Genomic DNA, 57,042 nt, shown 5'->3' with positions numbered 1-57,042 from the left:
GGCCGCTGGGCCGGCACCATGTGCCTGTCGGAGCCGCAGGCGGGCTCGTCCCTCTCGGACGTGGCCACGCGCGCCGTGCCGGACGCGGACGGCGATGGCGGCGGCGGCGGCGGCGATGCCTGGCAGCAGGACCCGCTGGGCCCGCGCTACCGCCTCACCGGCAACAAGATGTGGATCTCCTCCGGCGACCACGAGCTGACCGAGAACATCGTGCACCTGGTGCTGGCCAAGATCCCCGGGCCGTATGGCAAGCTGGTGCCGGGCACGCGGGGCATCTCGCTGTTCATCGTGCCCAAGCGGCTCGTCGATGCGCAGGGCCAGCTCACGGGCGTGCGCAACGACGTGGCGCTGGCGGGGCTCAACCACAAGCTGGGCTGGCGCGGCACGACGAACACGCTGCTCAACTTCGGCGAGGGGCGCTACCCCGTCGAGGGGCGCGCGGGCGCCATCGGCTACCTGGTGGGGCAGCCGGGCGAGGGTTTGAGGTGCATGTTCCACATGATGAACGAGGCGCGCATCGCCATCGGCATGGCCGCGACCATGCTGGGCCTGGCCGGCTACCACGCCAGCCTGGACTACGCGAAGAACCGGCCGCAGGGCCGTCTGCTGGGCAAGGCCGGCAAGGACGCGAGCGCCCCCCAGGTGCGCCTGATCGAGCATGCCGACATCAAGCGCATGCTGCTGGCGCAAAAGAGCTACGGCGAGGGCGCGCTGGCGCTCAACCTGTACTGCGCGCGCCTGGTGGACGAACAGCACACCGGCACCTCGCCCGACGCCGACGAGGCGCGGCTGCTGCTGGAGGTGCTGACACCGATTGCCAAGAGCTGGCCCAGCGAGTGGTGCCTGGAGGCCAATTCGCTCGCCATCCAGATCCACGGCGGCTACGGCTACACGCGCGACTTTCCCGTGGAGCAGTACTGGCGCGACAACCGGCTGAACATGATCCACGAGGGCACGCACGGCATCCAGGCGCTGGACCTGCTGGGCCGCAAGGTGCTGATGGAAAACGGCCGGGGCCTGCAGCTGCTGGCCGCGCGCATCAACGCCACCGTGGAGCAGGCCATCCAGCAGCCCGCGCTGGCGGCGCACGCCAATGCGCTGGCCCAGGCGCTGCAGCAGGTGGGCGCGGCCACCAAGGCCGCCTGGGCGACAGGCGAGCCCACCGAGGCGCTCGCCAACGCCGTGCCCTACATGCAGGCCTTCGGCCACACGGTGCTGGCCTGGGTGTGGCTGGACGTGGCCCTCGCCACGCTGCGCGCCGATGCCGCGCAGGCCGCGCCCGCGAGCGTGGGCCGCCTGGGCGCGGCGCGCTACTTCTTTCATTACGAGCTGCCCAAGATCGGTGCCTGGCTGAACGTGGTGCGCACGCGCGACGACACCTGCGCCAGCCTGCCGGAAGACGCGTTCTGACCGCGTCCGGCCATCGCTCCCGGGACACCGCCGGGGCCCGGTCCGCAGCACAATGCACCGGCGCCGCGCGGATCGGGCAACGTTCAGGCAGGCCGCGCCGGCCCCCCATCACCACCAACGAGGAGACCCCGACATGACCCGCACCATCCAACAACTGTTCGACCTCTCCGGCAAGACCGCGCTGGTCACCGGCGGCTCGCGCGGGCTGGGGTTGCAGCTGGCGCAGGCGCTGGGCGAGGCCGGCGCGCGCATCGTGCTCAGCTCGCGCAAGGCGTCCGACCTGGAGGAGGCCACGGCCACCTTTCAGCAGGCCGGCATCGACACGCGCTGGATCGCCGCCGACTGCGCGCAGGAAACCGACATCCGCCGCCTGGCCGACGAGACGCTGCAGCGCGTGGGCGATGTGGACATCCTCGTCAACAACGCCGGCGCCGCCTGGGGCGCCCCGGCCGAGGACCACCCGGTGGAGGCCTGGGACAAGGTGATGAACCTGAACGTGCGCGGCTACTTCATCCTGAGCCAGCAGATCGCCAAGCGCAGCATGATCGGGCGGCGCAGCGGCAGCATCATCAACGTGGCCTCTATCGCCGGCCTGGGCGGCAACCCCAGCGGCATGAACACCATCGCTTACAACACCTCCAAGGGCGCCGTGATCAACTTCACCCGTGCGCTGGCCGCCGAGTGGGGCAAGTACAACCTTCGCGTGAACGCCATCTGCCCCGGCTTCTTCCCGAGCCGGATGACGGTGGGCACCCTGAAGGCCATGGGCGAGGAAAAGCTCGCCAACCATGCACCGCTCGGACGGCTGGGCGACGACGAAGACCTGAAGGGCCTGTGCGTGCTGTACGCCAGCGATGCCGGCAAGCACATCACCGGCCAGTGGCTGGCCGTGGACGGCGGCGTAAGCATCGTCACCGGAGGCTGAGCTTCCGCGTCTGGATGACTTTGCCTGCGGCGGGCCACGCGGTGGCTATGCTCGTCGCTTCCCTCAATTCCTGGAGTGCCCTGTGCTGAGTTTTGGTGTCGAAATTCCTTTTGTCGATGAGCTGGGCTTCACGCTGCACCACATGAAGGGCGGCGCGTCCGAGCTGCACTATGAAGCGCGGCCGGAGCACATGAACTCGTTCGACGTCACGCACGGCGGTGCCTCCATGACGCTGCTGGACGTGGCCATGGCCACGGCGGCGCGCAGCGACACGCCCGACTTCGGGGTCGTCACCATCGAGATGAAGACCAGCTTCATGCAGCCCGCGCGCGGCCCGCTGGTGGCGCGGGGGCGGCTCATCCACCGCACCGTGTCCATGGCCTTCACCGAAGGCACGGTCACCGATGCGGAAGGCCGCGTGTGCTGCCATGCCACCGGCACCTTCAAGTACGTGCGGCGCAAGCCCGCCCAGCCCGGTGCGTCCGAAGGCGCGGGCGCGACAGAGGGCGCACTGCCCACCGATTGACCCACCCAACCGAGCCCGGCAGGGTTCGGAGCCCTATCGCCTGCCAGCGCAATGAAAACGCCGGCATGCCGCTATCAAAACAATAGTCAACCCAAGGAGTCCAACATGCCCAGCAACGAACAGATCCTGCTCGACAACCGCCCCCAGGGCGAAGCCGCCACCAGCAACTTCAAGCGGGTGACCACCGACACGCCGGCCCTGAAGGACGGCGAGGTGCTGGTGCGCCACCACTACCTCAGCCTGGACCCGTACATGCGTGGCCGCATGAACGACAGCAAGAGCTACGCGGCCAGCCAGCCGCTGGGCGAGGTGATGATCGGCGGCACGGTGGGCGAGGTGGCGGAAAGCCGCCACCCGAAGTTCGCCGTGGGCGACAAGGTCGTCGGCATGGGCGGCTGGCAGCAGTACAGCGTGGTCGACGGCAACGCCCCCGGCATGCTACGCAAGGTCGATACCACCCACGTGCCGTTGTCGCACTACCTGGGCGCCGTGGGCATGCCGGGCGTGACCGCCTGGTACGGCCTGGTGAAGATCATCGCGCCCAAGGCCGGTGAAACGGTGGTGGTGAGCGCGGCCACCGGCGCGGTGGGCAGTGCCTTCGCCGCGCTGGCCAAGGCCCGCGGCTGCCGCGTGGTCGGCATTGCCGGCGGCCCCGAAAAGTGCAAGTACGCGACCGAGGAACTGGGCTTCGATGCCTGCATCGACCACCGCGAGCACGGCGACCTCAAGGCCATGTCCAAGGCCCTGAAAGAAGCCTGCCCGAATGGTATCGACGGCCACTTCGAGAACGTGGGCGGCTACATCCTCGACGCCGTGCTGCTGCGCGCCAACGCCTTCGCCCGCGTGGCCGTGTGCGGCATGATCGCCGGCTACGACGGCCAGCCGCTGCCGCTGCAGAACCCCGCGCTGATCCTGGTGAACCGCATGAAGATCGAAGGCTTCATCGTGAGCGAGCACATGGAGATCTGGCCCGAGGCGCTCAAGGAACTGGGCACGCTGGTCGGCTCCGGCAAACTGCGCCCGCGCGAGACCATCGCCGAGGGCCTGGCCGCGGCGCCCGAGGCCTTCCTGGGCCTGCTCAAGGGCAAGAACTTCGGCAAGCAGCTCGTCAAGCTCGTCTGACGATGGCGCTGCACTGGACCTGGGCCCGCTTCGACGACATGGGCGTGCACGCGCTGCACGATGCGCTGGCGCTGCGCTGCCGCGTGTTCATCCTGGAGCAGGGCCCCTACCAAGACCCCGACGAGGCCGACAAGACCGCCTGGCACCTGCTGGGCCGCGGCGGCGCGGGCGATCTGCAGGCCTACTTGCGGCTGACCGATCCGGGCGTGAACTACGTGGAGCCCTCCATCGGCCGCGTGGTGGTCGCGCCCGAGGCGCGGGGCACCGGCATGGGCTGGGCCCTGGTGCGCGAGGGCCTGGCGCGCGCGCAGGCCACCTGGCCGGACCGTGCGGTGCGCATCAGCGCGCAGGCGCATCTGCAGCGCTTCTACGGCGAGATGGGCTTCGTGGCCGTCTCGGCGGAGTACCTCGAAGACAACATCCCCCACATCGAAATGCTGTGGAGCCCCGCCTGACGGCCCGGCGGCCCGCACGCAGCAGCCACCACTGGCCAGGAGATCGTTCATGTCCGCGCTGATCCTTCACCACTACCCCTCGTCGCCGTTCTCCGAAAAGATCCGCGCGGTGCTGGGCTTCAAGCAACTGGCCTGGAAGTCGGTCATCGTGCCCAGCGTCGCGCCCAAGCCCGACGTGCTGGCGCTCACGGGCGGCTACCGCCGCACGCCCTTCCTGCAGGTGGGGGCCGACATCTACTGCGACACCGCGCTGATCTGCGACGTGCTGGAGCACGCCCAGCCCGAGCCGGTGCTGTACCCGCCGCACCTCAAGGGCGTCTCGCGGGTGTTCGCGCAATGGGCCGACACCACGCTGTTCTGGGCCGCCATGGCCTACAACCTGCAGCCGCGCGGCGCGGCCGTGCTGTTCGCCAACCTGCCGCCCGCGGCCGCCCAGGCCTTCGGCGAGGACCGCAAGGCCATGAGCGCCGGCATGAACCGCCTGCGCCCGCACGATGCCACGGCGGCCTACCGCTCGTACCTGCGCCGCATCGCACACATGGCCGAGGAGCACGAGTTCCTGTTTGGCGCCGAGCCGTGCGTGGCCGACTTCGCCGCCTACCACCCGCTGTGGTTCACGCGCACCTGCGTGCCGGTGATGGCCGAGATCTTCGCCGCCACGCCGGCGGTCACCGAGTGGATGGACCGCATCGCCGCCCTGGGCCACGGCCGCATGGAGAAATTCAACGCGCAGGACGCGATCGCCGTGGCCGCCGCGGCCGAACCCTTGCCGCTGCCGGCCGAGCCGTTCCAGGACGAGCACGGCATTCCCCTCGGCAGCGCCGTCACCATCGCCGCCGATACCTTCGGCACCGAGCCGACCGAGGGCACGCTCGTGGCGGCCACGCGCACGCGCTACACGCTGGCCCGCACCGACACGCGGGCGGGGGCGCTGCACGTGCATTTCCCCCGCATCGGCTACGTACTCAAGAAAACGGAGACATCGGCATGATCGAATCGTTCCAGGGCAAGACGGCGGTACTGACCGGCGCGGGATCGGGCTTCGGCCTCGAATGCGCGCGCATCGGCGCCCAGCGGGGCATGAACCTCGTGCTGGTGGACGTGCAGCAGGACGCGCTCGATGCCGCCGCGGCCGAGCTGCAGGCCGCGGGAGCCGCCGTGCTGGCCCGGCGTGTGGACGTGGCCGACGCCGCGCAGATGGCGCAGTTGGCCGCCGACGTGCAGCAGCGCTTCGGCGCGCCGCACCTCGTGTTCAACAACGCAGGCGTGGGCGCGGGCGGGCTGATCTGGGAAAGCAGCGTGCAGGACTGGGACTGGGTGATGGGCGTGAACCTGATGGGCGTGGTGCACGGCGTGCGCCTGTTCACGCCCATGATGCTGGCCGCCGCGGCGCAGGACCCGCAGTGGCGCGGCCACATCGTCAACACGGCCAGCATGGCCGGCCTGCTCAACGCGCCCAACATGGGCATCTACAACGTGAGCAAGCACGCGGTGGTGAGCCTGTCCGAAACGCTGTACCAGGACCTGGCCCTCGTCACCGACCAGATCGGCGCCAGCGTGCTGTGCCCTTACTTCGTGCCCACGGGCATCACCCGCAGCGAACGCAACCGCCCGGACGTGGCGACCGCGGCGCAGCCCACCAGGAGCCAGCTGATCGGCCAGGCCATGACCGACAAGGCCGTCAGCAGCGGCAAGGTGACGGCGGCCGAGGTGGCCCAGCGGGTGTTCGACGCGGTGGGTGCCGGGCAGTTCTACATCTTCAGCCACCCGCAGGCGCTGGGCAACGTGCAAAGCCGCATGGAGAACATCGTGCGGATGGAGAACCCGCCCGATCCGTTCCTGGCCCGGCCGGACATCGGCCAGCGGCTGCGCGAGCAGCTGCGGGGATGAGCCGCCACGGGCCTGCCGGCACGGGTGGGTCGGCAGGCAAGGGCGGCGCTGGCGGCAGAGGCGCTTTGGATGAAAAAGGCCGCCAGCACAGATTCCACTAGGGCATTCTGCTATCGATTAAATAGCAATCGCACTCAGCGTGGCGCCAGGCGGATCGCGCCGTCCAGGCGGATCACCTCGCCGTTGAGCATGTCGTTCTCGAAGATGTGCTGCACCAGGCGCGCATAGTCTTCGGGCGTGCCCAGGCGGCTCGGGAAGGGCACGCCCGCGGCCAGCGCGTCCTGCACTTCCTGTGGCATGCCGAACAGCATGGGCGTGCCGAAGATGCCGGGGGCGATGGTCATGTTGCGGATGCCGTTGCGCGCCAGGTCGCGCGCGATCGGCAGCGTCATGCCCACGATGCCGCCCTTCGATGCGGCATAGGCCGCCTGGCCTATCTGCCCGTCGTAGGCCGCCACGCTGGCCGTGGAGATGAGCACGCCGCGCTCGCCGGTGGCCTCCGCCTCGTTCCTGGCCATGGCCTCGGCAGCCAGGCGGATCATGTTGAAGCTGCCGATCAGGTTCACGGTGACCGCCTTGGCGAACAGGGGCAGGGCGTGTGCGCCGTTCTTGCCCACGGTCTTCTCGGCCGGGGCGATTCCCGCGCAGTTGACCAGGCCCATCAGCTTGCCCAGGGAGACGGCCTTCGCCACCACGGCCTGTCCATCGGCTTCCTGGCTCACGTCGCACTTCACGAAGGCGCCACCGATGTCGCGAGCGACCGCTTCGCCCCGGTCCGCCTGCAGGTCGGCGATGACGATCTTGCCGCCCTGCGCGGCCAGCCGGCGTGCCGTGCCTTCGCCCAACCCCGACGCGCCGCCGGTGACGATGAATACCTTGCCTTGGATTTCCATGGGGGATGTCTCCTCGATATGACGTTAACGTAAACGTCAATTATGGCCGAAGCAGCGGGCGTGAAAAAGCCCGGCATGCCGGGCTTTTGGTGCAAGGAAAGGAAGGTGCGTGGCTTACTGGAAGTTCACGCGGTCCAGCATCTGCTGCACTTTGGTCATGTGCTCGCCCACCGCGCTGATCGGGATGGTCTCGCTCTTGAAGGGCTTGCCGTCCGTCATGGCTTTCAGGGCCGGATTGCGCGGGTCCACGCCCTTGGCGGCGGGCCACTCGTTGTTGCCGTTGGCGAAGTAGTTCTGCGCTTCGGGGCTGGCCAGGTATTCCAGGAACTTGACCGCGTTGGCCTGGTTCTTGGTGTTGCGCGCCACGGCGCCACCGGCGATGTTCATGTGCGTGCCCCACGACTGCTGGTTGGGGAACACCACCGACACCTTGCTGGCGATGGCTTTGTCCTCGGGCTTTTCCGAACGCATGATGCGGGCGAGGTAGTAACTGTTGGTCACGGCGATGTCGCACTCGCCCGACGCCACGGCCTTGATCTGGTCGGTGTCGCCGCCCTTCGGAGGACGCGCCAGGTTGCCGGCCACGCCCTTGAGCCAGGCCTCGGCCTTCTGCTCGCCCATGTGCTCGGTCACGGCGCCGAACAGGCTCAGGTTGTAGGGGTGCGAGCCGGAGCGGATGCAGATCTTGCCCTTGTTCTTCGGGTCGCCCAGCTCTTCATAGGTGTCCACGTCTTCCTTGCTGACCTTGTCCTTGTTGTAGACGATCACGCGGGCGCGGGTGGACAGGCCGAACCAGGCGATGCCGCCGTCGGCCGCGGGCTTGGCGCGCAGGTTGGAGGGGATGGTGTCTTCCAGCACCTTGGAGCGGATGGGCAGGAACAGGCCGTCGACCTCGCCGCGGTACAGGCGGGCGGCGTCCACCAGCAGGATCACGTCGGCCGGGGAGGCGGTGCCTTCGGCCTTCAGGCGGGCCATGATGCCGGCGTCGTCGGCGTCCACGCGGTTCACCTTGATGCCGGTGGCCTTGGTGAAGCCGGTGTACAGCGCTTCATCGGTGGCGTAGTGGCGGGCGGAGTACAGGTTGACGACCTGATCCTGGGCGGAGGCGGCGCCAGCGGCGGCCAAAAGGCAGGCCGCCAAAACGGCTTTCATGGACTTCTGCATGGAGAGGGGCTCTTCTCTGGAGGTTGGAAACCGGGCGATGATAGGCCGAACGAGAATGATTCTTAAAACAAGACCTGCTGCACCAGAGGTCTTCTCGCGGTGATCCCGCCCGGCCCGCTGCCATTCCACGTGCCGTGCGCCCATAAAAAAAGCCCGGTCGCAAGACCGGGCTTGAATTGGATCCCTGAAACCCGGTTTCGAGAGATCCAAGGAGACAACGGGTTTTAGCGCTTGCGCTGCTGCACGGCGGCGGCCGACTTGGCGGCGGCGTTGGCAGCGGTGTTGGCCACGGCGTTGAAGTTGGCTTCAGCGACATCGCTGGCTTGCTTCACGGCCTTTTGAACGGATTCGAAGGCATTGTTGGCGGCAGAGACGGCGCTCTTGAACACGGCCACGCTGGTTTCGGAACCGGCGGGTGCATTCTTGGCGGCGCTGTCCACCAGGTTGCTGAAGTTGCGCTGCACTTCGGACGCCTGGGCTTCGAACGTGCGGCCGAATTCGGCGCTGGTGCTCGAGGCGATGTCGTACAGGTGGCGGTTGTAGGCAGCGGTCTTTTCTGCCAGGGGCTGGAACAGGCTCGCTTGCAGGGACAGCAGCTCTTGCGCATCCTTGGCGCTCAGCACGGCTTGCGTGTGCGTGGCGACTTCGGCCAGGGCAGCGCGGGAAGCGGTCACGTTCAGTTCCACCAGCTTTTCGACCCCTTCGAATGCCTTGTTGGTCAGGCCGAACAGGGTTTCGAGGTGGGCCTTGTGGGATGCAATGAGTTGTTCCGGGGTCAGCGACATGGTGTATCTCCTATTGATAGGTCCTCGAGGGACGGATGGTTGAGACATCTGCGCTGTCGTGACCTGGAAGTCATGTTGCAGTGCAGCATGGGACGGATTCTAGGCGGTTGAGTTCAGGAATCAAGCGATTTTGCTGCGTTGCAACATGATTAGAGTGCATAACCAAAAATGCCGGTCACCTGAGGCACATCAAAGGGGGCGCCTCCACTGGCAGAATTTGCCGCCATGAATGCCCCCACCGTTTCCACGCCGCCCCGCCGCCTGCCGGAGCCGCGCTCCGCATATTCCGTGTTCCGCACGATTACCACCCGCTGGGCGGATAACGACGCATATGGCCATGTCAATAATGTCGTGTATTACAGCTGGTTCGATACGGCAGTGAATGCCTATCTGATTGAGCGTGGAGCCCTGGATATCCATGCGGGCGAGACGATCGGCTTGGTGGTCGAAACCCAGTGCCATTATTTCGCGCCCCTCGCTTTTCCCCAGACGGTGGAGGCTGGCATCCGCGTGGCGCACGTGGGCCGCTCCAGCGTGCGCTACGAAGTCGGGCTGTTCGCCGAGGGCGCGCCCGAGTCGGCGGCGGGCGGGCACTTCGTGCACGTGTATGTCGGCCGCGAGGACCGCCGGCCCCGCGCCTTGCCGCAGGCGCTGCTGGACGCCCTCGCCCCCCTGCGCATCGCGGTCGGCACCTGACCTGGCTCCTTCCATGAAAAAAGCACCGGAACGCTCACGCGGCCGGTGCTTTTTGGAGGGGGGCGCGGCAGGCGGCAGCCCTTCGGCCGGGCCGCCTGGCGCGTCAATGCACGGTCAGGGCTTGTAGGTATCGCCCAGCACCACGCCTTCGCGGCGGGGATCGGCGCCGCCCTGCAGCACGCTCTCGCCGTTGCGCTGCACGCGGATGATGGTGCTCGTGCCGCTCGACTGGGCCGAGGTGGACACCGTGTGGCCCAGTGCGCGCAGGCCCGTGATCAGCGGGTCGTTGTTGCCGCCGTTGCTGCTGTTGATGGCCGGGTGTTCGCCGCCCAGCGAGGTCGTGGGGCTGTTGCTGGCGCCGAAGTCCACCAGCGAGGTGGCCTGCTGCGCATCCAGGCCCCAGTCGAGCGCGCCGACGACCGTCTTCACCACGTACTGGATGATGGTGCCGCCACCGGGCGAGCCCGTGCCCATCAGGAAGTCGCCCATGCGGCCGTCCGCGGCCTTCTTGAACACCAGCGTGGGTGCCATCGAGCTGCGGGGACGCTTGCCGGCTTCGACACGGTTCGCCACCACGGCGCCGGTGCTGTCGGTCGGCGTGGCCGAGAAGTCGGTCAGCTGGTTGTTCAGCAAGAAGCCTTGCGTCATGTGGAACGAACCCATGCCGGCTTCCACCGTCGTGGTCATCACCACGGCATTGCCCTGCTTGTCCACGATGGTGAAGTGCGTCGTGCCCTTCTCGTCGATCAGGCTCACGCCGGCAGGCTTGTTGCTCAGGTCGCCGGCCACGGCTGTGCCCATGCTCTTGGTCATGCTGATCAGGCCCGCGCGGTTGCGCAGGTAGGTCTTGTCCAACATGGCTGCGGGCGAGCCGCCGGGCAGCGACACGAAGTCGGTGTCGGCGATGTACTTGTCGCGGTCGGCATAGGCCAGGCGCTCGGCCTCGCTCACCAGGTGCACGCCCATCACCGAAGGCTTGCCGCCTTCGATGTCGATGGCCGTGGGCTTGTAGTTCGCGAGGTTGAAGTTCTCCAGGATGCCGAGCGCCGACGCCACGGCGATGCCGCCGGAGGACGGTGGCGACATGCCGCACACCCAGTAGTCGCGGTAGGTCGTGCAGACCGGGTCGCGGCGCTTGGCGCGGTAGTTGGCCAGGTCGCTCATCTCGGTCAGGCCGGGGGTGATCGCCACGGTGGGCGTGCCGCCGCTGGTGACCTTGATCTTGTTCACGATGCCTTGCGCCACGGGGCCGGTGTAGAACGCATCGGCGCCGCCGCTGGCGATGGTGTTCAGCGTGGTGGCGTAGGCGGGGTTCTTGATCAGCGTGCCCAGGCCCTTGGGCGTGCCGTCGGCATTGAAGAAATAGGCGACGGCCTCGGGATCGCGCGAGAGGCCGGTGGTGGCGCCGGCGATGGCGCTGGCCATGCGGCCGCTGATCTGGAAGCCGTCCGAGGCCAGCTTGACCGCGGGCTGGAACAGCTCGCTCCACTTGAGCTTGCCGTGGTCCTGGTAGGCCATCTCCAGCATGCGCACGGCGCCGGGCGTGCCGATGGAGCGGCCGCTGGCGCGCGCGCCGCCGGGCTGGGGCAGGGTGCGGTCGCTGTCGCTCACCCAGCGCAGGTAGTTTTCCGTCGCGGCCGCGGGGGCCGTTTCACGGCCGTCATAGGCCTGCACTTTTTTCTGCGCTGCATCGTAGTGCAGCATGAACGCGCCGCCGCCCAGGCCCGACGATTGCGGCTCGACCAGGCCCAGCACCATCTGCACCGCCACGGCCGCATCGACCGCGGAGCCGCCCTGGCGCAGCACTTCGCAGCCCGCGCGCGAGGCCAGCGGATTGGCCGTGCTCACCATGTACTGCTTGGCATAGACCGCGGTCTTGCCGACCTTGTAGCCGGAGGCGGGCTCCGGAGCTGCGGGATCGCCGGGCAGGCCGGAGCCGACCGTGACCGAGCCGCCATCGCTGACAACCGCGCAGGCCGAGTCCTGTCCAGGGGCCGAAGCGCTGCCACTGCCACCCCCGCCACCGCCGCAGCCGGCAAGGACCAGCAGGGCGGCCGTCAGCGTGGCGGTGTAGCGCCACACAGGGCGCGTGGTGGAGGGTGTGATGGGCGGGCGGGAATGGCGCATTGGAAAAATACCTTTGTTCTTGAGGAAGGAAGTGCCGTCGTCTCTGCGGCGCATCGAGCATACGCGCTGCGCGGGCCCGTTCGGACCGGCCCCATTCCGCCGTGCGACATGTGTGAGATGCGATCGGCGGCGAAGCGGGTGGACACGAGCGCGTGCGCTGCGGGATGCGTGCAGGGCGGCGGCAGCGGTGCGGTGCAAGATCCGGACCAGTGCGGTGCCCGGCAATGGGGCGCCCTTGATGACACAATGCCATGCGACGGTGCGCTGCTGCCGTTCACTGCAGATGTCCAGCCGGCCCGCCCGCGGCCGCTTCCACCCATGATCATCACCAGCCTGCTCGACACCGATCTCTACAAGTTCACCATGATGCAGGTGGTGCTGCACCAGTTTCCCGGCGCGCAGGTGGAGTACCGCTTTCGCTGCCGCAACCCCGGCGTTCAGCTGGTGCCTTTCGTCAACGAGATCCGCGAGGAGATCCGCTCGCTGTGCAGCCTGCATTTCCAGGATGCCGAGCTGGCCTACCTGCGGTCCATGCGCTTCATCAAGAGCGACTTCGTCGACTTTCTCGGGCTCTTTCGGCTCAACGAAAAGTACATCACCGTGAGCCCGCTGCCCTCGGGCGAGATCGACATCACCATCACCGGGCCGTGGCTGCACACCATCCTGTTCGAGGTGCCGGTGCTGGCCATCGTGAACGAGGTGTACTTTCGCAACACGCAGAAGGTGCCCGACTTTCCCGAAGGCCGCCGCCGGCTCGACGCCAAGATCGCCCTGCTGCAGGCCGATGGCCTGGGTGACCTCAAGATCGCCGACTACGGCACACGTCGCCGCTTCAGCCGCGCCTGGCACGAAGAGGTGCTGCGCGTGCTGTGCGCGCGCCTGGGTACGGGGGAGCGCCGCACGACGGGCGCGCCTTCGGGGCCGGGGCAGTTCGCCGGCACGAGCAACGTGCTGTATGCCATGAAGCTCGGCGTGACGCCGCTGGGCACCATGGCGCACGAGTACCTGCAGGCCTGCCAGGCGCTGGGCCCGCGCCTGCGCGACAGCCAGATCTTCGGCTTCGAAATGTGGGCCAAGGAGTACCGTGGCGACCTGGGCATCGCGCTGTCGGACGTGTACGGCATGAGCGCCTTCCTGCGCGACTTCGACCTGTATTTCTGCAAGCTCTTCGATGGCGCGCGCCACGACAGCGGCGACCCGTTCGCCTGGGGCGAGCGCCTGCTCGACCACTACCGCCGCAACCGGGTCGATCCGCTGACCAAGACGCTGATCTTCAGCGACGCCCTCACCGTGCCGCGCACCATCGAGCTGTACCAGCAGTTCCGCGGGCGCTGCCAACTGGCCTTCGGCATCGGCACCAACCTCACCAACGACCTGGGCTGCGAGCCGCTGCAAGTCGTGATCAAGATGACGCGCTGCAACGGCCAGCCCGTGGCCAAGCTGTCCGACACCCCGGGCAAAGGCATGTGCGACGACGAGAAGTACCTGGCCTACCTGCGCCAGGTGTTCGAGATCCCGGCGCCGCAGTGAACGCATCGATCCGCATGCAGTGCACCGGTCGGCCGCCGGGTGCTCCGATGGCAATCCCCGCCCCTGTCCCCACCATGCAGGCTGGGGACACCGTGCCCCTTTCGTTGCCGATGTCCCGCGGCCTGCGTGGCTTGTTGCTGATCGCCGCGGGCTTGCTGCCGGGTCTGGCGCGGGCCGCCGAGATCGACGGTAGCGCGCTGTCGGTGCTGTGGGGCGTGCCCTTTGCAGGCCTGTTGCTGTCGATCGCGCTGGTGCCGCTGTTCGCGCCCGCGTTCTGGCACCACCACTTCGGCAAGATCGCCGCCGCGTGGGCGCTGGCGTTCCTGCTGCCGTTCGCGGCGGTCTTCGGGGCCGGTGCGGCGGGTGTGAACCTGGTGCATGCGCTGCTGGCCGAGTACCTGCCGTTCGTGATCCTGCTGGCGGCGCTGTTCACCGTGGCGGGGGGCATCCACATCCGCGGCAACCTGCATGGCGGCCCCGGGCTGAATACGGCCATCCTGGCCATCGGCGCGGTGCTGGCGAGCTTCATGGGCACGACGGGCGCATCGATGCTGCTGATCCGGCCGCTGGTGCGCGCCAACGACCACCGCAAGCACGTGGCGCACATCGTCGTGTTCTTCATCTTCATCGTCTCCAACGCCGGGGGCTCGCTCACGCCACTGGGGGACCCGCCGCTGTTCCTGGGCTTTTTGAAGGGCGTGGATTTCTTCTGGACGGTCGGGCACATCCACCAGGAGACGCTGTTCCTCGTGGGTTCGCTGCTGGCGATCTTCTACGCGATCGACCGCTGGTTCCATGGCCGGCCGGGCGAGGCGGCACGGCCGGACCCCACGCCCGACACGCGGTCGATCGGCTTCGACGGCCAGGTCAATTTCTGGCTGCTGGGCGCGGTGATCGCCCTGGTGCTGCTCAGCGGGTTCTGGAAGTCGCCGGTGGCGTGGAGCATTGCCGGCACGCCCGTGGGCCTGCCCGGTCTGGTGCGCGACGTGGGGCTGCTGGCGGTGGTGGGCGCCTCGCTGTGGCTCACGCCGCGCCAGGTGCACGCGGACAACCAGTTCGGCTGGGCCCCCATGCAGGAAGTGGCCAAGCTGTTCGCGGGCATCTTTCTCACCATCATCCCGGTCATCGCGATGCTCAAGGCGGGCACGCAGGGACCGTTCGGCGCCATCGTGGGGGCGGTGACCCGGCCTGACGGCACCCCCGATCCGGCCATGTATTTCTGGGCCACCGGCCTGCTGAGCGCGTTCCTGGATAACGCGCCGACCTACCTCGTGTTCTTCAACACGGCCGGCGGCGACCCGGCCGTGCTCATGACCACGCTCGCCCCCACGCTGGCCGCGATCTCGGCCGGCGCCGTGTTCATGGGCGCGGGCACCTACATCGGCAATGCGCCCAACCTCATGGTCAAGGCCATTGCCGAAGAGCGCGGCGTGAAGATGCCCAGCTTCTTCGGCTACATGCTCTGGTCGTGCGGCATCCTGCTGCCGCTGCTCGTCGCCATGACATTCCTCTGGTTTCGCTGAAAGGTCCCGTTCCATGTCCAAGCCCCGCATCCTGTTCGCCCGCGCCATCTTTCCCGAGGTGGTCGAGCGGCTCTCGCAGCATTTCGAGGTCGAAGCCAATCCCGCCGATGCGGTCTGGTCGCCGGCCGAGCTGGCCGAGCGCCTGCGGGACAAGGACGGTGCCCTGACCACCGGCAGCCAGCGCATCGACGCCGAGCTGCTGGCGCGCTGCCCGCGGCTGCGCATCGTGGCCAACATGGCGGTGGGCTACAACAACTTCGATGTGAACGCGCTCACCGCGGCGGGCGTGCAGGGCACCAACACGCCCGACGTGCTGACCGAAACCACGGCGGACTTCGGCTTCGCGCTGCTCATGGCCACCGCGCGCCGCATGGCCGAGAGCGAACACTATCTGCGGGCCGGCCAGTGGACGAAATGGAGCTACGACATGTTCGCCGGCTCCGACGTGCACGGCAGCACGCTCGGCATCCTGGGCATGGGCCGCATCGGGCAGGGCATCGCCCGGCGCGGCGCGCACGGCTTCGGCATGCGGGTGATCTACCACAACCGCTCCCGCCTCTCGCCCGCGCTGGAGGGCGAATGCGGCGCGCGCTACGTCTCCAAGGAGGAGCTGCTGCGCACGGCCGACCACCTGGTGCTGGTGCTGCCCTACACGGCCGAGTCGCACCACGCCATCGGCGCCGCCGAGCTGGCGCAGATGAAGCCGACCGCCACCCTGGTCAACATCGCGCGCGGTGGCATCGTGGACGACGCGGCGCTGGCGGCGGCGCTGCGCGACAAGCGCATCGCAGCGGCCGGGCTGGACGTGTTCGAGGGCGAGCCGCAGGTGCACCCGGACCTGCTCGCCGTGCCCAACGTGGTGCTGACCCCGCACATCGCCAGCGCCACCGTGCCCACGCGGCTGGCCATGGCCAACCTGGCGGCGGACAACCTGATCGCGTTCTTCGATGGCCGGGGCGCGCTGACGCCCGTCAACACGCCGGGCGAACGGCCGGTGTGACGGAGGCCGCCACGGCGCGGCCGTGCCGCGGTTTTGAGCCGAATCGGCCGCATGCCGGCGTTTTTCATGCCGGTATAGCTATCAAATAAATAGCAAAAGGAGTGTCGGGTTTTGGAAATGTTCGCTGTCCTGGGTTTGCTGGTGCTGGTCGTCCTGATGCTGGGGGTGCTGCTGCTGCTGCGCAGCCCGCGCGCCGAACTGCCCCCCGAATGGCTGATGCGCCTGCAGCGCCTGGAGTCCACGGCCCAGGCCACGCAGCTGGCGGTGGCCAAGAACGATGGCGCGCTGGAGGGCATGGCCCAGCAGCTGCGCGGCTTCACGCAGACCATGCAGGGCACGCTGGAGAGCGTTCGCCAGGCCGTGGACGAGCGCTTGGCCCAGGCGGTGCACGAGTCGCGCAGCGGCCGGGCGGAGCTGCTCGCGGCCTTCACTGCCTTCGAAGGCAAGCTGGAGCAGCGCCTGGCGCTGGGCCAGACCGATGCCGTCGCGGCGCGGCAGGAACTGGTGCAGGCGTTGGGCGCTTTCCGCGCCGAACTCACGCAAACCGGCGAAGCCCTGCGCGGCGTGCTCAACGAGCGCCTGTCCGCCATCCAAGCCGACAACGCCGCCAAGCTGGAGGAGATGCGCCGCACCGTGGACGAGAAACTGCACGCCACGCTGGAGCAGCGCCTGGGCGAATCCTTCAAGCTGGTGAGCGACCGGCTGGAGCAGGTGCACAAGGGCCTGGGCGAGATGCAGACGCTGGCCGGCAGCGTGGGCGACTTGAAGCGCGTGATGACCAACGTGAAGACGCGCGGCACCTGGGGCGAGATGCAGCTGGGCGCCATCATCGAGAACGTGCTCACCGTGGACCAGTTCGCACGCAACGTGAAGGTCGTGCCCGGCAGCGACGACCTCGTGGAGTTCGCCATCCGGCTGCCGGGCCGGGGCGACGAGCAGCCCGTGTGGCTGCCCATCGACTCCAAGTACCCGGTGGAGCAGTACCAGCGCCTGCTGGACGCGCAGGACCTGGCCGACAAGGCGGCGGTGCTGTCCGCGGGCAACGCCTTCGAGACCTCCATCAAGGCCGAGGCGCGCAAGATCTTCGCCAAGTACGTGTCGCCGCCGCACACCACCGACTTCGCCGTGATGTACCTGCCCACCGAGGGCCTGTTCGCCGAGGTGATTCGCCGGCCCGGGCTGGTGGAGGCGCTGCAGAACGACTGCCGCGTGATGATCACCGGACCCGCCAACCTGGCGGCCATGCTCAGCAGCCTGCAGATGGGCTTCAAGACGCTGGCGATCGAAAAGCGCTCCTCCGAGGTGTGGGGCCTGCTCGGCGCGGTGAAGACGGAGTTCTCCAAGTTCGGCGACGTGGTCGAGGCCACGCGCAAATCCATCGACGCGGCGGCCCGGCGGTTCGACGAGGTGGGCGTGCGCACGCGCGCCATCCAGCGCCAGCTGCGCGAAGTGCAGGCCCTGCCGGCCCCGGGGGCGGCGGCGCCCCTGGCGGGTGCGGGCGCCACGGATGGCGGCCTGCCGCCCACCACCGAAGAGGAGGCCGTTTGACATGAACACCGCACTGGCCCGCCTGATCGCTGGACAGATCTGCATCCACGCCTGCATGGCCGGCATGCGGCTGGCCGCGCCGCTGCTGGCCCTGCGCGAGGGCTACAGCGCGGCGGCGGTCGGCATCCTACTCGCGCTGTTCGCGCTCACGCAGGTGTTCCTGGCGCTGCCGGCGGGACGCTATGCCGACCGCCACGGCCTCAAGCGCCCGGTCGGCTATGCCGTGGTCGTGGCGGTGGTCGGGGCGGCCGGGGCGCTGGTGTGGCCGGCGTTTCCCATGCTGTGCCTGGCCGCGCTCATGACGGGCGGCGCCACGGGTGCCGCCACCATCGCGCTGCAGCGCCATGTGGGGCGCGCGGCGCACGACTCCACCCAACTGCGCCAGGTGTTCAGCTGGCTGGCCATCGGCCCGGCCGTGTCCAACTTCGTCGGGCCGTTCTGCGCCGGCCTGCTCATCGACCATGCCGGTCCCACGGCCGGCAGCACCGAGGGCTATCGTGCCGCCTTCGCACTGATGGCCGTGCTGCCCATCGCCACCTGGTTCTGGGTGCGGGCCACCGTGGAACTGCCGCCCGCGATCGCGGCGGCCGGCGGCGTGCGCCCCCGGGCCTGGGACCTGCTGGCCGAGCCCGGCTTTCGCCGCCTGCTCATCGTGAACTGGCTGCTGTCGTCGTGCTGGGACGTGCACACCTTCGTGGTGCCGCTCCTGGGCCACGAGCGGGGCCTGTCGGCGTCGGTGATCGGCACCATCCTGGGTGCGTTCGCCATTGCGGCGGCCGTGATCCGCGTGCTCATGCCCCTGGTGGCGGCGCACCTGCGCGAGGCGGTCGTGGTGACCTGGGCGATGGTCACCACGGCGGTGCTGTTCGCGGTGTACCCCTTGCTGCCCAACCCGTGGGCGCTGGGCCTGTGCTCGGTGCTGCTGGGCTTCGCGCTGGGATCGGTGCAGCCGATGATCATGAGCATGCTGCACCAGATCACGCCATCGCATCGCCACGGCGAGGCGCTCGGCTTGCGGCTGATGGCCATCAACGGGTCGAGCGTGCTGATGCCGGTGCTGTTCGGATCGGCAGGGGCGCTGATCGGGGTGGCGGGGCTTTTCTGGGTCGTGGGGGCGGTGGTGGGCGGCGGCTCCCGGCTGGCCGCGCGCCTGGGAGACGCCGACGCGCATTCCGCCGTGCCGCATTGAGGCCGTGGCCGATCCGGCCGCTCCCGTGCCGGCTTCAGTTCGGTCTGGCACCCCGGGAGTTGGGGCGGTGAGACAGCACAGGCGGATCGGCAATCACCAGGGCGTGGAGGTTGCGCACCAACTGCGCCGGGACTTCGTTCGCTGCCAGCGCAGCCGCATGGACGGTCCTGGATGCGGACCCCTCTCGCAGGTCCGTGAGGTGATCGACCACCTGGGGCACATGGCGCCCCACCTCCTGTGACAGGTCGTCCGGGTCGTCGGGATCGGGCTCGCCAATCACGAGAACCATATTGAGGGCAGCGACGGCCAGTTCCTGGGAAATTTGGGGCACACGTCCCTCTGCCATGGCGGCTTGCGCCACGGCCTGGAAGAGCTCTGCCATGTCCCGAAGGGCCCCGGGTGCGGCCTGGATGCCCTCCGCGACCCCTTGGACGGCGCCGGGGAGCACACCGAAGAAAGCGCGTGCTGCCATCAACGTGTATCCCGCGGAAGCGATCGCCACCCCTCTCACGGTTTCCACGTCATTGTTGCGCTGGTTGTTGATCAAGGCGTAACTGCTGCCACCCGCCAGCATGGCGATTCCGGTGGTCCGGACAGGGTCTGCCAGAAAGGCAGCACCGGCTGCCGCGCCGATGCGTGCGCCGGCATGTGCGATGACCGTGCCGCCATCGACCGCTGCCTGCGCTGTCTGCCGCAAGGCCTGCAGTCCAGTGCGAGCGCGTGGCGGTTGCGGAGCGTGCTGCGCGGCGGCATGTGCGTCCGCGCGCTGCTGCTGCAAACCTTCCGGCGCCTGGTGGCGTGCACTGGAGCGCCGACGCACATTGGACGGCTCTGCCTCCGTGGGTCGCGATGCGCTGGATGCGGCCTGGGCCGATGGATTGGGAGCGTCGATGCGGGGCATGGTGGTTTGGGGAAAAGCCACAATGCCCATTGTTCGCGCTGCTCCGAAATGCCGCCGCCATGCGATGCGCCGGCCTGTGGTGCGAGACAACGGGTGCACGCACCCTGTTCCAGCGCGGTCAGGCCGGATTCAAAGCTTGTAGAACGCCTTGACGATGTTCCACGCCTCTTGCGGATCGTCCGTGTAATGGAACAGGCTCAGGTCGGCGGCGGAGATGGTCCCTTGTTCCACCAGGGCGTCGAAGTTGACGACCTTTTTCCAGAAGTCGGTGCCGAACAGCACGATGGGCACCGGCTTGGCCTTGCCGGTCTGCACGAGGGTGAGCACTTCGAACAATTCGTCCAGCGTGCCGAAGCCGCCGGGGAATGCCACCAGGGCCTTGGCGCGCATCATGAAGTGCATCTTGCGCAGCGCGAAGTAGTGGAACTTGTAGCTCAGCGAGGGCGAGATGAAGCGGTTGCCGCTTTGTTCGTGGGGCAGGGCGATGTTCAGGCCCACGTTGAGCGCGCCGACGTCGTGCGCGCCGCGGTTGGCGGCCTCCATGATGCCCGGCCCCCCGCCGGTGCACACGTAGATGCGGTCCGCCGGCTGCTGCTGTTCGCTGTGCTCGGCGACCACGCGCGCGAACTGCCGCGCCAGGTCGTAGTAGCGGGCATTGCGCACGGCGAGCCTGGCGCGTGCGATGCGGCTGTCGTCGCCGCTCGCCTCGGCATCGGCCAATTGCTGCTCGGCTTCGTCGGGGGCGGTGAAGCGCGCGCTGCCGTACACCACCACGGTGTTCTCGATGCCCTGTGCGGTCTGGCCCAGATCGGGCTTGAGCATTTCGAGCTGGAAGCGGATGCCGCGCGTTTCGCGCCGCAGCAGGAATTCGGGGTCCGCGAACGCCAGCCGGTAGGCATCGGCGTGCAGCGGGTTGCCGTTCACGGCGTGGTTGTTCAATTCGGCCCAGGCATTGGCCAGGCGGCTGTCGTTGAGTTCGGTATTGGAATCCATGGGGTGAGATTGTGGGGGCAAAAAAGAAGGGCCCGTTGCCGGGCCGTCGGTCAGCGGGCCGCCCACCACAGGGCCGTGCGCATGCCGGCCCAGGTGAGGGTGAAGGAGCCGCCCACGTGCAAAAGCAGCGTGGCCAGCGCGATGCCGTAGCGCTGCTGCAGCAGCATGGTGACGACTTCGGCAGAGAAGCTGGAGAAGGTGGTCAGGGTACCGAGAAAGCCGGTGATGATGAGCAGCCGCCAGGCCGGGTCGATGTCCGGCCGCTGGGTGAACACGGCGATGGCGATGCCGATCAGGTAGCCGCCGATGAGGTTCACCGCCAGCGTGCCCCAGGGCAGCAGGCCGCCGGGGTTGAGCCACAGGGCGAAGCCCCAGCGCAGCAGGGCGCCCAGGCAGGCGGCCAGGCAGATGACGGCGACGTGAAGCAGCATGCCCCAAAGTATCGCAAAAACCCGGGGCCTCGCCGCCGAGGCGCTGTCATCCGTGGAGTGGCGGCGGCCAGCGGGCCAACGCCTAGCCGCCGTCCTTGCCCATCACCAGGTCCGGCAGCACGGTGACGATCTGCGGGAACACCGTGATGATCGCGATGCACACCACCAGGCAAAGGAAGAACGGAATGGCCGCGCGCGCGATCGTGTTGCTGTCCTTGCCGGTCATGTTCTGCAGCACGAAGAGGTTGAAACCCACGGGCGGCGTGACCTCGGCGATCTCCACCAGCAGCACGATGAAGATGCCGAACCAGATCAGGTCGAAGCCGGCCTTCTGGATCATGGGCAGCACCACCGCGCTGGTGAGCACGATCATGCTGATGCCGTCCAGCGCCGTGCCCAGCACGAGGTAGACGATCGTCAGCACGCCGATCAGTGCGAAGGGCGAGAGGTTCATCGCATTGACCCATTCGGCCAGCTCGCGCGGAATGCCGGTGAAGGCCATGGTCTTGGTCAGGAAGGCCGCGCCGGCCAGGATGAACATGATCATGCAGCTGGTGCGCGTGGTGCTCATCAGCCCTTCGGTGAAGTTCTTCCACGTGAGCGAGCGGCTCCACAGCGCCAGCCCGAGCGAGCCCGCCACGCCGTAGGCGGCGCACTCGGTGGCGGTGGCGTAGCCGGCCACCAGCACCCACACGATGAAGACGATCAGGACCGCCACCGGAATCAGGTTGCCGGACTGCCGGATCTTCTGGCGGAAGGTCGTCGGTGCATCGGCCGGCGGCACCTTGTCGGGGTTGCGCAGGCTCCACCAGCCGATGTAGCCCGAAAACAGCAGCATCAGCAGCAGGCCCGGCAGGAAGCCGGCCAGGAAGATGCGGATGATGGAGGCGTCGGCCGCCACCGCATACACCACCATGGTGATCGAGGGGGGAATGAGAATGCCCAGCGTGCCCGCCGTGGCGAGCGAGCCCAGCGCCAGGCGCTCGTCGTAGCCGCGCTTGAGCAACTCGGGCAGGGCCACCTTGCTGATGGTGGCGCAGGTGGCGGCGGACGAGCCCGACACCGATCCGAAGATGCCGCACCCCAGGATGGTGGTGTGCATCAGCCGGCCCGGCACCCGGTTGAGCCAGGGCCGCAGGCCCTCGAACATCTCTTCGCTCAGCTTGGTGCGAAACAGGATCTCGCCCATCCAGATGAAGAGCGGCAGCGCCGCCAGCTCCCAGCTGGCATTGCTTTCCCAGAAGGCCGAGAACAAATTCTTGCCCGGCTGCGTGTTCGTGAAGAACGCCTGTCCGACCCAGCCGCAGATCGCCAGCGTCATCGCGATCCAGACGCCGCCCGAGAGCAGCACGATCATCAGCAGCAGCAGGACGCCGCCCACCATCAGAATGTCCATGGGATTCTTCTTTCGGGCCCGGCCGGGCCGCAGCGAGGGTTCAGGTCGGGTGGAGGGTCAGATGTCGGAAGAGAAATCGCCGCGCGCGTGCCGGTCCTCGACTTCGCGCACGAAGGTGGGCACGCCGCCGCGCAGCACGATGATGAATTCATCGACCACCGCGACGAACAGCAGCACCGAGCCCAGTGCGAAGCTCATCTGGGGAATCCACATCGGCAGGGGCAGCAGCCCCTGGGCGACATCGTTGAATTCCCAGCTTTCGTAGGTGAAGAGGCAGGCCGACCAGGCCAGGTACGCCACCGCCACCGAGCCGATGGCCAGCGAGACGATCTCGAACTGCCGGCGCCGGGGCGGCGAGAGCTTTTCCAGCAGCAGCGTGACCCGCACGAAATCGCCGTGCTTGAAGGCATGCGCCATGGCGAAGAACGCCGCGGCGGCGCAGAACCACGCCACCACGTCGTTGAGCGCCCCGGTGCGCACCCCGACCTCGCGCAGCACGCTCTGGGCGATCATCAGCACGCAGATCAGGGCCACGAAGGTGGCGCCCAGGGCGCCCGCGCCCAGGTACAGGCGGTCCAGGAAGCGGCGCATCACTTGGCTGCCACGGGGGCCGGCTTGCGGTAGGCGGCGATGATGGCCTCGCCATCGGGACCGGCCTTCTTGAGCCAGTCGGCCAGCATGATGTCGCCGACCTGGCGCAGGTCGGCGACCAGCTTCGGCGGGGGCGGAAGGATCTTCATGCCCTTGTCGGTCAGGGCCTTCTTGTACCACTCGTTCTTTTCCGCGCTGACCTTCCAGCCGCGGGCCTCGGCCGCGGCGGCGCTCTTGAGCAGCTCGTACTGCGTGGGCTTGTCGAGCGCGTCGAAGGCCTTCTTGCTCACGATGACCGCGTTCTTGGGCAGCCAGGCCTGGGTGTCGTAGAAGTACTTGATGCTCTCGTAGAGCTTGCTGTCGTAACCGGTGGAGCCGGAGGTCATCATCGATTCGACCGCGCCGGTGGCCGTGGCCTGCGACAGTTCGGCCGCCTGGATGGTGACGGGCTGCGCACCGATCAGTTCGGCGATCTTGGCCGTGGCGGGGCTGTAGGCGCGCCATTTGATGCCCCGCAGATTGGCCACCGAGCTGATTTCCCGCTTGGAGTAGATGCCCTGCGGCGGCCAGGCCACGGTGTACAACAGCCGCAGGCCCTGCGCATTGAGCAATTTTTCGAGCACAGGCTTTTGCGCTTCATACAGCCGCTTGGAATCGGCGTACGAGGTGGCCAGGAACGGAATGCCGTCCACGCCGAAGATGGGGTTCTCGTTCTCGAAGTTGGGCAGCAGGATCTCGCCGGCCGGCGCCTGCCCGCCCTGCACGGCGCGCTTGATCTCGTTGGCCTTGAACAGCGATGCGTTGGCATGCACCGTGATCTTGAGCTTGCCGCCCGTGGCGACGTCCACGTCCTTGGCGAACTCCGCCAGGTTCTCGGTGTGGAAGTTGGTGGCGGGATAGGCTGCGGCCAGGTCCCATTTGGTCTGCGCGAACGCGGTGGGGGCACACAGTCCGCAAGCCAGGGCGCCGGCGAGGGCCCATGCGGACAGAGGGAGAGCGCTACGCTTCATCGATGAACTCCACAGTGGTAGTGAGACAGGGAAACGAAAGACCGCATTCAATGTAACCGCGTGTTTGCGATCCCACCCTCAGGTGTTTACCTGAACGACCGGCTGGCTGGAGCCCCGCCCTCGGGCCATCGCGATCACCTGGCCGGCCATGCACGGAGCATGCCAAGGGCGGGCTCCTGGGAAAACGGGGCGGTCCGCAAGAAGGGGGCTGCAGTGGCCGCGCGGTGGTGCGTCCGGCACGCACCAAGGCAGGGACGAAGGGGCCGGGCATCGGACCGACGACCGTCACCAAAGGGCGGCAAGGGCACGGCGGTGCAGGTGGCTGCGCCGCAGTGGCGCCGCCCCTTCGGCATGAACGACGGACCTAGGACGCGCGCTGCGGCGGATGCGGGAGCCGGACCCGGGCACACAATCCGCCCCCGCTGCGGCCGACCATTTCCAGGGAGCCGCCATGGGCCTCGCAGATGGCGCAGGCAATCGACAGACCCAGCCCGCTGCCGCCCAGATGGCGATCGCGCGAGTGCTCGGCCCGCCAGAAGCGCTCGGTCATCCGGGCCAGGGATTCGGCCTCCACGCCTGGCCCCCGGTCGCAGACCGACAGGTGGATATCGCCGTTCGATGCCTGCACGTCGATGGACAGCTGTTGGCCGGACGCGGCGTATCGAATGGCGTTGTCGACCAGGATGAGCAGCACCTGGCCGATCCGGTCGCGGTCGCCGGTCAGCCGGGTGCCTCGGGGGATGGACACCTGCGGTGCGAGTCCCGCGGCGTTCAGCCGCTGCGAGGCCCAGGCCAGCCGCTCCTGGACCAGGTCCTCGAGCAGGAAGTCTTCATGCTCCAGAGACAACTGGCCTGCGCGGGCCAGGGAGAGCAGGTGCAGATCGCCCACCAGCCGGTTGAGCTGCTCCAGCTGGCGATGCACCATCAGCAGTTGCGACTCGTCGCAGGGGAACACCTGGTCCAGCATGCCCTGGAGCCGGCCCATGGCGGCGTTCAGCGGCGTGCGCAATTCGTGCGCGACCATGGCACTCGATTCGCTCACCTCGCGTTCGTAGCGCTGCAGCCGGGCCGTCATGTCGTTGAAATCCACCGCCAGCCCGATGAGTTCCTGAGGAGCGTCGGTCACCACCGTCGCCCGGGCGGAGAAGTCGCCCTCGCTCACGCGGCGTGCCGCGTGAGCGACCATGGTGAACTGCCGCGACAGCGGGCGCGAAGCGTAGAGGCCGCACAGGACGATCACCGGGATGGCACCGATCACCATCGCCGCAAGCAGCCACCAGTCCCGGTTGGCGATGCCTGGCAGGAAATCGACGACGTCGTAGTACTGCGCAAACAGCTGCCACAGCCGCGAGGCATTGCGGTGCGGGTCGGCACGCAGCTGCAGCATTTCCTGACGGGCTTCGGGCGGCAGCTGGCCGAGCGCCACCGCGTCCGAGATCGCGAATCGAAACCACATCGCGAGTGCGATCGCGATGACGGTCACCACCGCCAACGCACTCATGCGAAAACCCACCCACCGCCAAAGCGGGGTGTGCCGGGGGCGTGGGGTAAACAGGCCTTTCATTGGAAGCGGTAGCCCACGGCCCGCACCGTGACCAGCACCCCGGTGATGCCGCGCTGCTCCAGCTTGCGGCGCAGGTTGTGGATGTGCGCATCGACCACGCGCTCCAGCGCATCGCTCTCGGGCAGGCACGCTTCCAGCAGCTCGCTGCGGGTGAAGGCCTTGAACGGCGTGCGCAGCAACGACGCCAGCAGGTTGAATTCGGTGGGTGTCAGGTCGAGCGCGACGGGTTGGCCATCGGCGTCGCTCACGGCCGCCACGAAGGCACTGGTGTCCACCGTGAGGCGGCCATGTTTGAGCGCGCCCTCGGGCGAGCGGGCCGCACCAGTGCGGCGCATCACCGCATACACGCGCGCCACCACCTCCTTCGGGCTGTAGGGCTTGACGACGTAATCGTCCGCGCCGTAGCGCAGCGCCCCCAGCTTTTCCGGCTCGTCGCCGATGGCGCTCACCATGATGACGGGCGTATCGCCCGCACGCCGGATGGCGGAGAGCACTTCGGTGCCGCCCAGCTTGGGAAGCATCACATCCAGCAGGACCAGATCCGGTTTCCACTGGGCATGCCAGGTGACGGCCTGCTCGCCGTCGTTCGCCACGGCCACCAGGAACCCCTCCCGTTTCAAGTAGGCCTCCAGCACGCTGGCGCTGTCGGGATCGTCCTCAACCACCAACACTCGTTTTTGATTCATGGGTTTCGTGCGCCTTCGAAGCACTTGGCAAAACGCGCCGGGCACCGGTGCCCGGCTTTGCCGTGCGAATCGTACTGCCAGCCGCCCGCCACGCGGTCGAATGCGAGCGGCCATTTTTTTTGCGCGCGTCTTGATGAAATCTTGAAGATTCCCGAAAGCAATCTTGATCCCGCCTGGGGACACTGCCCGCCGAGTTGCCACCCACCCATCGACATGATTTCATCACCCGCACACCCCGTCCGCAGTGGCCTCTCGCTGGCATGCGCCACCTTGGCCTTGCTGGTCGGCGGGTGCTCGTTGACCCCGCCTTTCGAGCGACCCGTTCCCCGGGTTCCGGCGACCTTCATCGCGGACCCGACCGGGCGCGGCATGGCTTCCGAAGCGGCGACGGCCGAACTCTCGCAGGACGAGCGCCGGTTTCTTCAAGCGTTCTCGCCTGCACAGGACCTCGCGCCGATGGTGGCCCGCGCGCTGGCCCACAACGCGGATTTCCGTCTGGCTGCGCTGAAGGTCGAGCAGGCCCGCTCGCAGTATGGGATCGAAGACTCGGCGCGCCTGCCGCAGGTCGGACTCCATGTGCAGCGCGACCGGCAACGGTTCGGCAGCGATGCGCTGCAGGCCCGGTACGGACAGGATCAGGCCTATGCCAGTGTGGGAATTTCCGATTTCGAGATCGATTTCTTCGGCAAGATGAAGGCGCTGTCCGAAGCCGCCCGGCAACGGTACCTGGCATCGGCGCACGGGCAGCAGGCGGCGCGGGGCGCCTTGATCGCCGAGGTGCTGCGGGCCTACAGCCAGAAGCTGGCGGCGGCCCAGGCAGCGGGGCAGATGGCCTCCATCGACAGCGACAGCGCCGCGCTCCTGTCCATCGCCCAACGCCAGCACGAGGTCGGCGCGATCTCGGCGGACGAACTCGATGCCCAGCGCACGCAGGCCGACCGAATCCACGTGCGTGCGCTGCAGGCCGCCGACGACGACGCGGCGGCCCTGCGGGCCCTGCAACTGCTCACCGGCTACAGCACCGGCCGTGCCGAGGGCGATATCGATTGCCTGCTCCCTCGGGACGCCCCGGTGGCGGCGCTGCGCAACCTGGACTCCCAGGTGCTGCTGCAGCGGCCCGACATCCAGCAGGCCGAGGCCGAACTGCGCGCAGGCAATGCAGACATCGGCGCTGCGCGGGCGGCCTTTTTTCCGTCCATTCGCCTCAGCACGTCGGTGGGCGTGGCCAGCGACAGCCTGAGCGGCCTTTTCAATGCCGGCAGCCGCATGTGGACCTTCACGCCGCAACTGGTGTTGCCGATCTTCGACCACGGCCGCAACAGCGCGGGCCTGCAACTGGCCGAAGTGCGCCAACGGGCCGGCATCGCCGAATACGAAAAGGCGGTCCAGTCCGCTTTCCGCGAAGTCGCCGATGCCCTGGACAGGCAGGCCACGCTGGCCGCTTCGGAAACGCATGCGCGGGACAACGCCATGCGCGAGCGCGCGCGGATTCAGCGCTTGGCGGCCCGCACCGCCCAGGGCCTGCAAAACCGCAGCACCTTGCTGTCCGAACGGGTGCGGGCAAGCCAGTCCGAACTCGACCACCTGGGCATTGCCCGCGACCTCGTGCTGAACCGGATCGCGCTCTTCAGCGCGTTCTACGGCGTTCGGCTTCCGTCTTCCCTTTGACTCGACCACACCTCGCGAACCCATCATGAAACCAACCGCTCTCCGCCTCGCTCCCTGCCTGCTGGCGTCCGTTTTCGTGGCGATGCCCCACGCCGGGCATGCTCAAACGCTCGCGGGCTGGGGCTCCCGCCTGCTCGGGGACACGACCGATTTCAGCATCGGCGCCGCGGCGAGGGTGACCCCCCGCTATCCGGGGTCCGACGACCACCGCGTGGAGATTCTTCCGGTGCTGTCTGTCCAGCGAGGCATCTTCTTTGCCGATACCAGCCGCGGCATCGGCCTGCAATGGCAGTCCGAAAGCGGTTTCTATGCATCGCAATCGGTGTTCTACGACTTCGGCCGCGTGCAGCGCAACAGTCCCTTGCGCCCTGGCTCCAGAAAGCTGGCGGGCCTGGGCGACGTGCCGGACTCGGTCACCACCCGCACCTTGCTCATGCAGCAGTTCACTCCCGATTTCTCGGTCAGCGCCGAAGCGGAATTCGCCCTGGAAAGCGGTTCGCGCCGCAACCGGTACCGACTGGGGGCCGAATACAACCTGCTGAAAACCTCGGCCGATACCGTCTCGCTCAGTGCCGACGTCCATGCGGGTGACCGGCGATACAACCAGGCCTATTTCGGCGTCACGCCGCAGCAGGCTTCGCGCACGCGCTTCGCCGCATTCAACGCCGGCTCCGGTGTGTACGGATATGCCATCGGCGCGAGCTGGAGCCACGCCCTGGCCCCGCACTGGACCACTTCCCTGCAGGTGTCCGCCTTGCGGTATGTCGACAACGCGGAGCACAGTCCGCTGGTTGTGCGCCGCACCTCCGTCACCGGCGGTGCCGCAGTGACCTACACCTACTGACGCATCGATGAATAGGGAGGCCACTGCCGTGAAATCCGTTCCTTGTCTTTTTCTCCTCCTTTGCGGATGGGCCTCCATGCTGTTGCTGACTGGCTGCGACGGGCAGGCCGCCCCTGCCGACACGGTCCCCCGGGCCGTCAAACTGGAAACCGTGGGGGCGGCCGCATCGGTCGAAACCCGGTTCACCGCCGTGGTCCGCCAGGAGCAGCGCGCCCAACTGGGGTTCGAGGGCGGCGGCCGCATTGCCGAGGTCCGCGTGGACGTCGGCGATCGCGTGCGCAAGGACCAGCTCCTGGCCCGCCTCGATCCGCAGCCGGCGCGGCTGAAGTGGGAGCAGGCCGACGCCAGCGTCCAGGCCGCCGTGGCGGATCTGGACGAGCGCAAAAGCCAGCTGCGCCAGCAGCAGGCCCTGTTCGAGGATGGGGCCCTTTCCTCCGCGGCATTGATCACCAGCCGGACCGCGTTCGAGGCCGCCCAGTCCAAGGTGCGCGCGGCGGAATCCGACCGCGCCCTGGCCCGGCGCGCCTTGCGGCAGGCGGACATCCGCGCGCCGTTTGCGGGCACCGTGGTCGCGCGTTTGCTGCAACCGCAGTCGGATGCCGCGCCGGGGCAGGCCGTCCTGCAGCTCGATGGCGAGGGCCGTGCGCAGGTGCTGACCATGCTGCCGGCCGATGTGGGTGCCGGCCTGGCCCCGGGTGCCTCGGCGACGGCCTACCGCAGCGGGGAGGGTGACCGTCCGTTCGCACTGCGGCTTCGCAGCGTGTCGGCCCAGGTCGAAGGCGGCGCGACCGTGCAGGCGATTTTCGACCTGCCCGAACAGGAGCGGCTCCCGCGCAGCGGTGAAAGCCTGATGCTGGCGTTGCCCTCCGCGCCGGCCGGTCTGACCATTCCATTGACCGCGGTGGTTCCCGCCGCAGAAAAGGACAAGGCCGCTGTCTTCGTCCACGACGCGCTGACGGGGCATGTGCAGCGCCGCGAAGTGGTGCTGGGCCCTTTGGAGGGCACCCGCTTTCCTGTGCTTCGGGGGCTGGCCCCGGGCGAGCGCATCGTCAGCACGGGCGCCGCCTTCCTGGTCAATGGACAGGCGGTCGCTCTGTTTCGTCCTGAAACCCGCCTGGTTGCCGGTGTGCCGCGATGAACCTCACCCGTGCAGCCCTTTCCTCCAGCCGCCTGACGCTGTTCGCCGCGCTGTTCATTCTGGTCGCTGGCATCGTCGCTTTCTTGGATTTTCCCTCGCAAGAAGAGCCCTCGGTCACGGTGCGCGATGCCCTTGTCTCCGTGGCTTTCCCTGGCATGCCCAGCGAGCAGGTCGAGAACCTGCTGGCCCGTCCGACCGAAGAGCGCCTGCGCGAGATTGCCGGCATCAAGAAGATCGTCACGACGGTGCGCCCGGGCAGCGCGATCATCCAGTTGACGGCCTACGACGATGTCAAGGATCTCGGTGCCCTGTGGCAACGGGTGCGTGCCAAGGGTCTCGAAGCCGGCACCGCCTTGCCGACGGGCGCGCTGGGCCCCTTCGTGGACGACGACTTCGGCCGCGTCTCGGTCGCCTTGATCGCCATCGTGGCCCCGGGCTTCAGCATGGGCGAGATGCGCGGCCCGCTGCGGCGCATGCGCGAGCAGCTCTATGCCTTGCCAGGGGTCGAGCGGGTGACACTGCACGGCTTGCAGGAAGAGCGCGTGTATGTCGATTTCGACCGGGGCCGCCTTCTCCAGGCGGGCCTGACGCCGGCCGCGGTGATCGCGCAGCTGCGCGCTCAGAACATCGTGGCGCCTGGCGGGCAGATCGCAGTCTCCGGTCTGGCGATGACCGTGGCCGTCTCCGGCGAATTGCGCACCCTCGATGACCTGCGCCAGTTCCTGGTGTCGGTCCCGGCCGGCAGCGGCCCTCGGGAGGTGCCGCTGTCCCAACTCGCCCAGGTGCAGGTCATGCCCGTTGATCCACCGGAGAGCGCCGCCATCTACCAGGGGCAACCCGCGGTGGTGGTGGCGGTGTCGATGGCCCCCGGCAGGAACATTGCCGCGTTCGGGAAGGCGCTGCGCCAGAAGCTCGACGAGACCGCCACCTTGCTGCCTGCGGGCTTCGAGCAGCACATCGTGACCTTCCAGGCCGACGTGGTCGAGCGGGAAATGGACAAGATGCACCACGTCATGGGCGAGACGGTGGCCATCGTCATGGCGGTCGTCATGCTGTTCCTGGGCTGGCGCACCGGCCTGATCGTGGGCGCCATCGTGCCGCTGACCATTCTCGGCGCGCTGGTGGCGATGCGCGCGCTCGGCGTGGAACTGCAGACGGTCTTGATCGCCGCGATCATCCTCGCGCTCGGCCTGCTGGTGGACAACGGCATCGTCATCGCGGAGGACATCGAGCGCCGGCTCGGCATCGGCGAGGACCGCCGGACCGCCTGCATCGCCGCCGGCCGCACGCTGGCACTGCCGCTGCTCACGTCGTCGCTGGTGATCGTGCTGGCGTTCTCGCCGTTCTTCCTGGGCCAGACCAGCACCAACGAATACCTGCGGTCGCTCGCGATCGTGCTGGCGACGACGCTGCTGGGCTCGTGGCTGCTCAGCCTCACCGTCACCCCCTTGCTGTGTCTGTATTTCGCGCGGGCGCATGCGGCCGACGCATCGGGGGGCGCGGCCTACGATTCCGCGTTCTACCGGGGCTATCGCCGGGCCATCGAAAGCCTGCTCGCGCACAAGCCCTGGTTCGTCGGGGCGATGCTGGCGCTGCTGGCCGGCGCCATCGCAGTCCTCGTCAGCATTCCGTACGACTTCCTGCCGAAATCGGACCGCCTGCAGTTCCAGATGCCGGTCAACCTGCAGCCCGGCAGCGATTCCCGCCAGACGCTGCGGACCGTGCAGGCGATCAGCCAGTGGTTCGCCGACAAGACGGCGAACCCGGAAGTGGTGGACAGCATCGGCTACGTCGCTGATGGCGGGCCCCGCATCGTGCTGGGCCTGGCGCCGCCGCTGCCTGCGGCGGGCATGGCCTACTTCACGGTCAGCGTTCGGGCGGGCACCGACATCGACGCGGTCATCGCCCGCACCCGCGCCCATCTTCGCGCGCAGCATCCCGAAGCGCGTGCCGAACCCAAGCGCTTTTCGATGGGATCGACCGAGGCGGGCGTGGCGATCTACCGCGTGATCGGGCCGGACGAGACCGTGCTGCGGGGAGCTGCCGAGGCGATCGCCCAGGCCCTGCGCGCTTTGCCCGGTACCGAGGATGTCTACGACGACTGGAATGCGCGGATTCCCCGCTACCAGGTGCGCGTCGACCCACTGAAGGCGCGCCGCGCCGGCGTGACCAGCGAGGGCATCGCCCAGGCGCTGCAGATGCGGTACAGCGGCACGGACGTGTCGATGGTTCGCGACGATGGCGTCAACGTGCTGATCGTGCTGCGCGGCGATGCGGGCGAGCGCGCCGGGCACGGCGATCCGGGCGACACCCTGGTGTCTGCGCAGGGCGGCGGATCGCCCGTGCCGCTGGCTTCGGTAGCCACCGTCGTGAGCGGCACCGAGCCGTCCGCCATCGTGCGCCGCAACCTGAGCCGTGCCATCACCGTGACCGGACAGAACCCCGGCCTGACCGCCACCGAGATCGTCAACCGCCTTGCCGGCCCCGTGGCGGCGATCCGGTTGCCGCCCGGCTACCGCATCGAGTTGGGGGGCGAGATCGAGGACTCGCGGGAAGCCAACGGCGCCTTGCTGAAGTATTTTCCGCACGCGCTGGGCGCCATCCTGCTGTTGTTCGTCTGGCAGTTCAACTCGTTTCGCAAGCTGTTCATCGTGATGGCGAGCGTGCCGTTCGTGTTGATCGGCGCAGCGCTGGCGCTGCTCGTCACGGGGTATCCCTTCGGCTTCATGGCGACATTCGGGCTGCTGGCGCTGGCGGGCATCATCGTCAACAACGCGGTGCTGCTGCTCGAGCGCATCGAGGAAGAGCTGCGCGAGGGCCTGGAGCGCCGCGAAGCGGTGGTGGCCGCGGCCATCAAGCGGCTGCGGCCGATCGTGATGACCAAGCTCACCTGCATCGTCGGGCTGGTTCCGCTGATGCTGTTCGCCGGCCCTTTGTGGACGGGCATGGCCATCACCATGATCGGCGGCCTGGCGCTGGGCACGCTGGTGACGCTGGGGCTGATTCCCGTTCTCTACGATCTGCTCTTTTCCTTGCGCATCGGCCGCGATGGTGGCGGTTCATCGCGTGGGCCGGGAGCCGCTTCGTGAGGGCCGAGCGTGCGGGCTTGCCCGGCCGTCCTGCCGGTCAGCCGCGTGCGGAAAGAATGGCCTGCCACGCGTCCACCGCGGCCAGCACGGCGGCCTTTTGCACGCCGTGCGCGAAGCGGAAGGCATCGCCCGACACCGTCTCGTCGGGGAACTCGGTGATGAGCGTGACGGGCGCACCGCGCGGGTTCTCGGACTGCGTGCAGGCCGTGCCATGGATCACCTCGAACGGCAATGCGCCCGCGTGGCGTTCGTACAGCGCCATCTGGCGGGCGTTGTACTCGGGCAGACCGGGAACGGCCTGCAGCGCGGCGGCCACCCGCTCCAGCAGCGCGCGGCCTTCGGCCTGCCAGCCCGGGTGGTGGCGCAGGATCAGAAAGAACCCCTTGGGTACCGTCCACAGGCCGAAGCCGCGCGGCACATAGCCGGACAGCGGCCGGGTCCACTCGTGCGCGGGGTAGCCGTGCAGGTTGATGTGCAATTGCGCGCCGGAAAGGGCCAGGGCCTGTTCGCGGGCTTCGCGTTCGTACAGCGGCGCGGTCTCGCGGTATTCGATGTCGTCGCCCAGCGCGCTGTAGCGCGCGGCATGCTGCATGTGGTGGGGGTGGTGCGCGCCCAGTTCGCGGTGCAGCGCATAGCCGTCGGGGTTCTCCAGCGCGATGAGGGCGAAGTGCGCGCCGGGCCGCGCATGCAGCGCCTCGGCCGCGCGCAGGGCCCCCACGACGCCGGAGGTTTCGTTGGCGTGCTGGCCGCCGCTCAGCAGGACCGGGGCGTCGGTGCCGGTGCGGTACAGACCCAGCACCTCGCGCCCCTGGCGGCTGCGGGCAGAAAAGCGCTGGCCGCCCAGTTGCTCCATGGCTTGCGCGATGCGCTCGGGCGGCGGGGCCTGGCCCATGTCGTCCAGGGCCTGCCCGGCCGTGGTGTCCGCCCAGGCGCCGGCGTCCTGTGCGGCCACGTCGAAGGCGCGCAGCACGATGCGCAGGCGCGGCGGGCCGTCGTGTTGGCGGATGTCGGGCACGATCTGCCCGGGCTGCAGCCGGCGGTCGCCCGCCGGGCGGCCGGAGTGCTGCTGAAAGAACTCGAGCAGCGAAAAATACAGGTCTTCGTGCAAGGCCTCGTGCAGGCTCATGCATTCGTGCGGCGTGGACAGCGGCTGCTCGAAGCCCGGCAGGTCAACGCGGATGTCCAGCCGTTCGAAGTAGGGCTCCTGCGCGGGCCAGGCGTGCTCCCGCAGCGTGTGCATGGCGTGCGCGAAGAGGTCTTCGAAGTCGGTGGATTCGGCCGCATCCAGGTTGCCGCCCGGCGCGCCGGACGCGTCCACGCGCAGCCAGCCCGTGGGCGACAGCAGCGGGTCCGGGCCGGTGGGGTCTTCGTGCACCCGGTTGGGTGCGAAGACCCGATCGGCCGTTTCGCGGCCATCGCGAAAGCGCAGCGCCACGCCATAGTGCAGGTCGTCGGCCCCGGGTTCGAACCGCAGGTCGCACCCGGCCAGCAGGTCGGCCAGCGGATAGGCCTCCAGCAGAAAACGCCCGGGCGAGCCCGTGGCTGGCACCGGGTAGCGCACCGTGGCGGCGGCCAGTTGGGCGGCATCGACCTCTTCCAGAAAGTAGTGCACCAGCGGCTTGTAGGCACTGCGAAAGCGCGCCACCACGCCTACCGCCGCGAGGCGCTGCTCGGCCGCGCGCCGCGCGGCCACGCCCTCGAACAGCCAGCCTTCGATGCGGGCGCCGCGAAATGCGGGTTGGCCGAAACGCTCCACCCAGGCGGACAGGGTGCGGGGAAAGGTCTGGTCCAGCAAGGGACGGTGGGGGGCGAAAGAGGCCATGCGATTCGGTACCTGCGGTGCCCCGGCGATGGGGCTAAAGGAAAGGACCGCCCATTGTCATCGGGGCGAAGCCGCCGCGGTGTACAGGCCGGACGCCGCACGGGGCGGATGCACGACGATGTTGCTGTACCCGCGGTAGGTGCCGTTCTTGAGCTCGTCCGTCACCCAGACGATCCATTCGGGCTGGCGGCCCTTGCCGTGGTCGATGGTGCCCACGACCTCCAGGCGGAAGAACTGCTCCGGGGTTTCCACCTGGACGGCGCTGCCTTCGGACTGTGGCGTGCCGGGCAGCAGCGTCTGGAGCGTGTGCTTCTTGCCATCGGCGCGATTGCGCAGCGACGAGGGGAACGACCGCAGGTCCAGTTTTTCGTACAGGGTTTTGCCCTGCTTGCCGGAGGCGGCGGCCTTCTGCGCGACGAAGGGCTTGCCGGCGATCACGCGGATGCTGTCGCACAGCCGGTATTCGCTGCGGATCTCGAAGTTGCGGGTCGACTCGACCGGTTGGCTCTTCGACAGCAGGTCCGAATATTCGAGGCAGTTCTTGGCCCACGCGCCGTTGTCGAACGCGAGCGGCGTGCGCTCCGCCGTGAGCGACGCCTTGAGGTTCTGCAGCGCCGAAAGCAGTTCCGGGTTGGTGACATGCACCACGCCGACCGCGTGGTCGGCGGCAGGCGTGGCATTGGTTGCATGCAGGGCACCGGAGACCATCACGGCGGTGGCCAGGGCGATCCATTGTTTCATTTGACTTTCTCCAGCAGGGCGGCTTCCTTGCCGCGGCGGGTGGGGTACACGTCCCCGAAGTTCTTGAGCAGCTTGACCGCTTCGGTCCAGTCCTGTTCGGTGACGGCCTTCCAGAACTTCGGCGTGGCGGCATCCAGGTTGACGCCGTACTGGAACGAGACCGACGCGATGACTGTCTGCGCTTCCGCCGGCAGGTCGATGAAGTTCTTCTTGGCGGCCGTGGCCGAGTCGTACTTCAGCTTCACGCTGGCGATGTGGCTGGCCTTGGTGGCCTTGTCGATGGATTCGGCCTCGGCGGCGGTGATCGTCAGCGGGGTCTTCTCGATCAGCGTCTTGGCGTCGGTGCCCTTGGTGCCGAGGTAGGGTTTGAGCTTGGTGACCAGGCCGCTGGCCAGGCCCAGGTTCTTCAGATCGCTTTCGGAGCGCTGGCCCAGGTCGAACCCGGTTGCGATGGTCACGCCGCTCTTGCTCACGTTGGCCGCCGGCACGTAGCCGGTGGTCAGCGAGCCGCCCTCCAGGGCGCTCAGGAAGGCATAGTCGATTTGTTCTGGCATGTCTGGTGGATGAAGGGGATAGGTGGCTGCCGCACTCGTTGGAATGGGCCGGTTCGTTGAGGGGGCGGGGCGCCGAAAATCGCCCACGCAATGAATGCAAGCGGGCCGCAGCGTCGTGCCGCGGGCCGAAGATATCATCGAAAAAGGTCGGCAAATCGTGGATGTTCTCCTGGCTCGCAGGTGATGCCTGCGTCAATGTTGTCCAAACATTTCATTCGTAACAGGCTGAGGAAAACATCGACATGGCAACACAACTGTGGCAGTTCTGGGTGGACCGTGGCGGCACCTTCACCGACGTGGTGGGCCGCAGGCCCGACGGCACCCTGGTCACGCACAAGCTGCTGTCCGAAAACCCCGGGCACTATCGCGATGCCGCGGTGGCCGGCATCCGCCATCTGCTGGGCCTGGCGCCCGGCGCGCCCGTGTCGCCCACGCAGGTGGAGTGCGTGAAGATGGGCACCACCGTGGCCACCAACGCGCTGCTGGAGCGCAAGGGCGAGCCCACGCTGCTGGTGACCACGCGGGGCTTTCGCGATGCGCTGCGCATCGCCTACCAGAACCGCCCCCGCCTGTTCGACCGCCGCATCGTGCTGCCCGAGCTGCTGTACAGCCGCGTGATCGAGGCGCAGGAGCGCGTGGGTGCCCATGGCGAGGTCGAGCAGGCGCTGGACGAGGCCCACCTGCGCGAGCGCCTGTGGGCCGCCCACGACGCGGGCCTGCGCAGCGTGGCCATCGTGTTCATGCACGGCTACCGCTACACCGCGCACGAGCAGGCGGCGGCGCGGCTCGCGCGCGAGGCGGGCTTCACGCAGGTGAGCACCTCGCACGGCACCAGCCCGCTGATGAAGTTCGTGAGCCGGGGCGACACCACGGTGGTCGATGCCTACCTGTCGCCCATCCTGCGCCGCTACGTGGAGCAGGTGGCGGCCGAGATGCCGGGCGTGCCGCTGTACTTCATGCAGTCGTCGGGCGGGCTCACCGATGCGCACCGTTTCCAGGGCAAGGACGCGATCCTCTCCGGCCCGGCCGGCGGGATCGTGGGGATGGCGCGCACGGCGGAACTGGCCTTCGCGGGCCAGGCGCGCGGGGCCGGCGGGGCCGCAGGCCCAGGCCCAGGCGATTCGGTGCGCGTGATCGGCTTCGACATGGGCGGCACCTCCACCGACGTGAGCCACTACGCGGGCGAGTTCGAGCGCGAATTCGAAACCCAGGTGGCGGGCGTGCGCATGCGCGCGCCGATGATGAGCATCCACACCGTGGCCGCCGGCGGCGGCTCGCTGCTGGAATACGACGGTGCGCGCTTTCGCGTGGGCCCACAGAGCGCGGGCGCCAACCCGGGGCCGGCCAGCTACCGCCGGGGCGGGCCGCTGGCCGTGACCGATGCCAACGTGATGGTGGGCAAGATCCAGCCCGCGCACTTTCCGCACGTGTTCGGCCACGGCGGCGACGAGCCGCTCGATGCGGGCGTGGTGCAGGCCCGCTTCGACGACCTTGGGGCGCAGGCCGGCCGTCCCGCGCACGACGTGGCGCACGGCTTCATCCAGATCGCGGTGCAGCAGATGGCCAATGCCATCAAGAAGATCTCGGTCGCACGGGGCTACGACGTCACGCGCTACACCCTGCAGTGCTTCGGCGGCGCGGGCGGGCAGCATGCCTGCCTGGTGGCCGATGCGCTGGGCATGCAGCGCGTGTTCGTGCACCCGCTGGCCGGCGTGCTGTCGGCCTACGGCATGGGCCTGGCCGACCAGAACCTGATCCGCGAGCAGGCGGTGGAGGCGCGCCTGTCGTCCGAGGCCCTGGGCGGCATCGCCCACACGCTGGATGCGCTGGCCCAGGCGGCCCGGGCCGAGATGGCACAGCAGCAGCAAGGCGGTGCGCCGGTGTCGGTGCGCCGCCGGGTGCATGTGCGGTACGAGGGCTCGGATGCGGCGCTGGTCGTGCCCGTCGGCGAGGTGCCGGAGGTGGCGGCCATCACGGCGGGGTTCGAGGCCGCCTACCGCCAGCGCTTCGCCTTTCTCATGCGGGGCCGGGCGCTGATCGTGGAGGCGGTCTCGGTCGAGGCGGTGGTGGCCGGCGACGCGCCGGTCGAACCGATGCAGGCCCTGCACCCGCCGCGCGAGGCGCCGCGCCGTGGCACCGTGCGCATGTACACCGTGGGCGTGGACGGCGTGCCCGCGTGGCACGACGCGGCCTTGGTGGTGCGCGAGGACCTGCGCCCCGGCGACGTGATCGCCGGCCCGGCCATCATTGCCGAAAAGAACGCCACCACCGTGGTGGAGCCGGGCTGGCAGGCCGCGCTGACGGCCCTCGACCACCTGGTGATCGACCGCACCATCGCGCGCAGCGTGCGGCATGCGCTGGGCACCACGGTGGACCCGGTGCTGCTGGAGGTGTTCAACAACCTCTTCATGAACATCGCCGAACAGATGGGCCTGCAGCTGCAGAACACCGCGCACTCGGTGAACATCAAGGAGCGCCTCGACTTCAGCTGCGCGCTGTTCGACGCCCAGGGCCACCTGATCGCCAACGCGCCGCACATGCCGGTGCACCTGGGCTCGATGGGCGAGAGCATCAAAGCGGTCATCCCACCGCAATGCCGGGCGCATGCAGCCGGGCGACGTGTACGTGCTGAACGACCCCTACCACGGCGGCACGCACCTGCCGGACATCACCGTCATCACGCCCGTGTACCTGGCCGAAGAGGCCGAACCCACGTTCTACGTCGGAAGCCGCGGCCACCATGCCGACGTGGGCGGCACCACCCCCGGCTCGATGCCGCCGTTTTCCACGCGCATCGAGGAAGAGGGCGTGCAGATCGACAACGTCAAGCTGGTGGAGCGCGGCGTGCTGCGTGAGGCCGAAATGGTGGCCCTGCTGCAAAGCGGCGAATACCCCAGCCGCAACCCGCAGCAGAACCTGGCCGACCTGAAGGCGCAGATCGCCGCCAACGAAAAGGGCGTGCAGGAGTTGCGCCGCATGGTGCAGCAGTTCGGCCTGCCCGTGGTGCAGGCCTATATGGGCCATGTGCAGGACAACGCCGAGGAGTCGGTGCGCCGGGCCATCACCCGCCTGGCCGCCCGGCTCCAGGACGGCGCCTTCACCCTGCCGCTGGACAACGGCGCGCAGATCCAGGTCGCGGTGCGCGTGGACGCCGCCGCCCGCAGCGCGGTGATCGACTTCACCGGCACCTCGGCGCAGCAGGCGAACAACTTCAACGCGCCCACGGCAGTGTGCATGGCCGCGGTGCTGTACGTGTTCCGCTCGCTGGTGGACGACGACATTCCGCTGAACGCCGGCTGCCTCAAGCCGCTGCAGGTCATCATCCCGCCCGGCTCCATGCTCAACCCCCTGCCGCCGGCGTCCGTGGTGGCGGGCAACGTGGAAACCTCCACCTGCATCACCAATGCGCTGCTGGGCGCGTTGGGCGTGTCGGCGGGCAGCCAGTGCACGATGAACAATTTCACCTTCGGCAACGACCGCCACCAGTACTACGAGACCATCTCGGGCGGCAGCGGCGCCGGTGGGGTGTTCGGCGACGACGGGGACTGCGTGGACGGTTTCGACGGCACGAACGTGGTGCAGACGCACATGACCAACTCGCGCCTGACCGATCCGGAGATCCTGGAGTTCCGCTTTCCGGTGCGGCTGGAGAGCTATGCCATCCGCGCCGATTCGGGTGGAGCAGGGCGCTGGAAGGGCGGCAACGGCGGCGTGCGCCGGGTGCGGTTTCTCGAACCCATGACGGCCGGCATCCTGTCGAACGGACGCCGCCACGGCGCCTTCGGCATGGCGGGCGGCCAGCCGGGGCAGCCGGGCATCAACCGGGTGGTGCGTGCGGACGGCCGGGTGGAGGTGCTGGAGCACATCGGCCAGGCGCAGATGGAGCCGGGCGATGTGTTCGAGGTGCACACGCCGGGGGGCGGCGGCTTCGGCGGGGCGGGTTCTTGATTCGAGCGGAAAAGGCCGCCAGCGCATATTCCACTAGGGCATCATGCTATTGAATTGGTAGCGTTCGGCTGTGTCCAGCCACCGATGCCGCTCGTCCGGTACGGACCGTTCGGCATGTGGTCAAACAGGCCGTAGCGGCATATTCTTCTATGGCATATTGCTATAAATTTGGTAGCAAATGCGTCGAAGAAGGCGCCGAGAAACACATCGAGAAAAGCGCCGAGAAGATGCGCCGACGCTCGCCTCAGGAGTCGCGGTCGGTGCTCTCGTGCAAGCGGCTCAGGCTGGGCGGCACGTTCTGGCCGGCCCGGCGCGCGCGGAACAGGGCGGCGCGCATCAGGAAAATGTTGGTCACCGGCACGGTGACCGCCACGAACAGGCCGATGAGCAGCGCGTGCAGCGCCAGCCCGGCGCCCTGGACCGAAAAGTACAGCAGCGTGGCCAGCACGATGCACCAGCACCCGAGCGTGGCGATCACGGACGGCGCGTGCACCCGCTCGAAGTAGGTCGGCAGGCGCAGCAGTCCGAGCGATCCCAGCAGGGCGATCCCGCACCCGGCCAGCACCAGGGCCGCGATGGCGATCTCGGCCCACAGGGGCAGGGTGGTGGCGGTCATTCGATCACCTCGCCGCGCAGCAGGAACTTGGCCATCGCCGTGGAGCTGGCAAAGCCCAGCAGCGCGATCAGCATCGCTGCCTCGAAGTAGTTCGTGCTGCCGTAGTAGATGCCCAGCACCAGCATGCACAGCATGCCGTTCAGGTACATGCAGTCCAGGGCCAGCACCCGGTCCTGCGCCGACGGGCCCTTGAGCATGCGCACCAGGGCGCAGGACATCGCCAGCACCAGCAGGAAGACGGCGACCGGCAGCGCGATGGACAGGATGGAACCGTTGGTCATGATTCGAAAATCTCCATCAGGGGGCGCTCGTAGCGCGTTTTGACGTGATCGATGGCGGCCTGCTTGTCGTCCAGCTCCAGCACGTGCAGCATCAGCACCGAACGGTCCAGCGAGAGTTCGGCCCACGACGTGCCGGGGGTGATGCACACGATCATCGCCAGCACCGCCAGGGCGTTCGGGTCGCGCATCTCCAGTGGAATCTGCACGAAGCCCGGCGGGTGCGGCCGGTGGCCCGATGGCGTCGCCAGAAAGCGCAGCAGTCGCAGGTTGGACACCACGCTGTCGGCGATGACGGACGCCACCAGCCGCAGCACGGTGCCGGGCCGGCGGATGCGCACCGGCAGGGGCCGCAGGCCACGCGTGAGTACCGGGATGGCGATGGCCACGCACGCCGCCAGCACGAGCTGCCCGGCGCTCACCGAGCGGTTGAGCATGAGCCACATCACGAACAGCGCCACGGACAGCAGCGGGGCCGGGAACAGGCGCTTCATGGCGTCTCCTTCGCGGGCGGCTGCGCCGGCGTGACCGGCCCGGGCACGGGCCGCGCCGACATCACCGCGCGGATGTAGCTGGACGGGGTGTGCAGCGCGTTGGCGGTGGCCTGCGTGAACCGCATCACCGCGCCGGCGTACAGCGTGAGGCCGATGCACCCGGCCAGCAGCAGCGCGATCGGCAGGCCTTCCAGCACGCGCAGCTGGGGCGGGCGGCGGTCGTGCGTGGTCCAGAAATAGCGGATGCCGGTGCGGGTGAGGGCGATCAGCGCGAACAGGCCGGTGACGATCATCAGCGCCAGCAGCACCCATCCCGGCGTGCCGGGCTGGTAGCCGGACGACGAACCCAGGCCCAGCGGGTTCAGCAGCGCCGTCAGCATGGCGAACTTGCCCACGAAGCCCGACAGCGGCGGCAGCCCGGCGATCACCAGCGTGCACAGCAGGTAGGCCAGGCCCAGGAAGGCGGCGGCGGCGGGAATGACCCGGCCGATCAGCACGGTCTCGTCCTCGTCGAGGTTCAGGCCCGCGGCGGGCACCAGCTCGGCCGTGAGAAAGGGCGCGTCGTCGTGCCGCTCGTGCGGCGCGAGCGTGGCGCCGTCGTTGCGCCAGCGGTCGATCAGGTCGCCGAGCAGGAACATCGCGCTGATCGCCAGCGTGGAGCTGGGCAGGTAGTACAGCAGCCCGGCGGTCAGCACGTTCTGCCCGAAACCGGCCGCCGCCAGCAGCGTGCCGGACGAAAGAATGGCCGCGTAGCCCGCCAGGTGCGTGAGCCGCTGCGAGCCCAGCATGCCGATGCCGCCGAAGGCCATGGTGATCATGCCGCCGCCGATCAGCCACAGGCTGCCGAACAGCGCGGAGGCGCCGGCCTCGCTGCTGAACATGAGCGTCCACAGCCGCAGGATGGTGTACACGCCCACCTTGGTCATCAGCGCGAACAGCGCGCCGGCCGGCGCGGTGGCGGCGCTGTAGGCCGGCACCAGCCAGAAGTTGAGCGGCCACATCGCGGCCTTGATGAGGAAGGCCGTGGCCAGGATGGCGGCCGCCGCGTGAAGCAGGCCGCGGTCCGCCGCCGCCACCTTGGGAATGCTCTGCGCCAGATCGGCCATGTTCAGCGTGCCGGTGATGCCGTACAGCATCGACACGCCGATGAGGAACAGCGACGACGCAGCCAGGTTGATCGCGATGTAGTGCAGCCCGGCCTGCACGCGCGTGCGGCCCGAGCCGTGCAGCAGCAGCCCGTAGGAGGCGGCCAGCATGATCTCGAAGAACACGAACAGGTTGAACAGGTCGGCGGTGAGGAACGCGCCCGCCAGCCCCATCAGCTGGAACTGGAACAGCGGGTGGTAGTGCACCCCGGCGCGGTGCCAGCGCGCGGCCGCGAAGACGATGGAGCACATCGCGATGGCACTGGTCAGCGCCAGCATCATGGCCGAGAGCCGGTCCAGCGCCAGCACGATGCCGAACGGCGCGGGCCAGTTGCCCGGCAGGTACACGCCCATGGTGGTGGGCACGGTGGCCTGGGCCGTCCACAGCAGCAGCGCCGTGGCCACCAGCAGGCCGAGGAACGTGGATGCGATGTTCAGGCCCAGCTTGAGCCGCTGGCGCTCTTCGCGCAGCAGCAGCATCAGCGCGGCGGTGAGCAGCGGCAGCACGATGGGCACCAGCATCAGGTGCGGCATCCATGCGGAAAGGGCGTGCGCGAGGGCCGGGGTCACGGCATCTCCTGCACGTCGTGCGAGCGCGTGCCGTCCACATGGTCGGTGCCCGACATGCCGCGCGATGCCAGCAGCACCACGAGGAACAGCGCCGTCATGGCGAAGCCGATCACGATGGCGGTCAGCACCAGCGCCTGCGGCATGGGGTCGGCATAGTGCAGCAGGTCCTTGGGAACACCTTCCACCAGCACGGGCTCCTTGTTGATGGCCAAGCCCAGGCGGCCCATGCTGAAGATGAACAGGTTGACGGCATACGACAGCAGGGCCAGGCCCATGATGACCTGGAAGGTCCGTGGGCGCAGCAGCAGCCACACGCCGGAGCCGGTGAGCACGCCGATGGCAATGGCGAGAACGATTTCCATCAGCGGGCTCCTCCTTCGGGGGCGGTGGTGTCGGGGCTGGCCGCCAGCTCGGCCTCGCGCTCCTCGGCCAGGCGCGCGTGGTAGCGGTGGCCGCGCACCGATTGGTGGGCAATGGCGGTGAGGATCAGCAGCGTCGAGCCGACGACCAGGGTGAACACGCCGATGTCGAAGAACAGCGCGCTGGCGATGTGGATCTCGCCGATCACTGGCAGCTGCAGGTGCGCGGTGTGGCTGGTCAGGAACGGGTAGCCCAGCGCGATGGCGCCCAGTCCGGTGCCCAGGGCGAACAGCAACCCCATGCCGATCCAGCGGCGCGGGTACAGCGGCAGATGCGCCTCGACCCAGTGCGTGCCCGAGATGATGTATTGCAGCAGCAGCCCCACGGACAGCACCAGCCCGGCCACAAAGCCGCCGCCCGGCTCGTTGTGGCCGCGCATGAACATGTAGAACGACACCAGGGCCGTGAACGGCAGCAGCAGCCGCACCAGCACGGCGGGCACCATCAGGTAGCCGATGGCGGTGTCGGTCGCATTGCGCGGATTGAGCAGGTCGGTCTGCAGATCGGCCGGCATGTTGCGCTGCTGCTCGGGCAGGTCCATGGTCTCGCGCGCGGGGCGGAAGCGGCGCAGCAGCGCATACACCGTCAGGGCGACGATGCCCAGCACCACGATCTCGCCGAAGGTGTCGAAGCCGCGGAAGTCCACCAGCATCACGTTGACCACGTTGGTGCCGCCGCCCTCGGTCTGCGCGCGCTCCAGGAAGAAGGTGGAGGTGCTCTCGGGGAACGGCCGGCTCATCATGGTGAAGGCCAGCCAGGCCATGCCGCCGCCGGCGGCCAGCGCCACCGCCATGTCGCGCAGCCGGCGCGCGCGCACGATGCCCGGGTGGGTGGTGTCCACGCCGCGCAGCCGCTCGTCGCGCCGGGGCAGCCAGCGCAAGCCCAGCAGCACGAGCACGGTGGTGACGATCTCCACCACGATCTGCGTGAGCGCCAGGTCGGGCGCCGAGAACCACAAAAAGGTGATGCAGGTGCACAGGCCCGCGCCGCCCATGAGCGTCAGCGCCGCCAGCCGGTGGTACTTGGCCTGCCAAGCGGCGGCCACCGCGCAGATCGAGCCCAGCGTCCACAGCACGACGAAGGCCGGCGACAGGGGCAGGGTGCCGCGGTCGCCGAGCTGCAGTCCCTGCGTCCACAGCGGCAGGGCCGCGCCGGCCAGGGCCGCCAGCACCAGCCACAGCATCTGCCACTGCAGCCGCGGCGTGGCCATCAGCCGCCGGCCGTTGTGCCCGCACAGCGTGAGCCAGGTGAGGGCGATCTCGAACAGGCGCCGTCCGCTCACGCGGTAGATGAGCGGGGGCGCATCCACCTTGCCGGCGGCACGCTGGCGGCGCAGCAGAAGGTACAGCGCGGTGCCGCCGCCCAGGGCGACCAGGCTCATCACGAAGGGGGTATTGAAACCGTGCCAGATGGCCAGGCTGAACTCGGGTAATGGGCCGCCGACCACCGGCCGCGCCGCCGCGTCCAGATATTGGCCCACCGACCACGCGGGAAAGATGCCGACCACCAGGCAGGCCAGCACCAGCAGTTCCACCGGCACGCGCATCCAGTGCGGCGGCTCGTGCGGCTGGCGCGGCAGGTCTTGCGCGCGCGGGCCCCAGAACACGTCCACGATGAACCGCAGCGAATAGGCCACGCTGAACACGCCGGCCAGCGTGGCGGCGACGGGCAGCACGGTCGCCACCAGCGGCGAGGCGTCGAGGAACACCGTCTCGGCGAAGAACATTTCCTTGGACAGAAAGCCGTTGAGCAGCGGCACGCCCGCCATGGAGGCGCTGGCCACCATCGCCAGGGTGGCCGTCACCGGCATCATGGTGCGCAGCCCGGACAGGCGCCGGATGTCGCGCGTGCCGCTTTCATGGTCCACGATGCCTGCCGCCATGAAGAGCGAGGCCTTGAAGGTGGCGTGGTTCATGATGTGGAACACCGCTGCCACCGCCGCCAGTGGGCTGTTGAGCCCCAGCAGCAGCGTGATCAGGCCCAGGTGCGAGATCGTGGAATACGCCAGCAGCCCCTTGAGGTCGTTCTGGAACATGGCCGCATAGCCGCCCACCAGCAGCGTGCACACGCCCGCGCCGCCCACCAGCCAGAACCAGGGCTCGGTGCCGCCCATCACGGGCCACATGCGCGCCAGCAGGAAGACGCCCGCCTTGACCATCGTGGCCGAGTGCAGGTAGGCCGACACGGGCGTCGGCGCGGCCATGGCGTTGGGCAGCCAGAAGTGGAAGGGAAACTGCGCGCTCTTGGTCAGCGCACCCAGCAGCACCAGCACCAGGGCCGTCAGGTACCACGGGTGGTTGCGGATCTGCTCGCCGGCGGCCAGCACATGGTCGAGGTCGTAGCTGCCCACGATGTGCCCGATCACCAGCATGCCGGCCAGCATGCACAGCCCGCCCGTGCCTGTCACCGTGAGCGCCATGCGAGCGCCCCGGCGCGCGTCCTGGCGGTGGTACCAGTAGCCGATCAGCAGGAAGGAGAACAGGCTGGTGAGTTCCCAGAAGAAGGCCAGCTGGATGATGTTGCCCGACAGCACCACGCCGGCCATCGCCCCCATGAACGCCAGGAAGAACGAGAAGAAGCGCGGCACCGGATCGGCCGGCGACATGTAGTAGCGCGCATACAGCACCACCAGCGAGCCGATGCCCAGGATCAGCATGCAGAACATCCAGGCGAATCCGTCCATGCGGATCACCAGGTTCAGCCCCAGCGCGGGCAGCCAGGGGATTTCCTGGCGCAGCACCCCGCCCGCGGCGATCTCCGGAAAGTACAGCGCGGCCTGCACCGCACAGAACAGCGCGATCGCACCGGCGAGCGTGGATTCGGTGTTGCGCGCGTTCGACGGCAGCACCGCCGCCAGCAGGCTGCCGATGAAGGGGAGGAGGACGAGGAGGATCAGGGGCATGCCCGGACGATTCTACGGGCATGCCTTGCCGGACATGCTATGAATACCCTAGCAGAGCCCGGAGATTGGGCGTGCTGCGGGCTTGCAATCCGTTGGGTGTCTAACGCGATGCGCCCGCCATGGGCGGCGATGGGACGGCTGCGGCCGGCGCGCCGCCGAGCGAGGCACCGTTCACCGTGAGGCCTTCGCTGGACAGGCGCGCGGCGGAGGCCTTGCCCATGCCCGGGACGCGGCCGACGAGGTCCGGCCAGTTCTGGAACGGACCTTTCTCGCGCGCTTGGAGAATCCTGGCCGACAGCGCCGGGCCGATGCCTTTGACCCCGTCGAGGTCGGCGACGGACGCCGTGTTGACCTCCACTGCCGCCACGGCGGCGGCGCAGTGAGCGGCTGCGGCCAAGGCCATGGCGATCAGCAGGGTCTTGGTACCCCTCAGCCTCATAGCTCTTCCACCCGCCGGGCGGGGTAGCTGTCCCAGGTCTGGCAGCCGGGGCACTGCCAAAAATGCTGTCGTGCCTCGAAGCCGCAGGCCGCGCAGCGGTAGCGGGTGAGCGGCTTGGTCGCCTGGTCCAGCGCCTTTTGCACCTGGGGATGGAACTGCTCGTGCTCCAGTGTTTCCTGCGCCAGCCACTTCGCGGCCGCCACCAGCGAGGGCTCTTTGTCCAGATGGCGCACGTACCACTGCGGCCCGGGCCGTGACGCGTCGCCCGAGGCGGCGTCCATCGACACGATGGCCTCCAGCATGTCCAGCGACGGCGCCCGCTCGTAATGGCCCAGCAGCAACTGGTAGGTTTCCTCGGCGCGCTGGGTGGCTGCGCCCACTTCGACCAGCAACGGGGCGGCCAGGGGCAGGGCGCCGGGCGATTCGCGCGACAGTTCCAGCAGCGTGGAAAACGCCTGTTCCGGCCGGCCGCAGCGGTGGTGCAGGCGGGCCAGTTCGATGCGCGGGCGGGGGGCGTGGGGCGCGGCGGCCACGGCCTCTTCGAACTGCGCCTGCGCGGCTTCCTGGTCGCCTTGCGCGGCCCGTGCGATGGCCTGTTCGCACAGGTAGTGGGCCTGCCGCGTGCTGAAGTCGCCCTGGTGCGATCCGTGCATCTTGCGGGCGATGGCCGCCGCCTGCGGCCAGTCGCGCGAGCGTTCGTAGATGGCGAGCAGGGCCAGGCGCGACTGGCTCTCGAACGGCGTGTTCTCCAGTCGCCGCAGGGCATCCTCGGCGCGGTCGAGCAGGCCGGCCTTGAGGAAGTCCAGGGCCAGCGCATGCTGTGCCCGGTCGCGGTCGGTGCGGCTCAGGTCGCCGCGCGACAGCAAGTGCTCGTGCACGCGGACCGCGCGGTTGTACTCGCCCCGGCGGCGAAAGAGGTTGCCCAGCGCGAAATGCAATTCGGACGTGTCCGGATCGTTCTGCACCGCCTCGATGAACGCATCGATCGCCTGGTCCTGCTGCTCGTTGAGCAGGAAGTTCAGGCCTTTGAAATAGGCCTTGGGCGCGCGGCGGTTCTCCTCGCGCAGTTGCCTCAGGTCGAAGCGGGAGGCGAACCACCCCAGCACGAACGCCAGCGGCAGACCCAGCAGCAGCCAGCTGAAATCAAATTCCATGGATGGAGGGCGGTTGTTGTTGCAGGTCCGGCACGGCTGGGGCCGCGACCGGTGCGGGGGCCGGGGCTTCAGCCGGCAACGCGGCCTGTGCGCGCCGGGCGGCGCTGCGGTGCTTCCACCAGCGGGGCACCATGCCCAGCACGCCCACGACGACCCCGGCCGCGAAGGCCGTCAGCACGACGAGCACCAGGGGGGCGCTCCAGTGCGTGCCGAAAAAGAAGTGCACGGTGGCGTCTTGCTGGTTGTTCAGTGCAAAAGCGAACAGGGTAAAAAAAATGGCTGCCTTGAGCAGCCACAGGAGGTATTTCATGCGTCTCCCCGGTGGTGTGGGGGCATTCTACGGGCACGCCGTGGCGCGTCTGCCATCTGCGCCGATACCCGTGCCACGGGCTCCTGGCGCTTGACAGCCAAGCGCAGGTAGCTATCAATTTTGATGTTTTTGCGCCGGTGCATCGACGATGCCCATTTCGACCGTGCGCTGGTCTACGGCTTCGCGCAGGGCCTTGCCGGGCTTGAAGTGGGGCACTCGCTTTTCCGGGATCGCCACGGCTTCGCCGCTGCGGGGATTGCGGCCCATGCGGGGCGGGCGGCGGTTGACCGAAAAGCTGCCGAAACCCCGGATCTCGATGCGGTGGCCGCGCACCAATGCGTCGCCCACGGCGTCCAGAATGGTCTTGACGGCGTATTCGGCATCGCGCTGGGTGAGCTGGCTGAACCGTGCCGCCAGTTCTTCAACGAGGTCTGATCGGGTCATGGAATCCTAGTCTTTGCAACCTGGGAAACAGAACAAAAAGAAGCGGGCGCACGAGGCGCCCGCCATTCACAACCGCCGAAGCGGTCGTTGCCTGACTCTCGGATTACTTGTCCGAGTTGTCCAGCTTGGCGCGCAGCAGGGCGCCCAGGCTGGTCGTGCCGGCGCTTTCGCGGCTCGATTGCTGGCTCAGGTTGGCCATGGCGCCTTGCTCGTCGGCCATGTCCTTTTGCTTGATCGACAGCTGGATGTTGCGGGTCTTGCGATCCACGTTCACCACCACGGCCGTGACTTCGTCGCCTTCCTTGAGCACATTGCGGGCATCTTCCACGCGGTCGCGGGAGATTTCCGAAGCGCGCAGGTAACCGATGATGTCTTCGCCGAGGTCGATTTCAGCGCCACGGGCGTCCACGGTCTTGACCTTGCCGGTCACCGTCTGGCCCTTGTCGTTCACCGTCACGAAGGTGGTGAATGGGTCGCCGTCGAGCTGCTTGATGCCCAGCGAGATGCGTTCGCGGTCCACATCCACGGCCAGCACGATCGCTTCGACTTCCTGGCCCTTCTTGTAGTTGCGAACGGCGGCTTCGCCGGTTTCGTTCCACGACAGGTCGGACAGGTGCACCAGACCGTCGATGCCGGCAGCCAGGCCCACGAACACGCCGAAGTCGGTGATCGACTTGATCGGGCCCTTGACGCGGTCGCCGCGCTTGGTGTTCTGTGCGAACTCTTGCCATGGGTTGGCCTTGCACTGCTTCATGCCCAGGCTGATGCGGCGCTTGTCTTCGTCGATCTCGAGGACCATGACTTCGACTTCGTCACCCAGCGACACGAGCTTGGAAGGAGCGATGTTCTTGTTGGTCCAGTCCATTTCGGAGACGTGCACCAGGCCTTCGATGCCGGGTTCCAGTTCCACGAATGCGCCGTAGTCGGCAATGTTCGTGACCTTGCCGAACAGGCGGGTGCCCGAAGGATAGCGGCGCGAAACGCCCATCCATGGATCGTCGCCCATTTGCTTGAGGCCCAGGGACACGCGGTTCTTTTCGGTGTCGAACTTGAGGATCTTGGCCGTGATTTCCTGACCGGCCGTGACCACTTCCGAAGGATGGCGAACGCGGCGCCATGCCATGTCGGTGATGTGCAGCAGGCCGTCGATGCCGCCCAGGTCCACGAACGCACCGTATTCGGTGATGTTCTTGACCACGCCCTGGACGATGGAGCCTTCCTTGAGGGTTTCCATCAGCTTGGCGCGCTCTTCGCCCATGGAGGCTTCCACCACCGCGCGGCGCGACAGCACCACGTTGTTGCGCTTGCGGTCGAGCTTGATGACCTTGAATTCCAGGGTCTTGTTTTCGTAAGGCGTCAGGTCCTTGATCGGACGCGTGTCGATCAGCGAACCTGGCAGGAAGGCGCGGATGCCGTTGACCAGCACCGTGAGGCCACCCTTGACCTTGCCGCTGGTCGTGCCGGTGACGAATTCGCCGGATTCCAGGGCCTTTTCCAGCGCCAGCCAGGAGGCCAGGCGCTTGGCGGTGTCACGCGACAGGATGGTGTCGCCGTAACCGTTTTCGATCGAGCCGATGGCCACGGAGACGAAATCGCCCACCTGGACTTCGACTTCGCCCTTATCGTTCTTGAACTCTTCCAGGGGCACGTAGGCTTCGGACTTGAGGCCGGCGTTCACCACGACGAAGTTGTGTTCCACGCGCACGACTTCGGCGGTGATCACTTCGCCCGGACGCATTTCGGTGCGTGTCAAGGACTCTTCGAAAAGGGCGGCAAAAGATTCAGACATGTATTTCCTAAAGCCGCAAACAGGGTTCCGACAGCACCATCGCCATCGTTTTTAGAGCTGCCTGCGGAGGTTTTTTGCGGCAAAACCGCGGTTAGGTTGGAGAACCGCACGGTCTGGGCACTGGGTGCCTGTGGGGCCGGGCGGGCCTGTCCGGGGCGTGAGCCTCGGGTTGCAACCCCGTGCCTAGGTGGCGAAGGGCTGTCGTTCCTGCCACCAGGCAAGTACTTGCTCGACAGCCGCATCGACCGTGAGCGAAGAGTTGTCCAGAACCAGGGCATCCTGCGCCGGCTTCAAGGGCGCAACGCTGCGGGAACTGTCTCGGGCGTCGCGCGCCTCCAAATCGGCGCGAAGGTCTGCGATGCTAGCCGAAATCCCCTTTGAAATCAACTGTTTATGCCGGCGTTCGGCCCGGCATGCCGCGCTGGCGGTCAAGTAGACCTTTAATGCCGCCTGGGGAAATATCACGGTGCCCATGTCGCGCCCGTCCGCCACCAGCCCCGGAAGCCGCCGGAAGCTGTGCTGCAGGGCCACCAGGGCCTCCCGTACGGCGGGCAGTGCGGAGACGCGCGACGCATTCATGCCCGCTTCTTCGGTGCGGATGGTATCGGTCACATCGTCGGCGCCGAGCCAGATCCGCCCGCCTTCGAAACGCACGGGCAGTCCGCGTGCGAGCGTCGCAATGCGCGGCTCGTGCGCCGCATCGATCTGCAGGCCCGCCCGCAAGGCCGCCAACGCCGCGATGCGGTACATGGCGCCCGAGTCCAGAAACCGGTAGCCCAGCCGCTGCGCCACGGCGGCAGCCACGGTGCCCTTGCCGGATGCGGTCGGGCCGTCGATGCAGATCACCGGAATGCGTTCCGTGGGGGTGTGCGTGACGGAAAACAGCGCCTCGAAATAATCCGGAAACGTCTTGGCCACGCACTTGGGGTCTTGGATGCGAACGGGCAGCGCCGCCGGATTGAAGGCCGCCAGTGAAAAGCACATGGCCACGCGGTGGTCATCGTAGGTGTGGATGCTGCCGGCCCGCCAGCCGGCAGGCGCAGCCGGGGGCGTGACGCGCAGGAAGGCCGCGCCTTCTTCCACCGTGGCGCCGAGTTTGCGCAGCTCGGTCGCCATGGCGGTCAGGCGGTCGGTTTCCTTGACGCGCCAGCTGGCGATGTTGCGCAGCGTGGTCGTGCCTTCGGCATAGAGGGCCATGACGGCCAGCGTCATGGCGGCGTCGGGAATGTGGTTGCAGTCCAGGTCGATGGCCTTGAGCGGCCATGCGCCGCGGCGGATCTTCAGCCAGTTGGGCCCGCCCGTGACCTGTGCGCCCATGGCCTGCGCGGCCTCGATGAAGCGGATATCCCCCTGGATGGAGTCTTGCCCCACGCCCAGGATCTGCACGCCGTCGTCCTGCTCGGCAACGCCGGCGATGGCGCCCAGCGCAATGAAATAGCTGGCCGAAGACGCGTCGGCCTCGACGTGGATGCTCCCGGGCGAACGGTATCGGCTGCCGGCCGGGATGGTGAACCGCTGCCACTGGTCATGCTGCACATCGATGCCGAACCGCGACAGCAACTGCAGCGTGATGTGGATGTAGGGCCGGGAAATCAGCTCGCCCACCACCTCGATCACCACGTCTTGCTGGACCGCGACCAGCGGCAGGGCCATCAGCAGGGCGGTGAGGAACTGGCTCGACACGTCCCCGCGCACGGGAATGGGCCTGGACAGCGATAGCGGCGGCACGCCTTGGGCGTGTGCGATGCGCAGGGGCGGAAACCCTTCGTTGCCCAGGTAGTCAATGCGGCAGCCGAGCTGGCGCAGCGCATCCACAAGGTCACCGATGGGCCGTTCGTGCATGCGCGGCACGCCGGACAACTCGAACTCGCCGCCCAGCAGTGCCAGCGCGGCCGTCAGCGGGCGCATCGCCGTGCCGGCATTGCCCAGGAAGAGGGCGGCCGGGGCGTTGGCGGGTTGTGTACCCAGCCCCGTGATGCGCACGCTGGCGCCTTGTTCGTCCACCGTGCAACCCAGTTGACGCAGCGCATCGAGCATGACCCGGGTGTCATCGGATGCCAGCAGGTCGTGGATTTCGGTGGTGCCTTCGCTCAGTGCCGCCAGCAGCAAAACACGGTTGGAAATGCTTTTGGAGCCCGGAAGCTGGATGGCGCCACCCGCCGTGGCCAGGGGCGGGAGGTCGAGAAACTCGGTGCTGAACATCAGGAATTGGGGGTGGGTGTGCGCTGCGCGCCCATGCGCCAGTGCGCGCGGGTTTCGCTGGCCAGGGTGATCAGGTCTTCCAGTGCCTGGGAGTTGCCCTGCTGCATGGTCTGCTCCAACTGTTGCAACGCCTGCTGGAAGAGCTGCGACTGCGCCAGCAGCTCTTCGCGGTTGGACAGCAGAATGTCGCGCCACACCTTGGGGTCGCTGGCCGCGATGCGGGTGAAATCGCGAAAGCCCGGTCCTGCCAGGGACAGGAACAGGTCGCCATGGTCTTGCGCCGTGATGCTGTTCATCATGGCGAAGGCCAGCAGGTGCGGCAGGTGGCTCACGGACGCGAAGGCGGCGTCATGCGATTCGGGCGACATGCTTTGCACCCGGCAACCCAGCGTGCGCCACACTTCTTCGGCCTTTTGCAGATGGGCGGTCAAGGTGCGCTCGGTCGGCGTGAGGATGACCTGGCGCCCGCTGTACAGCTCGGCTTCCGCGTATTCCACGCCGGACACTTCGCGCCCGGTGATCGGGTGGGCCGGAACGAAGGAGCCGACCTGGTCGCGGAGGGCGCGGCGTGCGGCCTGCACCACATCGGCCTTGGTCGAGCCCACGTCCATGATCAGCATCTGCGGTGTGACGAGGTGCTTGATGGCCTTGAGTGTGGCCTCGGTCGCGGCCACGGGGACGGCCACGAGCACGATGTCGGCGCCCGCCACGGCGAGCAAGGCGGACGGTGCCTCGACATCGATCACGCCCATCTGGCGGGCGCGGTCGGTGGTGGACGGCGACTTGCTGTACCCGACCACGCGCTTGACGAGGCCGGCCTTTTTCATGGCCAGGGCGAACGACCCTCCCATCAGGCCGCAGCCGATCAACCCCAGCTGTTCAAACATGGCGGGCCCGCTCATGGCGCGACCGGGTAGGTGCCCAGCACCTTGTAGAACGCGCACAGCGCACGCAGTTCTTCGAGGGCCCGTGCCACATGGGGCAGGGACGGGTGGCCGTCGAGGTCGATGTAGAAGTAATACTCCCACTGGCCCGTGCGGGCCGGCCGGGATTCGAATCGGGTCATCGACACGCCGTGGGTCTTGAGCGGCACCAGCAGATCGTGGACCGCGCCGGGACGGTTGGGCACCGAGATGACCAGGCTGGTGCAGTCCTTGCTGGACGGCGGTGGCGTCTGCAGCGTGTGCGGCAGGCAGATGATGGCGAACCGGGTGCGGTTGTAGGCATCGTCCTGAATGGCATGCGCGACCAAGTGCAGGCCGAATTGCGTGGCGGCACGTTCGCTCGCAATGCCCGCCCACGCCGGATTGGTGGCGGCCAGCCGGGCCCCTTCCGCATTGCTGGACACTGGGCGGCGTTCCGCGTGGGGCAGGTGCTTGGAGAGCCATCCCTGGCATTGCGCCAGCGCCTGCGGGTGTGCCAGCACCGCTTCGATGCCTTCGAGCGAATCGGACTGCCGCATCAGGTTGTGGCGCACCAGCAGGCTCACTTCGCCGACCACGTGGCAAGGCGTGTGCAGGAACAGATCGAGCGACCGGGTCACCACGCCCTCGACCGAATTTTCCACGCCGACCACGCCGTACTGCGCGCTGCCCGCCGCCGTGGCGTGGAACACTTCGTCGAAATTGGCGCAGTACATGAGGTCGGCCGCGCCCCCGAAGAACTCCACGGCCGCCTGCTCGCAGAAGGTGCCGGCCGGGCCGAGCACGGCCACCCGCTGCGGGGACTCGAGTGCCAGGCAGGCGGACATGATCTCGCGCCAGATGGCTGCGACATGCGGCCCCTTCAATGGGCCGGGATTGGCGGTCTGGATCTTCTCGATGACCTGGGCCACCCGGTCGGGACGGAAGAAGGGCGTGCCTTCGCGCTTCTTGATCTCGCCCACCCGTTCGGCGACCAGGGCGCGCTGGTTCAGCAGCGTGAGCAACTGCTGGTCGATGTTGTCGATTTGGACGCGCAGGCTGGCGAGGTCCGGAGAGGCTTGCGGGATGGTCATGAAAGGTGTGGGGGCGTTTTCTCTGGACTGTCAGGGCTTCAGGCGTGTTTGCGCTCAAATTCTCGCATGTAGGCCACCAGGGCCTCGACGCCCGACAGGGGCATGGCGTTGTACAGGCTGGCGCGCATGCCGCCCACCGATTTGTGCCCCTTGAGCTGCAGCAGGCCGCGTTCCTTGGCGCCTGCCAGGAAGGCATCGTTGCGCGATTCGTCGCGCAGGAAGAACGGAATGTTCATGCGGGACCGGGCGTTCTCCGACACCTTGTTCACATAGAACTGCGACTGGTCGATGGTGTCGTACAGCAGCCGGGCCTTTGCGATGTTCCGCTGCTCCAGCGCCGCAATGCCCGTCAGTTCGCCCTCGCGTTGGCGCTTGAGCCACTGGAACGTCAGGCCGGCCACGTAGATGCCCCAGGTGGGCGGGGTGTTGAACATGGACTGGTTGTCCGCCACGATCTTGTAGTCGAAAGCGCTGGGGCAGGCGGGCAGGGCGTGGCCCAGCAGATCCTCCCGCACCACCACCAGCGTGAGGCCGGCGGGGCCCAGGTTCTTCTGCGCTCCACCGAACGCCAGGCCCACGCGCGACCAATCCACGGCGCGCGATGCCACGTGGGAGGAAAAATCGATGACCAGGGGCGCATCGCTGCCCAGCGCCTTCAGGTCGGGCAGTTCGTGGAATTCAATGCCGTGGATGGTCTCGTTGCTGCACAGGTGCAGGTAGCTCGCGCCGCGGCTCAGCTCCCAGCTGGCTGGCTCGGGCAGCGTCGTGAATTGGCTGGGCTCGCCAGATGCGGCCAAGTGCACTTCCGCTGCATATTTGCGGGCTTCCTTCACCGACTTCTGACTCCAGCTGCCGGTGACGACCATGTCCACCGTCGCTGCGCGCGAGAGGTTCAGCGGCACGATGGCGTTCTCAGCCAGACCGCCACCCTGCATGAACAGGATCTTGAACTGCGAAGGCACCGCCAGCAACTCACGCAGGTCGGCTTCGGCCTGTTCGTAGATCGACAAGAACTCCTTGCCGCGGTGGCTCATCTCCATGACGCCCATGCCGCTTCCGTGCCAGTCCAGCATTTCGGCAGCCGCTTGCTGCAGGACTTCGGCGGGAATGGCGGCCGGGCCGGCGGAGAAGTTGTACGGGCGATTCATGGTTTCAAGTGAAAGAGGGCTTCAGCGCATATGGATCTAGGGCTGATTGCTATGGTTGTGATAGCAAAGCGTCCTTCGGAGCGCTTTGCTTGGGGCATGGATCAGGCTTCTGCGGGCGGCGTGCCACCTTCTTCATCGGCGTCGATGTCCGGCACATTGGCATCGTTTTCCACGATGCGTTGCAGGCCGCTCAACTGCGAGCCTTCGTCCAGCGCGATCAGCGTCACGCCTTGGGTGGCGCGGCCAAGCTCGCGGATCTCCGACACCCGGGTGCGAACCAGCACACCCTTGTCGGTGATCAGCATGATCTCGTCATCGGCGTGGACCAGCGTGGCCGCCACGACCTTGCCGTTGCGCTCGCTCTGCTGGATCGCGATCATTCCCTTGGTGCCCCGGCCATGGCGCGTGTATTCGACGATGCTGGTGCGCTTGCCGTAGCCGTTCGCGGTGGCGGTGAGCACGCTCTGGGTCTCATCTTCGGCCACCAGCATGGCGATCACGCTCTGCCCGTCTTCCAGCATCATGCCGCGCACGCCACGTGCCTGGCGGCCCAGGGGGCGCACGTCGTTTTCGTCGAAACGCACCGCCTTGCCGCCATCGCTGAACAGCATGACGTCGTGCGCACCGTCGGTGAGCGCCGCGCCGATCAGGTAGTCGCCATCGTCCAGGTTGACGGCGATGATTCCGCCCTTGCGGGGGTTGCTGAATTCATCGAGCGCCGTCTTCTTCACGGTGCCCATGCTCGTGGCCATGAACACGTAGCGATCGGCCGGGAACGTCCGCATGTCGCCGGTCAGCGGCAGAACCACATTGATCTTTTCGCCTTCTTGCAGCGGGAACATGTTGACGATCGGGCGGCCGCGCGAGCCGCGGGAGCCGGCCGGCACTTCCCAGACCTTGAGCCAGTAGAGGCGACCGCGGTTGGAAAAGCACAGGATGTAGTCGTGCGTGTTGGCGATGAAGAGCTGGTCGATCC

48 protein-coding genes and 1 pseudogene (2 of these 49 running past the window's edge) are annotated in these 57,042 nt (G+C 68.0%); 18 read left to right on the top strand and 31 right to left on the bottom strand.

Features of this window, described 5'->3' with window-relative positions:
• From AVAK2825_RS17225 to AVAK2825_RS17195, 7 genes are all read left to right on the top strand, one after another.
• Window positions 1-1,410, top strand: the 3' portion of a protein-coding gene (locus AVAK2825_RS17225) for an acyl-CoA dehydrogenase (RefSeq protein ID WP_284401097.1). 450 nt of this gene lie to the left of the window's left edge; only the last 1,410 of its 1,860 coding nucleotides appear in the window; the start codon falls outside the window, past its left edge; its stop codon occupies window positions 1,408-1,410.
• Between the two features lie 133 nt (window positions 1,411-1,543).
• Entirely contained in the window at window positions 1,544-2,335 is a 792-nt protein-coding gene (locus AVAK2825_RS17220; RefSeq protein ID WP_284401095.1) for an SDR family oxidoreductase, read from the top strand.
• A gap of 82 nt (window positions 2,336-2,417) precedes the next feature.
• The gene (locus tag AVAK2825_RS17215) at window positions 2,418-2,861 is read left to right on the top strand and encodes a PaaI family thioesterase (protein ID WP_284401093.1); all 444 of its coding nucleotides are present in this window, start codon (window positions 2,418-2,420) and stop codon (window positions 2,859-2,861) included.
• Between the two features lie 105 nt (window positions 2,862-2,966).
• Window positions 2,967-3,983, top strand: coding sequence for an NADP-dependent oxidoreductase (locus AVAK2825_RS17210; protein ID WP_272568828.1), 1,017 nt, complete (start codon window positions 2,967-2,969; stop codon window positions 3,981-3,983).
• 2 nt (window positions 3,984-3,985) lie between these two features.
• Entirely contained in the window at window positions 3,986-4,438 is a 453-nt protein-coding gene (locus tag AVAK2825_RS17205; protein WP_272568830.1) for a GNAT family N-acetyltransferase, read from the top strand.
• Between the two features lie 49 nt (window positions 4,439-4,487).
• Complete coding sequence (locus AVAK2825_RS17200) at window positions 4,488-5,429, top strand: glutathione S-transferase family protein (protein WP_284401089.1); 942 nt, start codon at window positions 4,488-4,490, stop codon at window positions 5,427-5,429.
• Window positions 5,426-6,328 carry an SDR family oxidoreductase gene (locus tag AVAK2825_RS17195; protein ID WP_284401087.1) on the top strand — a complete coding sequence of 301 codons (903 nt, stop codon included), beginning with the start codon at window positions 5,426-5,428 and terminating at the stop codon, window positions 6,326-6,328. The genes AVAK2825_RS17200 and AVAK2825_RS17195 overlap by 4 nt, the downstream gene beginning before the upstream one ends.
• Before the next feature lie 134 nt (window positions 6,329-6,462).
• Here the strand turns inward: AVAK2825_RS17195 and AVAK2825_RS17190 are convergent, their stop codons facing one another.
• From AVAK2825_RS17190 to AVAK2825_RS17180, 3 genes are all read right to left on the bottom strand, one after another.
• On the bottom strand, window positions 6,463-7,221 hold the full coding sequence (locus tag AVAK2825_RS17190; protein WP_284401082.1) for a 3-hydroxyacyl-CoA dehydrogenase: 759 nt from the start codon (window positions 7,219-7,221) through the stop codon (window positions 6,463-6,465).
• A gap of 114 nt (window positions 7,222-7,335) precedes the next feature.
• Entirely contained in the window at window positions 7,336-8,385 is a 1,050-nt protein-coding gene (locus tag AVAK2825_RS17185; protein WP_284401081.1) for an extracellular solute-binding protein, read from the bottom strand.
• A 224-nt stretch (window positions 8,386-8,609) separates the two neighbouring features.
• Complete coding sequence (locus AVAK2825_RS17180) at window positions 8,610-9,170, bottom strand: phasin family protein (RefSeq protein WP_272568836.1); 561 nt, start codon at window positions 9,168-9,170, stop codon at window positions 8,610-8,612.
• A gap of 225 nt (window positions 9,171-9,395) precedes the next feature.
• On the opposite strand from AVAK2825_RS17180, the gene AVAK2825_RS17175 reads away from it, so the two are divergent.
• Window positions 9,396-9,866, top strand: a complete 471-nt coding sequence (locus tag AVAK2825_RS17175) for an acyl-CoA thioesterase (protein ID WP_272568838.1) — start codon at window positions 9,396-9,398, stop codon at window positions 9,864-9,866.
• Window positions 9,867-9,980: 114 nt separating this feature from the next.
• Here the strand turns inward: AVAK2825_RS17175 and ggt are convergent, their stop codons facing one another.
• On the bottom strand, window positions 9,981-11,993 hold the full coding sequence (ggt, locus tag AVAK2825_RS17170; RefSeq protein WP_284401075.1) for a gamma-glutamyltransferase: 2,013 nt from the start codon (window positions 11,991-11,993) through the stop codon (window positions 9,981-9,983).
• Window positions 11,994-12,311: 318 nt separating this feature from the next.
• Between ggt and pncB the strand changes: the two genes are divergently transcribed.
• The 5 genes from pncB to AVAK2825_RS17145 all read left to right on the top strand — a co-directional run bounded on the left by pncB (window position 12,312) and on the right by AVAK2825_RS17145 (window position 18,783).
• Window positions 12,312-13,523, top strand: a complete 1,212-nt coding sequence (gene pncB, locus AVAK2825_RS17165) for a nicotinate phosphoribosyltransferase (RefSeq protein ID WP_272568841.1) — start codon at window positions 12,312-12,314, stop codon at window positions 13,521-13,523.
• 110 nt (window positions 13,524-13,633) lie between these two features.
• Complete coding sequence (locus AVAK2825_RS17160) at window positions 13,634-15,046, top strand: sodium:proton antiporter (protein WP_284401124.1); 1,413 nt, start codon at window positions 13,634-13,636, stop codon at window positions 15,044-15,046.
• Window positions 15,047-15,059: 13 nt separating this feature from the next.
• A complete protein-coding gene (locus AVAK2825_RS17155; RefSeq protein WP_284401073.1) occupies window positions 15,060-16,046 on the top strand; it encodes a 2-hydroxyacid dehydrogenase in 987 nt (328 codons plus the stop codon).
• Window positions 16,047-16,163: 117 nt separating this feature from the next.
• The gene (locus AVAK2825_RS17150; protein ID WP_284401071.1) at window positions 16,164-17,594 is read left to right on the top strand and encodes a DNA recombination protein RmuC; all 1,431 of its coding nucleotides are present in this window, start codon (window positions 16,164-16,166) and stop codon (window positions 17,592-17,594) included.
• Between the two features lies 1 nt (window position 17,595).
• A complete protein-coding gene (locus AVAK2825_RS17145) occupies window positions 17,596-18,783 on the top strand; it encodes an MFS transporter (protein WP_284401068.1) in 1,188 nt (395 codons plus the stop codon).
• A 34-nt stretch (window positions 18,784-18,817) separates the two neighbouring features.
• Here the strand turns inward: AVAK2825_RS17145 and AVAK2825_RS17140 are convergent, their stop codons facing one another.
• The 8 genes from AVAK2825_RS17140 to AVAK2825_RS17105 all read right to left on the bottom strand — a co-directional run bounded on the left by AVAK2825_RS17140 (window position 18,818) and on the right by AVAK2825_RS17105 (window position 26,355).
• Entirely contained in the window at window positions 18,818-19,684 is an 867-nt protein-coding gene (locus AVAK2825_RS17140) for a hypothetical protein (protein ID WP_284401066.1), read from the bottom strand.
• 129 nt (window positions 19,685-19,813) lie between these two features.
• A complete protein-coding gene (locus tag AVAK2825_RS17135; protein WP_284401064.1) occupies window positions 19,814-20,677 on the bottom strand; it encodes an LOG family protein in 864 nt (287 codons plus the stop codon).
• A 50-nt stretch (window positions 20,678-20,727) separates the two neighbouring features.
• Window positions 20,728-21,108 (bottom strand): fluoride efflux transporter CrcB, encoded by a 381-nt coding sequence (gene crcB, locus AVAK2825_RS17130; RefSeq protein ID WP_284401062.1) that lies wholly within the window; start codon window positions 21,106-21,108, stop codon window positions 20,728-20,730.
• Between the two features lie 82 nt (window positions 21,109-21,190).
• The gene (locus tag AVAK2825_RS17125) at window positions 21,191-22,504 is read right to left on the bottom strand and encodes a TRAP transporter large permease (RefSeq protein ID WP_272568847.1); all 1,314 of its coding nucleotides are present in this window, start codon (window positions 22,502-22,504) and stop codon (window positions 21,191-21,193) included.
• A 57-nt stretch (window positions 22,505-22,561) separates the two neighbouring features.
• The gene (locus AVAK2825_RS17120; RefSeq protein WP_272568849.1) at window positions 22,562-23,095 is read right to left on the bottom strand and encodes a TRAP transporter small permease; all 534 of its coding nucleotides are present in this window, start codon (window positions 23,093-23,095) and stop codon (window positions 22,562-22,564) included.
• Window positions 23,095-24,105, bottom strand: a complete 1,011-nt coding sequence (locus AVAK2825_RS17115) for a TRAP transporter substrate-binding protein (RefSeq protein ID WP_284401056.1) — start codon at window positions 24,103-24,105, stop codon at window positions 23,095-23,097. Before AVAK2825_RS17115 ends, AVAK2825_RS17120 begins: the two co-directional genes overlap by 1 nt.
• Before the next feature lie 364 nt (window positions 24,106-24,469).
• A complete protein-coding gene (locus AVAK2825_RS17110) occupies window positions 24,470-25,606 on the bottom strand; it encodes a sensor histidine kinase (RefSeq protein WP_284401054.1) in 1,137 nt (378 codons plus the stop codon).
• A gap of 59 nt (window positions 25,607-25,665) precedes the next feature.
• The gene (locus AVAK2825_RS17105) at window positions 25,666-26,355 is read right to left on the bottom strand and encodes a response regulator (protein ID WP_284401052.1); all 690 of its coding nucleotides are present in this window, start codon (window positions 26,353-26,355) and stop codon (window positions 25,666-25,668) included.
• A gap of 213 nt (window positions 26,356-26,568) precedes the next feature.
• Between AVAK2825_RS17105 and AVAK2825_RS17100 the strand changes: the two genes are divergently transcribed.
• The 4 genes from AVAK2825_RS17100 to AVAK2825_RS17085 all read left to right on the top strand — a co-directional run bounded on the left by AVAK2825_RS17100 (window position 26,569) and on the right by AVAK2825_RS17085 (window position 33,094).
• On the top strand, window positions 26,569-28,023 hold the full coding sequence (locus AVAK2825_RS17100; RefSeq protein WP_284401050.1) for an efflux transporter outer membrane subunit: 1,455 nt from the start codon (window positions 26,569-26,571) through the stop codon (window positions 28,021-28,023).
• 25 nt (window positions 28,024-28,048) lie between these two features.
• Entirely contained in the window at window positions 28,049-28,867 is an 819-nt protein-coding gene (locus tag AVAK2825_RS17095) for a MipA/OmpV family protein (RefSeq protein WP_284401048.1), read from the top strand.
• A 76-nt stretch (window positions 28,868-28,943) separates the two neighbouring features.
• Window positions 28,944-30,005: an efflux RND transporter periplasmic adaptor subunit gene (locus AVAK2825_RS17090; protein ID WP_284401046.1), complete on the top strand. Its 1,062-nt coding sequence runs from the start codon at window positions 28,944-28,946 to the stop codon at window positions 30,003-30,005.
• The gene (locus AVAK2825_RS17085) at window positions 30,002-33,094 is read left to right on the top strand and encodes an efflux RND transporter permease subunit (RefSeq protein WP_284401045.1); all 3,093 of its coding nucleotides are present in this window, start codon (window positions 30,002-30,004) and stop codon (window positions 33,092-33,094) included. The genes AVAK2825_RS17090 and AVAK2825_RS17085 overlap by 4 nt, the downstream gene beginning before the upstream one ends.
• Window positions 33,095-33,131: 37 nt before the next feature.
• Here the strand turns inward: AVAK2825_RS17085 and AVAK2825_RS17080 are convergent, their stop codons facing one another.
• From AVAK2825_RS17080 to AVAK2825_RS17070, 3 genes are read right to left on the bottom strand one after another with little or no spacing between them, the layout of a single operon-like run.
• Window positions 33,132-34,916, bottom strand: coding sequence for a M14 family metallopeptidase (locus tag AVAK2825_RS17080; RefSeq protein WP_284401044.1), 1,785 nt, complete (start codon window positions 34,914-34,916; stop codon window positions 33,132-33,134).
• A 57-nt stretch (window positions 34,917-34,973) separates the two neighbouring features.
• On the bottom strand, window positions 34,974-35,657 hold the full coding sequence (locus AVAK2825_RS17075) for a hypothetical protein (protein ID WP_284401043.1): 684 nt from the start codon (window positions 35,655-35,657) through the stop codon (window positions 34,974-34,976).
• Entirely contained in the window at window positions 35,654-36,211 is a 558-nt protein-coding gene (locus AVAK2825_RS17070) for a pesticin C-terminus-like muramidase (protein WP_272568865.1), read from the bottom strand. Before AVAK2825_RS17070 ends, AVAK2825_RS17075 begins: the two co-directional genes overlap by 4 nt.
• A gap of 242 nt (window positions 36,212-36,453) precedes the next feature.
• Between AVAK2825_RS17070 and AVAK2825_RS17065 the strand changes: the two are divergent.
• Window positions 36,454-40,159: pseudogene (locus AVAK2825_RS17065) on the top strand (hydantoinase B/oxoprolinase family protein).
• A 244-nt stretch (window positions 40,160-40,403) separates the two neighbouring features.
• Here the strand turns inward: AVAK2825_RS17065 and mnhG are convergent.
• From mnhG to gyrA, 16 genes are all read right to left on the bottom strand, one after another.
• Entirely contained in the window at window positions 40,404-40,775 is a 372-nt protein-coding gene (mnhG, locus tag AVAK2825_RS17060; protein ID WP_284401042.1) for a monovalent cation/H(+) antiporter subunit G, read from the bottom strand.
• Window positions 40,772-41,056: a K+/H+ antiporter subunit F gene (locus AVAK2825_RS17055; protein ID WP_272568870.1), complete on the bottom strand. Its 285-nt coding sequence runs from the start codon at window positions 41,054-41,056 to the stop codon at window positions 40,772-40,774. The genes mnhG and AVAK2825_RS17055 overlap by 4 nt, the downstream gene beginning before the upstream one ends.
• Window positions 41,053-41,547: a Na+/H+ antiporter subunit E gene (locus tag AVAK2825_RS17050; RefSeq protein ID WP_284401041.1), complete on the bottom strand. Its 495-nt coding sequence runs from the start codon at window positions 41,545-41,547 to the stop codon at window positions 41,053-41,055. The genes AVAK2825_RS17055 and AVAK2825_RS17050 overlap by 4 nt, the downstream gene beginning before the upstream one ends.
• On the bottom strand, window positions 41,544-43,226 hold the full coding sequence (locus AVAK2825_RS17045) for a monovalent cation/H+ antiporter subunit D (protein ID WP_284401122.1): 1,683 nt from the start codon (window positions 43,224-43,226) through the stop codon (window positions 41,544-41,546). Before AVAK2825_RS17045 ends, AVAK2825_RS17050 begins: the two co-directional genes overlap by 4 nt.
• Window positions 43,227-43,258: 32 nt before the next feature.
• The gene (locus tag AVAK2825_RS17040; RefSeq protein ID WP_272568874.1) at window positions 43,259-43,624 is read right to left on the bottom strand and encodes a Na+/H+ antiporter subunit C; all 366 of its coding nucleotides are present in this window, start codon (window positions 43,622-43,624) and stop codon (window positions 43,259-43,261) included.
• The gene (locus AVAK2825_RS17035; RefSeq protein WP_284401040.1) at window positions 43,624-46,584 is read right to left on the bottom strand and encodes a monovalent cation/H+ antiporter subunit A; all 2,961 of its coding nucleotides are present in this window, start codon (window positions 46,582-46,584) and stop codon (window positions 43,624-43,626) included. The genes AVAK2825_RS17040 and AVAK2825_RS17035 overlap by 1 nt, the downstream gene beginning before the upstream one ends.
• 100 nt (window positions 46,585-46,684) lie before the next feature.
• Window positions 46,685-47,023 carry a ComEA family DNA-binding protein gene (locus AVAK2825_RS17030; protein WP_284401039.1) on the bottom strand — a complete coding sequence of 113 codons (339 nt, stop codon included), beginning with the start codon at window positions 47,021-47,023 and terminating at the stop codon, window positions 46,685-46,687.
• Window positions 47,020-48,177, bottom strand: a complete 1,158-nt coding sequence (gene lapB, locus AVAK2825_RS17025) for a lipopolysaccharide assembly protein LapB (RefSeq protein ID WP_284401038.1) — start codon at window positions 48,175-48,177, stop codon at window positions 47,020-47,022. Before lapB ends, AVAK2825_RS17030 begins: the two co-directional genes overlap by 4 nt.
• A complete protein-coding gene (locus AVAK2825_RS17020) occupies window positions 48,167-48,487 on the bottom strand; it encodes a LapA family protein (RefSeq protein ID WP_272568882.1) in 321 nt (106 codons plus the stop codon). The genes lapB and AVAK2825_RS17020 overlap by 11 nt, the downstream gene beginning before the upstream one ends.
• A gap of 114 nt (window positions 48,488-48,601) precedes the next feature.
• The gene (locus tag AVAK2825_RS17015) at window positions 48,602-48,931 is read right to left on the bottom strand and encodes an integration host factor subunit beta (protein WP_284401037.1); all 330 of its coding nucleotides are present in this window, start codon (window positions 48,929-48,931) and stop codon (window positions 48,602-48,604) included.
• Window positions 48,932-49,034: 103 nt separating this feature from the next.
• Entirely contained in the window at window positions 49,035-50,720 is a 1,686-nt protein-coding gene (gene rpsA / locus AVAK2825_RS17010; protein ID WP_092739611.1) for a 30S ribosomal protein S1, read from the bottom strand.
• A 183-nt stretch (window positions 50,721-50,903) separates the two neighbouring features.
• Window positions 50,904-52,922, bottom strand: a complete 2,019-nt coding sequence (locus AVAK2825_RS17005; protein ID WP_284401036.1) for a bifunctional 3-phosphoshikimate 1-carboxyvinyltransferase/cytidylate kinase — start codon at window positions 52,920-52,922, stop codon at window positions 50,904-50,906.
• Window positions 52,922-53,809: a prephenate dehydrogenase gene (locus AVAK2825_RS17000; protein ID WP_284401035.1), complete on the bottom strand. Its 888-nt coding sequence runs from the start codon at window positions 53,807-53,809 to the stop codon at window positions 52,922-52,924. Before AVAK2825_RS17000 ends, AVAK2825_RS17005 begins: the two co-directional genes overlap by 1 nt.
• Window positions 53,810-53,820: 11 nt before the next feature.
• A complete protein-coding gene (pheA, locus tag AVAK2825_RS16995) occupies window positions 53,821-54,918 on the bottom strand; it encodes a prephenate dehydratase (protein ID WP_272547924.1) in 1,098 nt (365 codons plus the stop codon).
• Between the two features lie 38 nt (window positions 54,919-54,956).
• Entirely contained in the window at window positions 54,957-56,066 is a 1,110-nt protein-coding gene (serC, locus tag AVAK2825_RS16990) for a 3-phosphoserine/phosphohydroxythreonine transaminase (protein ID WP_284401034.1), read from the bottom strand.
• Window positions 56,067-56,167: 101 nt separating this feature from the next.
• A protein-coding gene (gene gyrA / locus AVAK2825_RS16985; protein WP_284401033.1) for a DNA gyrase subunit A crosses the window boundary here: on the bottom strand, window positions 56,168-57,042 show its 3' portion. 1,765 nt of this gene lie beyond the right edge of the window; 875 of the gene's 2,640 nt are visible here — the last part of the coding sequence; its start codon lies off the right edge, out of view; the stop codon is at window positions 56,168-56,170.

Origin of the sequence: Acidovorax sp. SUPP2825 (assembly GCF_030158995.1) — a bacterium.
GTDB lineage: Bacteria > Pseudomonadota > Gammaproteobacteria > Burkholderiales > Burkholderiaceae_C > Paracidovorax.
This window is presented reverse-complemented; position numbering and strand designations above follow the sequence as displayed.

Coding starts and splice junctions, on each gene's coding strand:
- AVAK2825_RS17220 (WP_284401095.1), top strand. CDS start 1,544: ATGACCCGCACCATCCAACAACTGTTCGACCTCTCCGGCAAGACCGCG.
- AVAK2825_RS17210 (WP_272568828.1), top strand. CDS start 2,967: ATGCCCAGCAACGAACAGATCCTGCTCGACAACCGCCCCCAGGGCGAA.
- AVAK2825_RS17205 (WP_272568830.1), top strand. CDS start 3,986: ATGGCGCTGCACTGGACCTGGGCCCGCTTCGACGACATGGGCGTGCAC.
- AVAK2825_RS17200 (WP_284401089.1), top strand. CDS start 4,488: ATGTCCGCGCTGATCCTTCACCACTACCCCTCGTCGCCGTTCTCCGAA.
- AVAK2825_RS17195 (WP_284401087.1), top strand. CDS start 5,426: ATGATCGAATCGTTCCAGGGCAAGACGGCGGTACTGACCGGCGCGGGA.
- AVAK2825_RS17190 (WP_284401082.1), bottom strand. CDS start 7,221: ATGGAAATCCAAGGCAAGGTATTCATCGTCACCGGCGGCGCGTCGGGG.
- AVAK2825_RS17185 (WP_284401081.1), bottom strand. CDS start 8,385: ATGCAGAAGTCCATGAAAGCCGTTTTGGCGGCCTGCCTTTTGGCCGCC.
- AVAK2825_RS17180 (WP_272568836.1), bottom strand. CDS start 9,170: ATGTCGCTGACCCCGGAACAACTCATTGCATCCCACAAGGCCCACCTC.
- AVAK2825_RS17175 (WP_272568838.1), top strand. CDS start 9,396: ATGAATGCCCCCACCGTTTCCACGCCGCCCCGCCGCCTGCCGGAGCCG.
- ggt (WP_284401075.1), bottom strand. CDS start 11,993: ATGCGCCATTCCCGCCCGCCCATCACACCCTCCACCACGCGCCCTGTG.
- pncB (WP_272568841.1), top strand. CDS start 12,312: ATGATCATCACCAGCCTGCTCGACACCGATCTCTACAAGTTCACCATG.
- AVAK2825_RS17160 (WP_284401124.1), top strand. CDS start 13,634: ATGTCCCGCGGCCTGCGTGGCTTGTTGCTGATCGCCGCGGGCTTGCTG.
- AVAK2825_RS17155 (WP_284401073.1), top strand. CDS start 15,060: ATGTCCAAGCCCCGCATCCTGTTCGCCCGCGCCATCTTTCCCGAGGTG.
- AVAK2825_RS17150 (WP_284401071.1), top strand. CDS start 16,164: ATGTTCGCTGTCCTGGGTTTGCTGGTGCTGGTCGTCCTGATGCTGGGG.
- AVAK2825_RS17145 (WP_284401068.1), top strand. CDS start 17,596: ATGAACACCGCACTGGCCCGCCTGATCGCTGGACAGATCTGCATCCAC.
- AVAK2825_RS17140 (WP_284401066.1), bottom strand. CDS start 19,684: ATGCCCCGCATCGACGCTCCCAATCCATCGGCCCAGGCCGCATCCAGC.
- AVAK2825_RS17135 (WP_284401064.1), bottom strand. CDS start 20,677: ATGGATTCCAATACCGAACTCAACGACAGCCGCCTGGCCAATGCCTGG.
- crcB (WP_284401062.1), bottom strand. CDS start 21,108: ATGCTGCTTCACGTCGCCGTCATCTGCCTGGCCGCCTGCCTGGGCGCC.
- AVAK2825_RS17125 (WP_272568847.1), bottom strand. CDS start 22,504: ATGGACATTCTGATGGTGGGCGGCGTCCTGCTGCTGCTGATGATCGTG.
- AVAK2825_RS17120 (WP_272568849.1), bottom strand. CDS start 23,095: ATGCGCCGCTTCCTGGACCGCCTGTACCTGGGCGCGGGCGCCCTGGGC.
- AVAK2825_RS17115 (WP_284401056.1), bottom strand. CDS start 24,105: ATGAAGCGTAGCGCTCTCCCTCTGTCCGCATGGGCCCTCGCCGGCGCC.
- AVAK2825_RS17110 (WP_284401054.1), bottom strand. CDS start 25,606: ATGAGTGCGTTGGCGGTGGTGACCGTCATCGCGATCGCACTCGCGATG.
- AVAK2825_RS17105 (WP_284401052.1), bottom strand. CDS start 26,355: ATGAATCAAAAACGAGTGTTGGTGGTTGAGGACGATCCCGACAGCGCC.
- AVAK2825_RS17100 (WP_284401050.1), top strand. CDS start 26,569: ATGATTTCATCACCCGCACACCCCGTCCGCAGTGGCCTCTCGCTGGCA.
- AVAK2825_RS17095 (WP_284401048.1), top strand. CDS start 28,049: ATGAAACCAACCGCTCTCCGCCTCGCTCCCTGCCTGCTGGCGTCCGTT.
- AVAK2825_RS17090 (WP_284401046.1), top strand. CDS start 28,944: ATGCTGTTGCTGACTGGCTGCGACGGGCAGGCCGCCCCTGCCGACACG.
- AVAK2825_RS17085 (WP_284401045.1), top strand. CDS start 30,002: ATGAACCTCACCCGTGCAGCCCTTTCCTCCAGCCGCCTGACGCTGTTC.
- AVAK2825_RS17080 (WP_284401044.1), bottom strand. CDS start 34,916: ATGGCCTCTTTCGCCCCCCACCGTCCCTTGCTGGACCAGACCTTTCCC.
- AVAK2825_RS17075 (WP_284401043.1), bottom strand. CDS start 35,657: ATGAAACAATGGATCGCCCTGGCCACCGCCGTGATGGTCTCCGGTGCC.
- AVAK2825_RS17070 (WP_272568865.1), bottom strand. CDS start 36,211: ATGCCAGAACAAATCGACTATGCCTTCCTGAGCGCCCTGGAGGGCGGC.
- mnhG (WP_284401042.1), bottom strand. CDS start 40,775: ATGACCGCCACCACCCTGCCCCTGTGGGCCGAGATCGCCATCGCGGCC.
- AVAK2825_RS17055 (WP_272568870.1), bottom strand. CDS start 41,056: ATGACCAACGGTTCCATCCTGTCCATCGCGCTGCCGGTCGCCGTCTTC.
- AVAK2825_RS17050 (WP_284401041.1), bottom strand. CDS start 41,547: ATGAAGCGCCTGTTCCCGGCCCCGCTGCTGTCCGTGGCGCTGTTCGTG.
- AVAK2825_RS17045 (WP_284401122.1), bottom strand. CDS start 43,226: ATGCCGCACCTGATGCTGGTGCCCATCGTGCTGCCGCTGCTCACCGCC.
- AVAK2825_RS17040 (WP_272568874.1), bottom strand. CDS start 43,624: ATGGAAATCGTTCTCGCCATTGCCATCGGCGTGCTCACCGGCTCCGGC.
- AVAK2825_RS17035 (WP_284401040.1), bottom strand. CDS start 46,584: ATGCCCCTGATCCTCCTCGTCCTCCTCCCCTTCATCGGCAGCCTGCTG.
- AVAK2825_RS17030 (WP_284401039.1), bottom strand. CDS start 47,023: ATGAGGCTGAGGGGTACCAAGACCCTGCTGATCGCCATGGCCTTGGCC.
- lapB (WP_284401038.1), bottom strand. CDS start 48,177: ATGGAATTTGATTTCAGCTGGCTGCTGCTGGGTCTGCCGCTGGCGTTC.
- AVAK2825_RS17020 (WP_272568882.1), bottom strand. CDS start 48,487: ATGAAATACCTCCTGTGGCTGCTCAAGGCAGCCATTTTTTTTACCCTG.
- AVAK2825_RS17015 (WP_284401037.1), bottom strand. CDS start 48,931: ATGACCCGATCAGACCTCGTTGAAGAACTGGCGGCACGGTTCAGCCAG.
- rpsA (WP_092739611.1), bottom strand. CDS start 50,720: ATGTCTGAATCTTTTGCCGCCCTTTTCGAAGAGTCCTTGACACGCACC.
- AVAK2825_RS17005 (WP_284401036.1), bottom strand. CDS start 52,922: ATGTTCAGCACCGAGTTTCTCGACCTCCCGCCCCTGGCCACGGCGGGT.
- AVAK2825_RS17000 (WP_284401035.1), bottom strand. CDS start 53,809: ATGTTTGAACAGCTGGGGTTGATCGGCTGCGGCCTGATGGGAGGGTCG.
- pheA (WP_272547924.1), bottom strand. CDS start 54,918: ATGACCATCCCGCAAGCCTCTCCGGACCTCGCCAGCCTGCGCGTCCAA.
- serC (WP_284401034.1), bottom strand. CDS start 56,066: ATGAATCGCCCGTACAACTTCTCCGCCGGCCCGGCCGCCATTCCCGCC.